Origin of the sequence: Shewanella aquimarina, from assembly GCF_023349185.1 — a bacterium.
Taxonomy (GTDB): Bacteria; Pseudomonadota; Gammaproteobacteria; order Enterobacterales; family Shewanellaceae; genus Shewanella; species Shewanella aquimarina.
In genome coordinates, this window is sequence record NZ_JAKIKY010000007.1 from 1 (window position 1) to 57,671 (window position 57,671).

51 protein-coding genes and 1 other annotated feature are annotated in these 57,671 nt (G+C 53.5%); of the genes, 39 read left to right on the plus strand and 12 right to left on the minus strand.

What is annotated here, in order from left to right:
* Nucleotides 1–641: 641 nt before the first annotated feature.
* Both L2731_RS09885 and gltB read right to left on the minus strand, forming a co-directional pair.
* On the minus strand, nucleotides 642–2,051 hold the full coding sequence (locus L2731_RS09885) for an FAD-dependent oxidoreductase (RefSeq protein WP_249252945.1): 1,410 nt from the start codon (nucleotides 2,049–2,051) through the stop codon (nucleotides 642–644).
* Between the two features lie 5 nt (nucleotides 2,052–2,056).
* Nucleotides 2,057–6,505, minus strand: coding sequence for a glutamate synthase large subunit (gene gltB / locus L2731_RS09890; protein WP_249252946.1), 4,449 nt, complete (start codon nucleotides 6,503–6,505; stop codon nucleotides 2,057–2,059).
* A 487-nt stretch (nucleotides 6,506–6,992) separates the two neighbouring features.
* Here gltB and mnmL point away from each other — a divergent pair, with 487 nt between their 5' ends.
* From mnmL to oxyR, 3 genes are all read left to right on the plus strand, one after another.
* Nucleotides 6,993–7,928, plus strand: coding sequence for a tRNA modification radical SAM protein MnmL/YtqA (mnmL, locus tag L2731_RS09895; RefSeq protein ID WP_249252948.1), 936 nt, complete (start codon nucleotides 6,993–6,995; stop codon nucleotides 7,926–7,928).
* A 173-nt stretch (nucleotides 7,929–8,101) separates the two neighbouring features.
* Nucleotides 8,102–8,467: an Hpt domain-containing protein gene (locus tag L2731_RS09900; protein ID WP_249252949.1), complete on the plus strand. Its 366-nt coding sequence runs from the start codon at nucleotides 8,102–8,104 to the stop codon at nucleotides 8,465–8,467.
* 233 nt (nucleotides 8,468–8,700) lie between these two features.
* The gene (gene oxyR / locus L2731_RS09905) at nucleotides 8,701–9,612 is read left to right on the plus strand and encodes a hydrogen peroxide-inducible genes transcriptional activator OxyR (protein ID WP_041510325.1); all 912 of its coding nucleotides are present in this window, start codon (nucleotides 8,701–8,703) and stop codon (nucleotides 9,610–9,612) included.
* A gap of 6 nt (nucleotides 9,613–9,618) precedes the next feature.
* On the opposite strand, the gene L2731_RS09910 is transcribed toward oxyR, so the two are convergent.
* Both L2731_RS09910 and mutH read right to left on the minus strand, forming a co-directional pair.
* Nucleotides 9,619–10,698, minus strand: coding sequence for an adenylate/guanylate cyclase domain-containing protein (locus L2731_RS09910; protein WP_249252950.1), 1,080 nt, complete (start codon nucleotides 10,696–10,698; stop codon nucleotides 9,619–9,621).
* Nucleotides 10,699–11,219: 521 nt separating this feature from the next.
* The gene (mutH, locus tag L2731_RS09915) at nucleotides 11,220–11,906 is read right to left on the minus strand and encodes a DNA mismatch repair endonuclease MutH (RefSeq protein ID WP_239849832.1); all 687 of its coding nucleotides are present in this window, start codon (nucleotides 11,904–11,906) and stop codon (nucleotides 11,220–11,222) included.
* A gap of 692 nt (nucleotides 11,907–12,598) precedes the next feature.
* On the opposite strand from mutH, the gene rppH reads away from it, so the two are divergent.
* The 9 genes from rppH (at nucleotide 12,599) to L2731_RS09960 (ending at nucleotide 21,091) form a co-directional block, all read left to right on the plus strand.
* Complete coding sequence (gene rppH, locus L2731_RS09920; protein ID WP_041510328.1) at nucleotides 12,599–13,123, plus strand: RNA pyrophosphohydrolase; 525 nt, start codon at nucleotides 12,599–12,601, stop codon at nucleotides 13,121–13,123.
* Nucleotides 13,124–13,157: 34 nt separating this feature from the next.
* On the plus strand, nucleotides 13,158–15,389 hold the full coding sequence (ptsP, locus tag L2731_RS09925) for a phosphoenolpyruvate--protein phosphotransferase (protein WP_239849833.1): 2,232 nt from the start codon (nucleotides 13,158–13,160) through the stop codon (nucleotides 15,387–15,389).
* Between the two features lie 91 nt (nucleotides 15,390–15,480).
* A complete protein-coding gene (locus tag L2731_RS09930) occupies nucleotides 15,481–16,275 on the plus strand; it encodes a sulfite exporter TauE/SafE family protein (RefSeq protein WP_239849834.1) in 795 nt (264 codons plus the stop codon).
* A 420-nt stretch (nucleotides 16,276–16,695) separates the two neighbouring features.
* Nucleotides 16,696–17,547, plus strand: coding sequence for a thymidylate synthase (locus L2731_RS09935; protein ID WP_239849835.1), 852 nt, complete (start codon nucleotides 16,696–16,698; stop codon nucleotides 17,545–17,547).
* A 306-nt stretch (nucleotides 17,548–17,853) separates the two neighbouring features.
* Complete coding sequence (gene nhaA / locus L2731_RS09940) at nucleotides 17,854–19,029, plus strand: Na+/H+ antiporter NhaA (RefSeq protein ID WP_249252951.1); 1,176 nt, start codon at nucleotides 17,854–17,856, stop codon at nucleotides 19,027–19,029.
* Nucleotides 19,026–19,409 (plus strand): hypothetical protein, encoded by a 384-nt coding sequence (locus L2731_RS09945; RefSeq protein WP_239849837.1) that lies wholly within the window; start codon nucleotides 19,026–19,028, stop codon nucleotides 19,407–19,409. Before nhaA ends, L2731_RS09945 begins: the two co-directional genes overlap by 4 nt.
* A 21-nt stretch (nucleotides 19,410–19,430) precedes the next feature.
* Complete coding sequence (nhaR, locus tag L2731_RS09950) at nucleotides 19,431–20,339, plus strand: transcriptional activator NhaR (RefSeq protein WP_249252952.1); 909 nt, start codon at nucleotides 19,431–19,433, stop codon at nucleotides 20,337–20,339.
* Between the two features lie 76 nt (nucleotides 20,340–20,415).
* Nucleotides 20,416–20,655, plus strand: a complete 240-nt coding sequence (locus L2731_RS09955; RefSeq protein WP_041510335.1) for an FAD assembly factor SdhE — start codon at nucleotides 20,416–20,418, stop codon at nucleotides 20,653–20,655.
* Nucleotides 20,636–21,091, plus strand: a complete 456-nt coding sequence (locus L2731_RS09960; protein ID WP_249252953.1) for a protein YgfX — start codon at nucleotides 20,636–20,638, stop codon at nucleotides 21,089–21,091. The genes L2731_RS09955 and L2731_RS09960 overlap by 20 nt, the downstream gene beginning before the upstream one ends.
* A gap of 12 nt (nucleotides 21,092–21,103) precedes the next feature.
* On the opposite strand, the gene nadB is transcribed toward L2731_RS09960, so the two are convergent.
* A complete protein-coding gene (gene nadB / locus L2731_RS09965) occupies nucleotides 21,104–22,717 on the minus strand; it encodes an L-aspartate oxidase (RefSeq protein WP_041510337.1) in 1,614 nt (537 codons plus the stop codon).
* Between the two features lie 199 nt (nucleotides 22,718–22,916).
* On the opposite strand from nadB, the gene rpoE reads away from it, so the two are divergent.
* The 12 genes from rpoE to L2731_RS10025 all read left to right on the plus strand — a co-directional run bounded on the left by rpoE (nucleotide 22,917) and on the right by L2731_RS10025 (nucleotide 33,201).
* Nucleotides 22,917–23,495, plus strand: a complete 579-nt coding sequence (rpoE, locus tag L2731_RS09970; protein ID WP_011864852.1) for an RNA polymerase sigma factor RpoE — start codon at nucleotides 22,917–22,919, stop codon at nucleotides 23,493–23,495.
* Nucleotides 23,496–23,534: 39 nt separating this feature from the next.
* Nucleotides 23,535–24,152 carry a sigma-E factor negative regulatory protein gene (locus L2731_RS09975; RefSeq protein ID WP_239849841.1) on the plus strand — a complete coding sequence of 206 codons (618 nt, stop codon included), beginning with the start codon at nucleotides 23,535–23,537 and terminating at the stop codon, nucleotides 24,150–24,152.
* A gap of 65 nt (nucleotides 24,153–24,217) precedes the next feature.
* Nucleotides 24,218–25,150 carry a MucB/RseB C-terminal domain-containing protein gene (locus L2731_RS09980; protein ID WP_041510339.1) on the plus strand — a complete coding sequence of 311 codons (933 nt, stop codon included), beginning with the start codon at nucleotides 24,218–24,220 and terminating at the stop codon, nucleotides 25,148–25,150.
* 7 nt (nucleotides 25,151–25,157) lie between these two features.
* A complete protein-coding gene (locus L2731_RS09985; RefSeq protein WP_239849842.1) occupies nucleotides 25,158–25,634 on the plus strand; it encodes a SoxR reducing system RseC family protein in 477 nt (158 codons plus the stop codon).
* A 108-nt stretch (nucleotides 25,635–25,742) separates the two neighbouring features.
* Nucleotides 25,743–27,533 (plus strand): translation elongation factor 4, encoded by a 1,791-nt coding sequence (gene lepA / locus L2731_RS09990; RefSeq protein WP_041510341.1) that lies wholly within the window; start codon nucleotides 25,743–25,745, stop codon nucleotides 27,531–27,533.
* Nucleotides 27,534–27,686: 153 nt separating this feature from the next.
* Nucleotides 27,687–28,604 (plus strand): signal peptidase I, encoded by a 918-nt coding sequence (gene lepB / locus L2731_RS09995; protein ID WP_239849843.1) that lies wholly within the window; start codon nucleotides 27,687–27,689, stop codon nucleotides 28,602–28,604.
* A complete protein-coding gene (rnc, locus tag L2731_RS10000; RefSeq protein ID WP_239849844.1) occupies nucleotides 28,605–29,282 on the plus strand; it encodes a ribonuclease III in 678 nt (225 codons plus the stop codon).
* The gene (era, locus tag L2731_RS10005; protein ID WP_041510344.1) at nucleotides 29,279–30,274 is read left to right on the plus strand and encodes a GTPase Era; all 996 of its coding nucleotides are present in this window, start codon (nucleotides 29,279–29,281) and stop codon (nucleotides 30,272–30,274) included. The genes rnc and era overlap by 4 nt, the downstream gene beginning before the upstream one ends.
* A 105-nt stretch (nucleotides 30,275–30,379) precedes the next feature.
* Complete coding sequence (recO, locus tag L2731_RS10010) at nucleotides 30,380–31,075, plus strand: DNA repair protein RecO (RefSeq protein WP_239849845.1); 696 nt, start codon at nucleotides 30,380–30,382, stop codon at nucleotides 31,073–31,075.
* Between the two features lie 127 nt (nucleotides 31,076–31,202).
* A complete protein-coding gene (gene pdxJ, locus L2731_RS10015; RefSeq protein WP_249252954.1) occupies nucleotides 31,203–31,940 on the plus strand; it encodes a pyridoxine 5'-phosphate synthase in 738 nt (245 codons plus the stop codon).
* Between the two features lie 52 nt (nucleotides 31,941–31,992).
* Nucleotides 31,993–32,394 carry a holo-ACP synthase gene (acpS, locus tag L2731_RS10020; protein WP_239849847.1) on the plus strand — a complete coding sequence of 134 codons (402 nt, stop codon included), beginning with the start codon at nucleotides 31,993–31,995 and terminating at the stop codon, nucleotides 32,392–32,394.
* 264 nt (nucleotides 32,395–32,658) lie between these two features.
* Complete coding sequence (locus tag L2731_RS10025) at nucleotides 32,659–33,201, plus strand: Mpo1 family 2-hydroxy fatty acid dioxygenase (RefSeq protein ID WP_239849848.1); 543 nt, start codon at nucleotides 32,659–32,661, stop codon at nucleotides 33,199–33,201.
* Nucleotides 33,202–33,266: 65 nt separating this feature from the next.
* On the opposite strand, the gene L2731_RS10030 is transcribed toward L2731_RS10025, so the two are convergent.
* Together L2731_RS10030 and L2731_RS10035 are read right to left on the minus strand one after the other, a co-directional pair.
* The gene (locus tag L2731_RS10030; protein WP_249252955.1) at nucleotides 33,267–34,550 is read right to left on the minus strand and encodes an HlyC/CorC family transporter; all 1,284 of its coding nucleotides are present in this window, start codon (nucleotides 34,548–34,550) and stop codon (nucleotides 33,267–33,269) included.
* Nucleotides 34,551–34,696: 146 nt separating this feature from the next.
* Nucleotides 34,697–35,485: a cytochrome C assembly family protein gene (locus L2731_RS10035; protein ID WP_239849850.1), complete on the minus strand. Its 789-nt coding sequence runs from the start codon at nucleotides 35,483–35,485 to the stop codon at nucleotides 34,697–34,699.
* Between the two features lie 292 nt (nucleotides 35,486–35,777).
* Between L2731_RS10035 and ffh the strand changes: the two genes are divergently transcribed.
* The 10 genes from ffh (at nucleotide 35,778) to L2731_RS10085 (ending at nucleotide 45,489) form a co-directional block, all read left to right on the plus strand.
* Nucleotides 35,778–37,151: a signal recognition particle protein gene (ffh, locus tag L2731_RS10040; RefSeq protein ID WP_041510372.1), complete on the plus strand. Its 1,374-nt coding sequence runs from the start codon at nucleotides 35,778–35,780 to the stop codon at nucleotides 37,149–37,151.
* A 205-nt stretch (nucleotides 37,152–37,356) separates the two neighbouring features.
* Nucleotides 37,357–37,608 carry a 30S ribosomal protein S16 gene (rpsP, locus tag L2731_RS10045; protein ID WP_011864867.1) on the plus strand — a complete coding sequence of 84 codons (252 nt, stop codon included), beginning with the start codon at nucleotides 37,357–37,359 and terminating at the stop codon, nucleotides 37,606–37,608.
* Between the two features lie 20 nt (nucleotides 37,609–37,628).
* The gene (rimM, locus tag L2731_RS10050; protein WP_041510373.1) at nucleotides 37,629–38,159 is read left to right on the plus strand and encodes a ribosome maturation factor RimM; all 531 of its coding nucleotides are present in this window, start codon (nucleotides 37,629–37,631) and stop codon (nucleotides 38,157–38,159) included.
* Nucleotides 38,160–38,174: 15 nt separating this feature from the next.
* Nucleotides 38,175–38,921, plus strand: a complete 747-nt coding sequence (gene trmD / locus L2731_RS10055; RefSeq protein ID WP_249252957.1) for a tRNA (guanosine(37)-N1)-methyltransferase TrmD — start codon at nucleotides 38,175–38,177, stop codon at nucleotides 38,919–38,921.
* 34 nt (nucleotides 38,922–38,955) lie between these two features.
* On the plus strand, nucleotides 38,956–39,306 hold the full coding sequence (rplS, locus tag L2731_RS10060; protein ID WP_011864870.1) for a 50S ribosomal protein L19: 351 nt from the start codon (nucleotides 38,956–38,958) through the stop codon (nucleotides 39,304–39,306).
* Between the two features lie 373 nt (nucleotides 39,307–39,679).
* Complete coding sequence (locus L2731_RS10065) at nucleotides 39,680–40,771, plus strand: 3-deoxy-7-phosphoheptulonate synthase (RefSeq protein ID WP_249253138.1); 1,092 nt, start codon at nucleotides 39,680–39,682, stop codon at nucleotides 40,769–40,771.
* A 14-nt stretch (nucleotides 40,772–40,785) separates the two neighbouring features.
* Nucleotides 40,786–41,925 (plus strand): bifunctional chorismate mutase/prephenate dehydrogenase, encoded by a 1,140-nt coding sequence (tyrA, locus tag L2731_RS10070; RefSeq protein WP_249252958.1) that lies wholly within the window; start codon nucleotides 40,786–40,788, stop codon nucleotides 41,923–41,925.
* 268 nt (nucleotides 41,926–42,193) lie between these two features.
* On the plus strand, nucleotides 42,194–43,858 hold the full coding sequence (hcp, locus tag L2731_RS10075) for a hydroxylamine reductase (RefSeq protein ID WP_249252959.1): 1,665 nt from the start codon (nucleotides 42,194–42,196) through the stop codon (nucleotides 43,856–43,858).
* Between the two features lie 59 nt (nucleotides 43,859–43,917).
* The gene (locus tag L2731_RS10080; protein WP_249252960.1) at nucleotides 43,918–44,976 is read left to right on the plus strand and encodes an FAD-binding oxidoreductase; all 1,059 of its coding nucleotides are present in this window, start codon (nucleotides 43,918–43,920) and stop codon (nucleotides 44,974–44,976) included.
* 177 nt (nucleotides 44,977–45,153) lie between these two features.
* A complete protein-coding gene (locus L2731_RS10085; protein WP_041510378.1) occupies nucleotides 45,154–45,489 on the plus strand; it encodes a hypothetical protein in 336 nt (111 codons plus the stop codon).
* Between the two features lie 82 nt (nucleotides 45,490–45,571).
* Here the strand turns inward: L2731_RS10085 and L2731_RS10090 are convergent, their stop codons facing one another.
* Nucleotides 45,572–47,536 (minus strand): chorismate mutase, encoded by a 1,965-nt coding sequence (locus L2731_RS10090; RefSeq protein WP_249252961.1) that lies wholly within the window; start codon nucleotides 47,534–47,536, stop codon nucleotides 45,572–45,574.
* Between the two features lie 40 nt (nucleotides 47,537–47,576).
* Nucleotides 47,577–47,697 (minus strand) — a sequence feature (Phe leader region).
* Nucleotides 47,698–48,531: 834 nt separating this feature from the next.
* Entirely contained in the window at nucleotides 48,532–48,906 is a 375-nt protein-coding gene (gene hpf, locus L2731_RS10095) for a ribosome hibernation-promoting factor, HPF/YfiA family (RefSeq protein WP_041510380.1), read from the minus strand.
* 274 nt (nucleotides 48,907–49,180) lie between these two features.
* On the opposite strand from hpf, the gene L2731_RS10100 reads away from it, so the two are divergent.
* Nucleotides 49,181–49,864 (plus strand): cytochrome b/b6 domain-containing protein, encoded by a 684-nt coding sequence (locus L2731_RS10100; protein ID WP_249252962.1) that lies wholly within the window; start codon nucleotides 49,181–49,183, stop codon nucleotides 49,862–49,864.
* Nucleotides 49,865–49,978: 114 nt separating this feature from the next.
* Here the strand turns inward: L2731_RS10100 and L2731_RS10105 are convergent, their stop codons facing one another.
* Nucleotides 49,979–50,440 carry a c-type cytochrome gene (locus L2731_RS10105; RefSeq protein ID WP_249252963.1) on the minus strand — a complete coding sequence of 154 codons (462 nt, stop codon included), beginning with the start codon at nucleotides 50,438–50,440 and terminating at the stop codon, nucleotides 49,979–49,981.
* A 230-nt stretch (nucleotides 50,441–50,670) separates the two neighbouring features.
* On the opposite strand from L2731_RS10105, the gene trpR reads away from it, so the two are divergent.
* Nucleotides 50,671–50,946, plus strand: coding sequence for a trp operon repressor (gene trpR / locus L2731_RS10110; protein WP_041510382.1), 276 nt, complete (start codon nucleotides 50,671–50,673; stop codon nucleotides 50,944–50,946).
* Here trpR and L2731_RS10115 read toward each other — a convergent pair whose 3' ends face one another.
* Together L2731_RS10115 and slyD are read right to left on the minus strand one after the other, a co-directional pair.
* Nucleotides 50,947–51,327, minus strand: a complete 381-nt coding sequence (locus L2731_RS10115) for a hypothetical protein (RefSeq protein WP_239849861.1) — start codon at nucleotides 51,325–51,327, stop codon at nucleotides 50,947–50,949.
* 161 nt (nucleotides 51,328–51,488) lie between these two features.
* Nucleotides 51,489–52,103, minus strand: a complete 615-nt coding sequence (gene slyD / locus L2731_RS10120) for a peptidylprolyl isomerase (RefSeq protein WP_249252964.1) — start codon at nucleotides 52,101–52,103, stop codon at nucleotides 51,489–51,491.
* A gap of 719 nt (nucleotides 52,104–52,822) precedes the next feature.
* On the opposite strand from slyD, the gene thrA reads away from it, so the two are divergent.
* Genes thrA through thrC form a run of 3 tightly spaced genes read left to right on the plus strand, consistent with a single transcriptional unit; the run spans nucleotide 52,823 to nucleotide 57,536 of the window.
* Nucleotides 52,823–55,291, plus strand: coding sequence for a bifunctional aspartate kinase/homoserine dehydrogenase I (thrA, locus tag L2731_RS10125; RefSeq protein ID WP_249252966.1), 2,469 nt, complete (start codon nucleotides 52,823–52,825; stop codon nucleotides 55,289–55,291).
* Entirely contained in the window at nucleotides 55,288–56,238 is a 951-nt protein-coding gene (thrB, locus tag L2731_RS10130; RefSeq protein ID WP_249252968.1) for a homoserine kinase, read from the plus strand. Before thrA ends, thrB begins: the two co-directional genes overlap by 4 nt.
* 14 nt (nucleotides 56,239–56,252) lie before the next feature.
* Nucleotides 56,253–57,536: a threonine synthase gene (gene thrC / locus L2731_RS10135; RefSeq protein WP_249252970.1), complete on the plus strand. Its 1,284-nt coding sequence runs from the start codon at nucleotides 56,253–56,255 to the stop codon at nucleotides 57,534–57,536.
* Nucleotides 57,537–57,671 lie beyond the last annotated feature (135 nt).

Genomic DNA, 57,671 nt, shown 5'->3' on the forward strand with positions numbered 1-57,671 from the left:
CAGGCACTGTAAAACAGCGCAAGATAGGTTGTCTGTTTGGGTTAAAACGCTCATCGAACGGCGAGGCAGTCACAAGTCAGCAGTCGCACTGGCCAACAAGTTAGCAAGAACGGTTTGGGCCATTCTATTTAAGAAAACAGAGTTCAGAGCTGTTTAAATTTAAAGTTTAGAGTAAAGCAAACCATGTACTGCTAAAAAGTAATGTAACAACAGATAATACCGGCCTCTACAACCCCTGAGAGAATCCATGAACCAAAGAGTTCGGACGGACGGTTAAGGCGTAGAGGCGCGGTTCTCATTAAGGCCAGAGCACAAAGATGCTCATAAACAGGTCGGATATACGGATGCAGTAATATCTTTTGTTACTAACAAATTAGCTATTGAATCTATCGAGGTGTCCATATATGGATTCACGGCGTGTAGCAGATGTATCTGCACATCAGCGAGCCGCAGGCTATAAGCATCAATGAAGGTACGACCTTCAAACGTACTTAATCAATCACCAACGAGGTCAAACGTTAAACCACCAAAAAACCAGCCTGGTTTTCCCCAGGCAAAAAAAAGCGCTTTAACTCTCACTCAAAGCTAAAGCGCCAATCACAAGCCAAATTGTACGGCTCAGAGAATGAGCCGGTTCAGACTTAAGCCTCGAAGCTGTTTAATATCCCGAGCGCCGCGTCGCGGCCCTCGGCGATGGCGGTGACCACAAGGTCTGAGCCGCGCACCATGTCGCCACCGGCGAACACTTTAGGGTTGCTGGTCTGGAAGGGGTTATCGGCCACCTTTGGCGCCACCACGCGGCCCCATTGGTCTAACTCTATGCCATAGTCGCCAAACCACTTGGCGGGGCTCGGCTGGAAGCCGAAGGCGATGATGATGGCATCGGCCTCGATCAACTGTTCGCTGCCCTCGATAGGCTCTGGACGGCGACGACCCGAGTCGTCCGGTGCGCCCAGGGCGGTCTCGACACATTCGATGCCGCTGACCGCGCCGTCACTGGTCTTGATGGCCGTCGGCTGACGGTTGAACAGGAAGTTGACTCCCTCTTCGCGGGCGTTTTGCACCTCGCGGCGCGAGCCCGGCATATTGGCCTCGTCGCGGCGATAGACACAGGTCACCTCGCTGGCGCCCTGCCTGACGGCGGTGCGCACACAGTCCATGGCGGTATCGCCGCCCCCGAGTACCACCACCTTCTGACCGGCGAGGCTCAGGTAAGGGGTCTCTTCGTCTGTGGTGCCCATGACGTTATGGGTGTTACCAATCAGGTAGGGCAGGGCCTGATAGACGCCCTTGGCATCTTCGTTTTCCAGTCCGGCCTTCATCGGGGTGTAGGTGCCCATTCCGAGGAAGACGGCGTCATAGTCGGCCAGCAGGGTGTCGAAGCTGATATCTTGGCCTACGGTCACGCCCAGCTTGAACTCTATGCCCATGCCTTCCATGACGGTGCGGCGGATCTCCATGACAGACTTATCCAGCTTGAAGGCGGGAATGCCATAGGTGAGCAGGCCGCCAATCTGAGGATGCTTGTCGAACACCACCGCCTTGACGCCATTGCGGGCGAGGATGTCGGCGCAGCCAAGGCCAGCAGGGCCCGCGCCTATGATGGCGACGCGTTCCTGACGCTTGACCACCTTGCTCATGTCAGGGCGCCAGCCCTGGGCGATGGCGGTGTCGGTAATGTATTTCTCCACGTTGCCTATGGTGACGGCGCCAAAGTCGTCGTTGAGGGTACAGGCGCCTTCACATAGCCTGTCCTGGGGACAGACGCGGCCACAGATCTCAGGCAGTGTGTTGGTCTCATGGACCAGCTCGGCCGCCTCGAGTATGCGTCCCTGTTTGGCCAGCTTCAGCCAGTTGGGGATATAGTTGTGCAGCGGACATTTCCACTCACAGTAGGGGTTACCACAGTCTAGGCAGCGGTCTGCCTGCTCGTTGACCTGGGGCTGTGCAAAGGGCTGATAGATCTCGATAAACTGCGTGGCGCGATGCTTGGCGTCATGCTTGGTCGGATCCTTACGGCCTACTTCGATAAATTGAAAATCGTTACTCATGGCCATTACCCCGCTACCACTGCTAATGCAGGTTCAGTTTGTTCCAGACGCAGGAGATCATCGAGCGCCACATTCTTAGGCTTGACCAGGACGAAACAATCGATCCAGTTTTCAAAATCGTTTAACAACATCTTGGCGTGCTCGCTGCCGGTCTCGGCCACGTGCTCTTCGATCAGCCCCTTGAGGTGCTGTTGCTGTATCGGCGCCGTCACCTTCTGCATATCCACCATCTCGGTATTGAGGCGACGGTTGAAGTGGCCGAAGCGGTCGAACACATAGGCGAAGCCGCCCGTCATGCCGGCGCCGAAATTAACGCCCGTCTTACCCAGCACCACCACTATGCCGCCTGTCATGTATTCGCAGCCGTTATCGCCCAGGCCTTCGACCACGGCGATGGCGCCCGAGTTACGCACGGCGAAACGCTCGCCCGCCTGACCCGCCGCAAACAGCTTACCGCTGCTGGCACCATAGAGGCAGGTGTTGCCCAGGATGACGCTCTTCTCGCTCTGGAACATGCTGCCCACAGGCGGATAGAGGGTGATCTTGCCGCCCGACATGCCTTTACCCACATAGTCGTTGGCATCGCCGCACAGATCCAGTGACAGGCCTGGGGCGTTCCACACGCCGAAGCTCTGACCCGCGCTGCCGCTGAAGTTAAGCTGAATCGGCGCCTTGGCTCCCTGACGACCGACTTTGGTGGCAATGTAGCCAGACAGCGCGGCGCCTACCGAGCGGTCGGTGTTGTTGATCTCAAAGCGTGCAGTCAGTGACTCGCCCTGATCGACGGCCGCGTGGCAGTGGCTCAAAATTTTCTGGTTAAGCTCGCCCTTGTCGTCGGTCGGGTTGGTCTCGCGCCAGGTCAGCGCGCAGCCCTCTGGTACCTCTGGTTTGTAGAGGATGGCGGACAGATCCAGCTGCTGCTGCTTGTCTGTGGCGCCTTCCAGCGCAGCGAGCCAGTCGCTGCGACCCACTAGCTGTTCGAACTCGGTCACGCCCAGGGCGGCCATCCACTCGCGGATCTCGCGGGCCATAAACTCGAAGTAGGTCATCACGCGCTCGGGCAGGCCGTGGTAGTGATTGTCCCTCAGCTGCTTGTTCTGGGTCGCCACGCCTGTGGCGCAGTTGTTCAGGTGGCAGATACGTAGGTATTTACAACCCAGGGCGATCATAGGCACGGTACCGAAGCCGAAGCTCTCGGCGCCCAACAGAGCCGCCTTTATCACGTCTGTACCCGTCTTGAGGCCACCGTCCACCTGCAGGCGGATCTTGTGGCGCAGGCCGTTGGCGACCAGCGACTGATGCACCTCAGCCAGACCCAGCTCCCAGGGGCTACCGGCATATTTCACCGAGGTGATAGGGCTGGCGCCCGTGCCACCATCGTAGCCAGAGATGGTGATCATGTCGGCATAGGCCTTGGCCACGCCGGTGGCGATGGTGCCGACGCCTGGCTCGGATACCAGCTTGACCGAGATCATCGCCTTGGGGTTAATCTGCTTGAGGTCGAAGATCAGCTGAGCCAAGTCTTCGATGGAGTAGATATCATGGTGTGGCGGTGGCGAGATCAGGGTGACGCCTGGGCGCGCGTTACGCAGCGCGGCGATCTCTACACTCACCTTGTCGCCAGGCAGCTGACCGCCTTCGCCGGGCTTGGCGCCCTGGGCGACCTTGATCTGCAGCACCTCGGCGTTCACCAGATAGTGCGCCGTGACGCCGAAGCGGCCCGAGGCGATCTGCTTGATGGCCGAGTTACGCTCAGAGTTGAAGCGGCGCGGATCTTCCCCGCCTTCGCCCGAGTTGGAGCGACCACCCAGGCGGTTCATGGCCACGGCCAGCGCCTCGTGGGCCTCTGGGCTGAGGGCACCAATGCTCATGGCGGCGCTGTCGAATCTTGGATAGAGAGTGGCGGCGGCCTCGACCTTGTCGAGCTCGACAGCCTGTTTGTCACCCTTGACGGTGAAGAGATCCCTCAGGGTCGCTACGGGTCTGTCGTCCACCAACTCGGTGAAGCGCTTGTAGACGCCATAGTCCTGATCGCGCAGGCTCTGCTGCAGCGTGTTAACCACATCCGGGTTGAAGCAGTGGTACTCACCGCCTTCCACATATTTCAGCAGGCCGCCCTGAGGCAGGGGTTGATGGGCCTGGAAGGCAAGTTTCTGCAGCGTCTGTTGATCTTTCTCCAGCAGGGCGAAGCTTGCGCCTTCGATGCGGCTGACCACCCCCTTGAAGCAGAGCTCGACCACCGCAGATGACAGGCCGATGGCTTCGAACTGCTGACTACAGCGGTAGGAGGCCACGGTACTGATCCCCATCTTAGACATGATCTTACGCAGCCCCTTGTCGATGCCCTGACGGAAGTTGAGCATCAGCTGCTGGGTCTCGCGTACGCCATGACGGCTGGCCAGCGCCGAGATGCTCTCGTAGGCCAGATAAGGGTAGATGGCGGTGGCGCCAAAGCCCAGCAGCACGGCGAAGTGGTGCGGATCTCTGGCCGAGGCGGTCTCGACTATGATGTTGGTGTCACATCTCAGGCTCTTGTCGACCAGGACGCGCTGCACAGCGCCCACGGCCATGGCGGCGGGGATCACCTGCTTGCTCTTGTCGGTGGCCCTGTCGGAGAGGATAAGCAGGGTCGTGCCGGTGCGCGCCAGGCGCTCGGCCTCGTCGCACACGCGGCGAATGGCTGCCTCTAAGCCTTCGCTAAGGTCATAATTGAGATCCACAGTGTTGGCGCGGTAGTAGGTCGAATCCAGCGCCAGCAGCTGGTTGAAGTCGCTGTAGAGCAGGATCGGCGAGTTAAACATTACGCGGTAGGCGTGGCCCGTGGTCTCGTTAAAGAGGTTCTGCTCGCGGCCGACGCAGGTGGCCAGCGACATTACATGCTTCTCGCGCAGCGGATCGATAGGTGGGTTGGTCACCTGGGCAAATTTCTGCCTGAAATAGTCGTAAAGCGTGCGGGATTTCTTCGACAGCACGGCCATAGGCGTATCGTCGCCCATGGAGCCCGTGGCTTCCTCGCCTTTCTCGGCCAGCACCCAGATCACCTGTTCCAGCTCCTCGCGGGAGTAGCCAAACTGCTTCTGGTATTGCAGCAGAGTGTCGGCGGAGAACTCGCATACGCCCTGGGCCTCGCTCGGCATCTGCTCGGCGGGGATCAGGGTATGACTGTTCTTGGCCATCCACTCCTTGTAGGGGTGACGACGCTTAAGATCGTTATCGATTTCAAACGAGGAGTAGAGCTGACCGTTGAGGGTGTCGAGCACCAGTAGCTCACCGGGGCCGACACGCCCCTTCTCGACCACCTCGTCCGGGGCATAGTCCCAGATGCCGATCTCTGAGGCCAGGGTCAGGATGCGGTCTTTGGTGATCACATAGCGTGATGGGCGCAGGCCGTTACGGTCCACCGCGCAGGCCACGTGACGGCCGTTGGTCATTACGATACCGGCTGGGCCGTCCCAGGGCTCCATATGCATGGAGTTGAAGTCGTAGAAGGCCTTCAGCTCGTCGTCCATCTCTGGATTACTCTGCCACGCGGGTGGAATGAGCAGACGCATGGCGCGGTAGAGGTCCATGCCGCCGGCGAGCAGCATCTCCAGCATGTTATCGAGCGAAGAGGAGTCTGAGCCACTCTCGTTGACGAAGGGGGCTGCCTGCTGTAGGTCTGGCAGCAGGGGCGCATTAAATTTGTAGGCGCGGGCACGGGCCCACTGACGGTTACCCGTGATGGTGTTGATCTCACCGTTGTGGGCGAGATAACGGAACGGCTGTGCTAGCGGCCATTTGGGCGAAGTGTTGGTTGAGAAGCGCTGGTGGAACAGACAGATAGCGCTTTGCAGGCGTATGTCGGCCAGATCCGGATAGAAGGCCGGCAGATCGGCGGGCATCATCAGACCCTTGTAGACGATCACCTGACCAGAGAGGCTGGCGACATAGAAGTCTTCGCAGTCAGTTATCTGCTGCTCGAGGCGGCGACGGGCCATATAGAGGCGACGCTCGAGATCTTTCTCACGCCAGCCAATGGGCGAGTTGATCAGCACCTGCCAGATCTTAGGCTGGCTGGCCTGACCTATGGGGCCGAGTACCTCAGGGTTGACCGGGACTTCGCGCCAACCGGCGACACTCAGGGTCTCTTTTTCAAGCTCTCGCTCCAGGGTGCGCTTGGTGTGGTCTGCCTTGGCCTCATCTTGGCTTAAGAACAGCATGCCCACGGCAAATTTACGGCTCAGGTGCCAGTCGTTCTCACTGGCCACGGCTTCGAAGAATTTAATGGGGAGTTGCATAAGTAGGCCACAACCATCGCCGGTACGACCATCGGCGGCAATACCACCACGGTGTTTCATGCGATCTAGGCCATGAATGGCTGTGCGTACAATTCTATGGCTGGCTTCGCCATCCATTTGGGCGATTAAGCCAAAACCACAGTTATCCCGTTCAAAACTGGGGTGATACAAGCTCATATAAAAACTCCCTAATACTAACCAATACATCGTCGGGGAAATTCAAGCGATTGATGTGCACCCGAACCATCCAAATTAACTTTTGCCTAGTAAAAGGTCAATTCAAATTTGTGCATAAAGCATGACTAGGGGAGGGCGTTTAATACGGTTTATATTTTAACCTTACGTTAACGTCAACTGTGAAATTTGATGTATAACATTATGAATAAAAAGAATTTTGAATATGTGGCTGAATCTTTTTTACTAAAATGTAACAAAAAGGACTATTGTCTTTTAATCTAAAAAAGTGATTTTTATTGCATGTACAGTGAATTATTTAACAAATCTTAGACCAATGTATTAGCCAATACTGTGCTGTATCGCTAAGTTTGCGCTTGCTTTGTGACTTAGGACGTCGAGAAAGGGACGAAAAATTGATGTAGCACCAAGAATGGCGCTATCAAGCCAGTTACAATCCACGCCCTTTAAATGAGCGAGAGAGCACCCCGTGGGACTGGATAGTCACGTCAATACCTTTGGTCTGCATTGCAAGCATAAGTACGGTCAGCGGCTCAAGAAGCTGACCCTGGACGCCAAGTTTACCTGCCCCAACCGTGACGGCAGCCTGGGGCGTGGCGGCTGCACCTTCTGTAATGTGGCCTCGTTCAGCCACGAGCACGGCACGGTAGACAGCATCGCCGTGCAGCTGGCCAATGGCCGGGAGCGTGCTCAGGGAAAATCCACTAAGTTCATCGCCTATTTTCAGGCCTACACCAGCACCTATGATGAGTACCGCCTGCTCAAGCAGCGCTATGATGAGGCGGTGGCCGACAGTGACATCGTCGGCCTGTGTGTCGGCACCCGCCCCGATTGTGTCAGTGATGAAGTGATCGAATTGCTGGCGGGTTATCAGGCCCGTGGCCTGGAGGTCTGGCTAGAACTTGGCCTGCAAAGCGCCAACCTTGAGACGCTTAAGCGGATCAACCGCGGACATGGTTTCGAGGAGTATAAGGATACTGTCATTCGCGCGAGGCAAGCGGGACTCAAGGTGTGTACCCACCTTATTTTGGGGCTGCCCGGTGAGACACATGAAGACTTTTTGGCCAGCCACAGGGCGGTGCTCGATGTCGGGGTCGATGGGCTCAAAATTCATCCACTGCATATCGTCGAGGGCAGTACCATGGCCAAGGCTTGGCGGGCCGGACGCATGAGTTTATTGACCCAGGAAGCCTACGCCGAGAGTGTCGGCGAACTGATTCGGCTAACGCCTAAAGAGGTGATATTTCATCGTGTTACCGCCTATGCCAAGAAACCTATGCTGTTGGCCCCCGACTGGTGTGCCTTTCGCTGGGAGGGGCTGGTGGCCATAGTTCAGAATCTGGAACGCCTCGGCGGACAGGGTCATTATTTGACCGATTCGGCAGGTAATCAAATGTCGATTTAGGGGCAAAAAACGTGAAGAATTGAGCAATTAATTTAACGCATGGTTAATGGAAGGTTAAATAAGGAGGTATTTAACTTGCATATGCTTCAATTAGTTGCGCCCGCCATTCTAGGCGCTATTATGGGGTGAATTTTATTCTTGTCCCGTCAGCTTTTTTCGAGAGGTGCCTTAAGATGGCAACAGCCGAGTTAGAATCAATATTGGATCTCAACACACTTGAGCAGTACTGCAGCGCTATCGGTGCAGGCACTCTGCTAAAGAGTGTCGTCTTGTTTGAACAGTTGATGCCTGAGTATGTTGGCAACCTGGTTAACGCTAAGGAAGCACAAGACAAAGATACCTTATGTTCTGAGGCGCACAAATTCAAAGGCGCTGCCGGTTCTGTGGGACTGAAACGCATCCAGCAGTATGCCCAGTTGCTGCAACATGGCGAGGCGACCGAGTGGCCTGCGGAGCACGCCAACTGGCTGCAGGTGATCGTGGACAATGCCAGCAAAGATCTGGCCGAGCTGAAGGCTTATCTGGAATCTAAGGCCTAATAGGTCAGAGCCAGTAAGGCAAAGCCTGTACGCTAAAGCCTGTACATAAAAGCTAGCCAAATTTGATAGCGCCCTCGATGAAATATCATCGGGGGCGTTTTTGTATGCGCACTATTTGCACGCTTTTGGGCAGCGTCTCACACTTCTGGCATAAGAGAGGGTTAATCCTGGGGTGGCTTGTGCTAGAGTTAGATTGAGTAATTGAATGTAAATGGAAGTTGGTAATCGATTTTATGAAACATCTGCCGAGCCTCAAAAACCTTTACTATCTGGTCAATCTCTATCAGGAACAGAACTTTAATCGCGCGGCCAAGTTGTGCCACGTGAGCCAGTCGACCCTGTCGAGCGGGATTCAAAACCTGGAGGAACAGCTGGGTCATCAGCTGATCGAGCGTGATCACAAGTCCTTCATCTTCACCGCCATCGGCGAGGAGGTGGTGCAGCGCTCGCGCAAGTTGCTCACCGACGTCGACGATCTGGTGGAGCTGGTTAAGCATCAGGGCCAGCCTATGACGGGGGATATTCGCCTGGGCTGTATTCCCACCATTGCGCCGTTTCTGCTGAGCCGGGTGGTGAAACTCTGTCAGCAGGAATACCCCGAACTGACGTTGTTTCTGAAGGAAGATACCACGGAGCGACTTTTGGACGCCCTGGGTAAGGGCGAGCTGGATCTCTTGCTCCTGGCCCTGCCGGCCGACACCAGTGGCTATCACAGCATGAAGGTGGGAATCGATCCCTTTAAGCTGGTGATGCACAAGGAGCTCAGCAGCGAGGTGCGCCAGCCTATCGATTACAAGGCCCTGCCCGATGAGAGCATCTTCCTGTTGCAGTCGGAGCACTGTATTACCGGCCATGCCATCAGCGCCTGCCGTCTGGCCGACAGCGACAAGATCAATCCGTTCGCGGCGACGAGTCTGCACACCCTGGTGCAGATGGTGAACAGTAAGTTGGGGACGACTTTCTTGCCGCAGATGGCGATCGATGCCGGGATTCTAAACGATACCGAGCTGACGGCCTTAACGCCGCCGGGTGAGGCGCCTTACCGGGATATCGGCCTGGTCTGGCGTCAGACATCCAGCCGTATCATGACCTTCAGAACCTTAGGCAAGGCGATTCAAAGCTTGTTGGAGCAGGGGCAAGGCTAACTAAAGTTAGCTGTTGTTGCCCTTGGGGGAAACGCCATAAACCTCGATAGAGTGTTGTTTCCCCTTGAGTTTTATCGGACCGAGATTGGTAAAGTCGTAATTGCTGTCGCTGGTGTCGATCAACGACTGCAAGGAGCCTGAGATCAACATCCGCTGTCCGAGCGGGTTACATTGATCCTGGAGTCTCGCCAGGGTATTGAGCACGTCGCTGAAGAAGCTGATCTCTTGTTTCTGCACCCCAACCACAGCCGCAACCACCTGTCCACAGTGGGCCGCCGCCTTGAACTTAGGCACGAAGCCATACTGCTCTTCGAAGTACTTACGCTGCCAGTTTAGCTGCTGGCTAAATTCATAATAAATATTGAAGCTGCGGTCTTCGATGATGCCGTTTTCCAGCGGCCAGTGGATCAGCACGGCGTCGCCCATGTAGCGGTAGATCTCGGCGTCGTTGTTGACCACGGTATCCGACAATAAGCTGAAGCAGTCCTGGATCAGGCGGCTGAAGCGATAGTCGCCGAGGGATTCTGCGTGGGTGGTCGAGGCGACCATGTCCAGATAGAGAAACAGGCGCTGCTCATATCTGGGTCTGTGATATTTGCCCAGGCCGATATTGAACAGAATGCGTGGTCCGACTAACAGGGCCATCTGTTCGATGAAGGCCAGGCCGACACGCACCACCACCAGGTAGATGATCAGGGCCTGGAATGAGGGACTGTAAAGAATATGGGCGGTCAACATCTGCCTGAGTGTCGACATGTGATTCTCTATGGCCCACATGTTGAGGAATTGGGTCATGTAGGCGAGTGTGGTCGCGCCCAGCAGCAGGAAGAGTCCCTTGAAGATCACCGAAAAGAGATAGGGCAGGCGGTTGATGGCGCTAAAGTCGGCGATCAGGTTCGACATCCAGTGCAGGCTACCAAAGATGAACCCCATATAGATCGCCAGGGTCGCGAGATCGGCAGTGCCTACCGCCCATTGGGGCAGCTCTGGTGTTTGCGCATAGCGGAAAAACACAAAGGCCGCCATGGCAATAGCCCAAGCGAAAATGGCAAATATGAGCTTCTTTGCTTGAATGCGTGCTCTCACGGTGACAGAAAATTCCTAAATGCTGCACAAATCTCAGGATGCGCTAGTGTATAGAAAACACCCCTACTATTTCCAGTGATATTTGTGATCTAAGTCAAATGAAGTCTAGATGTGCCAAAAAAGCGACAAATTTATGTTGAACACTTGTTAAGTGACCGTGGTGATTGTTTTTTTCTTGTGGGATGCTGACAGAAAAAACTCTAGTTTGTCGATTATCTAAAAGTCTAAAGTGTGAGAAATAATCCTTAGCTCTCACTCCTTTTAACTAGGACCTGTTGATCTTTCGCGTTCATTTTTGCAGCATTCTGTATCGCTTTTATACAAGGCAGAGCGATTGTAATGTGGTGTGCTACATCAATGAGCGATAACGCAGTAGAAAAATGATACAGACGCTGCCCGCAGGGTTCGTCTTGAGCACGTTCAACTCTTTGTTACTCGGCTTTTATATAGAATAACTATACTTCAAGCCTCATGCCGCGATTTGAACGTGCTCAATTAGAACGAAAATTGTTCTCAAAAGGTCAATAGGCCCTCGAAGTGAGATAGCGGCTCAGGATCTGCTGAGTGAAGGGGATCTTGAGATAGAAACCTCTGGGATTGGTGAGCTTGATCTGGCCATCTTGGGATATGCTCTGGGTCAGCGCACGGCTGTTGGCGCCCTTGGGTCTGAGCTGCAATACCTCGCCGTGACGGGCGGTGATTTGCTCGACCTTGCCTAGGGCGATGAGCTCCATGATCTCTTCCCAATCCTGGCGTATCTGCGCCATCTCACTCTCGCTCGGCGTCCAGAGAATAGGAAAGCCGATGCGCCGCTCGCCGATTGGCTTGTGGCGAATACCTTCCACCGGGATCCACAGCACTCGCTGCAGCTTATGGTACACCAGACTCTCTTGCCACCTGAGTCCGTTGATATTCATCAGGGGGGCGACGGTGACATAGGTGGTCTCGAGTGGCTTACCCGACTCATCCACGGGAATGGTCTTCAGCTCGACGCCCAGATGAAGAAAGTCCTGCTCCGGCTTAGAGCCAGCGGTGGCGCCCAGTTCGAGTTCGATCAGCTGACCTATCCAGCCCTTGTCCCGTTTGAGGTTATTAGGCACGGTGACACCGTGGAGTTCGGCCAGTTGGCCCAGAGTGAGACCTGCCATCTCTTGGGCACGGTGCATCAACTCATCGATGGATTCGGGGGGGAGAATTTGACTCTTCATGGGGGGATTTTACCCGAGTTATGCACTTAATCAATCGAGGTTAAAAATTGTTCGATCTTTTTATGGTAGAGAGATCCTCGAGTATTTTTATATTAAGTGTATGAAAAAATGTGTTTTTACTCTCATATTCATCTATTCGATTCGCCAGTTATTTAAGTTACTCTGTGATTTCCCCACCCTTTCCAACACACTTATCCACAGATTTATTGGATAACTGGATAAGTCTGTTACGGGACAGAATAGAAAAACCCTTGTCAAGGGGATTTTGATGACATTTTTCCGCGGCAGGGGTCGATAAAACTATTTATCTGTGAATAACCTTTGGGGAGTTTATCTGGGTTTTCTGTTGACATCCTCTTTGATCGTTTTTTGTGCGATCTCTCGGTGTTAACAAATGGTCTTACCGTGTGAATAATTAATTTTCATTAAAATACATGTGCTTGCATGTTAAATGCAGGCTGGCATTTACCAGGCATTCGATCCATGATTTGGCCCAATTGACAATTTTAACTGAGTTTCAAACAGAGATATCCACAGATTTTGTGGATATCCTCAGTTTTATGTGCCGGCTTCTGTTGATAAAAATAAAAATTTTAGTTTTTTATCCAAGCAATATCTGTTAATGGGGAATTGCCGCCGACGCCGCTTTGTGAAACAATCGATTCATTAGAATATTTCATTTTGGAGTCCATGTGATTGATAGTGACGGCTTTCGTGCAAATGTAGGCATCATTATCTGTAATCGCTTTGGGCAGGTGATGTGGGCCAGACGATTTGGTCAACATTCCTGGCAATTTCCGCAAGGTGGTGTGGATGAAGGCGAAAGCGCCGAGCAAGCCATGTATCGGGAGTTGTATGAAGAAGTTGGGTTAAGGCCTGAGCATGTGCAAATTTTAACCTCAACTCGTTCCTGGTTGCGTTATAGATTACCAAAACGGTTAATTAGGCAAGACAGTAAACCCTTATGTATCGGACAGAAACAGAAGTGGTTTTTATTACAATTGAAGAGTCAGGAGTCTGCCATCAATCTGGCGGCGAGCGGCCACCCGGAGTTTGATGACTGGCGTTGGGTCAGTTACTGGTATCCGGTCAGACAGGTGGTATCCTTTAAAAGAGACGTGTACCGCAAGGTGATGAAAGAGTTTGCGCCGACGGCATTGCCGTTTCAGGCCCAGGAAAGCGGCCACAGTGGTAGAAGAAGAGGTCGCCGCCGATAGGATAAGGCGATAAGTATCAGAGGAGAGATAGGCTGTGTTAAAGACGCTCAGAGACATTACTCAGGCCGTAGCCGCAGCCGACGATCTTCAATCTGCCCTATCTTTGCTTGTTAGCCAGACCAAGTCGGCAATGGAAACCCAGTGTTGCTCCATCTATATCTTAGAAGAGCAGGAGCTGGTGCTGTCGGCCACCGACGGCCTCGATCCCAGAGCCGTGGGCAAGGTCAAGATGCCTATGAGCCAGGGCCTGGTTGGCCTGGTGGCCGAACGCGAAGAGCCGGTCAACCTGGCCGATGCCCAACAACACCCCAGATTTAAGCTATTTACCGAAGTCGACGAGGAAGATTTCCGTGCCTTTCTCGCCGTGCCCATCATCTATCAGAAATTAATCCTAGGTGTGCTGGTGGTGCAGCAGGCCGACGCGCGCCAGTTTAGTGAGGCCGAAGAGGCTTTCTTGATGACCCTAGCCGCCCAGCTGGCGGTTGCGGTGCGTGAGCAGCGTAAGAAGGCCGAGGTCAAATCGACGCCCAATAAGTGTGTCTACACGGGGACCTCGGCGGCCAGCGGCGTGGTGATCGCCCATGCCATGGTGCTGGGTGGCGAGATCCCCCTGGAGCAACAGGGACGTCGCACTCAAGAGGTAGATGACGAGCTGCTCGCCCTGAGTCAGGCCTTGGAGGCCTGTCGCAATACCCTGAGTGCCCTGTCTCAGCGCTTCGATGGCGAGAATGAGAAAGAGGTGCAATCTATCTTCTCCGCCTTGCAGCTGCTGCTGGACGACACCAGCCTGGGCGGTGAATATGTGCGGGAGATCCAGGCGGGCTGGACGGCTATCTCGGCGGTGAGCCGGGTGTCTCTGCGTTACATAGATCATTTCCAGCAGATGCAAGACCCCTATATGCAGGAGCGGGCCACGGATATTCGTGATCTGGGGCAGAGGGTGCTGCGCGAACTGATCGAGCCGCAGAAGATGCAGCTGGAGCTGGATGTGCCCGTGATCCTGGTGACCAAGGAAGCCACGGCGACCATGTTGGCGGAGTTTCCCCAGCACAAATTAGTCGGCATAGTCACAGAGCTGGGCGGGGTGAACTCGCACGCGGCCATTCTGGCCCGGGCCTTCGGTGTGCCCGCGGTAATCGGCGTCGAGGGGATCCTCAACGCGGGGATAGACGGTAAGCAGCTTATTTTGAATGCCAACCGTGGGCAGGTGCTGATCTCGCCCACACCGACCCTGATAGGCGAGTACCGCAGCCTGATCTCGGCGGAGAAGGCGCTGCAGAAACGCTATGCCGAAGAGCTTTCTAAGCCTGCGACTACCCTGGATGATCGGCGTATTCATCTCTACCTGAATGCTGGGCTGTTAAGCAGCCTGGCCTCTGAGATCGCAGAAGGCGCAGACGGTGTCGGCCTGTATCGCACCGAGATCCCCTTCATGTTGCAGACTCGCTTCCCCAGTGAGGCCGAGCAGGTAGAGGTCTATCGTCAGGTGCTGGACGCGGCGCTCGGTCGCCCCGTGGTGATGCGCACCCTGGATGTGGGAGGCGACAAGCCACTCTCCTATCTGCCTATCATAGAGGAGAATCCCTTCCTTGGTTGGCGCGGGATCCGCCTGACACTGGATCATCCCGAGCTGTTTCTGGTGCAGCTCAGAGCCATGCTCAATGCCTCAGGTGGCGGTGAGCAGCTGCATATCCTGCTGCCCATGGTCTGTTGTCTCGATGAGATAGATCAGGCGATCGCCTACCTGGAGCAGGCCTATCTCGAGGTGAAACAAGACGTGCATCCGGATCTGCAGCGGCCGAAGATAGGCATCATGCTGGAGGTGCCGGCGCTGCTGTTCCAGCTCGAAGAGGTGGCCAAGCGGGTCGACTTTATCTCTGTGGGCTCGAACGATCTGACCCAATATCTGTTGGCGGTGGATCGCAACAATCCCAGGGTCAGTACCCTGTACGACTCCTATCATCCGGGCATTTTACGGGCGCTGACCCAGGCGAGGCTGGCCTGCAGGGAATACCGACTGCCCATTAGCGTCTGCGGCGAGCTGGCCGGTGAACCCTTGGGAGTCTTGCTGCTGGTGGCCATGGGCTATACCCAGCTGAGCATGAACCAGGGGAGCCTGGCCAGAATCAATTATCTGATCCGCCGGGTGTCTTATCAGGATCTGAGCGAGCTGCTTGCTCAGGCGCTGTCCCTCAGCAACGGCTTCGAGGTGAGGGAGCTGCTCTCCCTTTATCTTAAAGAGAAGGGCCTCGATGAGTTCATCTAAGTGAGTTTCTCTCTGTGAGCGTTAGGCAATTTCAATCTGTCGGTAATTCCTTTAAGCTAATGCCTCCTTTCGCCACTGCCTTAGAGGTTTCATGTTCACCATAGTTGTCAGTTGTATTGCCCTCGGGGCCTTCATCGGCTTTATGGCGGGTCTGTTGGGCATAGGTGGTGGCGTGATAGCCGTTCCTGTCTTGCTGTTTCTTCTGCCCATGGCGGGCGTAGTGCCTGAACATCTTACCCATGTGGCCATTGCCACCTCGCTGGCGGCGATCATCTTAACCTCGCTCTCGTCGGCCCGGGCGCATCACGCCCGCGGCAATGTGCCCTGGCACCTACTGACCATTATGCTGCCCGGTTTAATCGTCGGCGCGCTGTCGGCTGGATTTATCTCGTCGCTGTTTTCTGCCCAGCTGCTCAAGCAGGTGTTTGCCGGTTTCGTGGTGCTGATGGCGCTGCAGATGGTGTTTCCTTTTAAGGCAGCCGAGGGGGAGCGTAGCCTGCCTGCGGCGCCCTATCTGTTTATCGCCGCCGGACTTATCGCCATCATCGCCGCATTAATGGGTATAGGTGGCGGCATCTTGCTGATTCCGTTTTTAAGTTGGTGTGGCGTGCAGATGCGTCACGCCATAGGTTTCTCCTCTGTGACCGGGTTGATGATAGCCCTGTTTGGGAGTCTGAGTTATGTCTTTGCGGGCTGGGGAACACAAGGGCTGCCCGAATATACCCTGGGCTATATCTATCTTCCTGCCCTGTTTGGCATCGTCTGTACCTCTATGTTGACGGCGCCACTGGGGGCGAAGGCGGCCAGTGTCTGGCCCACGGCGAGATTAAAGAAAATCTTCGCCGTCATGTTATTCTTTACCGGGATCAAGTTAGCCCTCACCTAGGGCCTGTTGATCTTTCAAGTTTAATTTTTGTTCAATCTAAACGCGTTTTGCGTGAGGCGAGAGCCATGAAGCATAGTTACTCTATGTGAATGGCGAACAACAAAGAAATCGTCTGGAACGATTTCTAACAGCATTGCTGACCGCTTGCGGTGAAAGGCAGGAAGCCTTTCATAAAGTGCAGCGCGCGTTTAGATGAACCCGTTGGGCAGCGTTTGTAGGCCATTTCTACGGCGTTATCGCCAGTTTGTGTAGAAGACTACACGACACAGGCTCTGCCTTGTATAAATCACCTTCAAACTGCTGCAAAAACAAACGGCAAAGATCAACAGGCCCTAGCGATGGGCGGCTAATGCGCGGCTAGGATTCGAATAAGGCAGGCGCCACGGGGCGCATCTAAGCAAAAATGATAAGTAGGATAAGATGAAACAGTATTTGGCATTATGTGAACGAATCATCAATGAGGGCGTCTGGGTTGAAAATGAGCGCACGGGAAAGCGCTGTTTAACCGTGATCAATGCCGATCTGGAATACGACGTGGCCGCAAACCAGTTTCCCCTGATCACCACGCGTAAGAGTTTTTGGAAGGGGGCGATTGCCGAGCTGCTGGGGTATCTCAGAGGCTATGACAATGCCGCCGATTTTCGAAAATTGGGTGCCAAGACCTGGGATGCCAATGCCAACGAGAACAACGCCTGGCTGAATAACCCACACCGTAAGGGCCATGACGATATGGGCCGAGTGTATGGGGTGCAGGGCAGGGCTTGGGCCAAGCCGGATGGTGGCACTGTGGATCAGCTGAGAAAGATCATCGATAACCTCTCTAGGGGGGTCGATGACCGCGGCGAGATCTTAAGCTTCTATAATCCTGGTGAGTTCCACATGGGCTGCCTACGTCCCTGCATGCATACCCATAATTTCTCTCTGCTGGGGGATACCCTGTACCTCAACAGTTTCCAGCGCTCCTGTGATGTCCCACTAGGGCTGAATTTTAATCAGGTGCAGGTGTTTGCCCTATTGGCGATTGTGGCGCAGATCACCGGCCACAAACCCGGTAAGGCCTATCATAAGATAGTCAATGCTCACATCTATGAAGACCAGCTCCCGCTGATGCAGGAGGTACAGCTTAAGCGTGAGCCGTTCCCGTCGCCTCAACTGCATATCAACCCTGATATCAAGTCGCTGGAAGATCTCGAAACCTGGGTGACCATGGATGATTTCGAGGTCACAGGCTATCAGCATCATGAGGCGATTCAGTATCCCTTCTCTGTCTAAGGGTCAATCTTAAGACTGAGGAATTTCTGAGGTAAAGCGCGGCGGGGTCTAGTTGAGTCGCCGCGTTTTATTAATCTATTCTGCATAAAAAATCTCCATTTTAAACTGAATCTGCCTGTGATCCCCATCACAGAAGGATTTAGCCGCCTCTTCCTCCAGTTAGCACTGCATGCTATTGATTACTTCCGATTGACTGACTACACTTAATACCTCGGAATTACCGATGTATAATGCCGATGCAAACGATTATTCAGCTAGGTTGCATTCCGCTAGACTCGATACATTAAGTGTTTTTGGAGTTTATTTATGGAAAAGGCGATTAGAAATTTTCTGAGCCAGGAATCGGCCGGTGGCATCTTATTGATGGCCGCCGTCATCTTGGCGATGATTATGGCGAACTCCCCGTTATCAGGCCTGTATCAAGGCTTCCTGCACACTGAGATGCAGGTGCGAGTGGGCAGTCTGGACATTGATAAGACGCTGATCCACTGGATTAACGACGGCCTGATGGCCCTGTTCTTCATGTTGATCGGTCTGGAAGTGAAGCGTGAACTGCTCGAAGGGGCGCTGTCGAGCCGCGAACAGGCGTCACTGCCGACCTTTGCCGCCATCGGTGGCATGATCTTCCCCGCGGCGATTTACTTGATCTTTAACTATTCTGACCCCTTGACTCAGGTGGGCTGGGCGATCCCGGCAGCGACCGATATTGCCTTCGCACTCGGTATCATGGCCTTGCTTGGCAGCCGGGTTCCGGTGGCGCTTAAGGTCTTCTTGCTGGCGCTGGCCATCATAGATGACTTGGGTGTGGTGGTGATAATTGCCATGTTCTATAGCACAGATCTCTCGGCCATTAGCCTGGTGGTTGCGGCGCTGGCGATTGTGGTCTTAGTGGGCCTGAATCGTAAAGGGGTTACCGCACTCGCACCTTATGGTGTCGTGGGTCTTATCCTGTGGATCGCCGTGCTTAAGTCTGGGGTGCACGCTACCCTGGCGGGGGTGATCATCGCCTTCTGTATCCCGCTTAGGGCCAAAGATGGTAGCTCGCCCTCTGAGCATTTAGAGCATAGTCTGCACCCATGGAGCACCTTCGTCATCCTGCCAATCTTTGCCTTTGCCAATGCCGGGGTCGACCTGTCGGGCATGAGCCTGGGGGAGCTGTTATCGCCCGTGCCTGTTGGTATTGCCCTAGGCCTGTTGCTGGGTAAGCCGCTCGGCGTGCTGTTATTTAGCTTCGTGGCGGTCAAGCTGAAGCTGGCTGCATTACCTGAGGGCATGGGCTGGCGTCATATCGCGCCAGTGGCCGTGATGTGTGGTATTGGCTTTACCATGTCGATGTTTATCTCATCCCTGGCCTTTATCGGCGATGGCGAGGTATACGGCGATTTGGCGAGGCTTGGTATTCTGACCGGGTCGATCATGTCGGCTGTGATAGGTTATTTTTGGTTATCTAAGGTGCTTCCAGAGAAAGGAGAAAATTCATGAAAAAACTCGTCGTGACACTCATGCTCTCATTCGGTTTAACCGGGGGCGCCTATGCCAGCCAGCTTGAGGCCTGCGATAAAGATATCAATAGCGTCACCTGTCAGCATTATCTCGAAGGGGTGGTAGACGGTGCCCTGATGTTTAAACCTAAGGCGATGGGCAAGCGCCTGGAGAGTAATGGTTATGAGTCCAGGGCACTCAAGTATCGTAGCGGTAAGCGCTTTGAGGAGGCTAACCGCACCTACTGCGAGGGGCGCCTGCCGGATCGTGACAGCCTGGTGCAGGGACTCTCCGAGGCCTTCGAGGCCGGTAAAGTGGACTCGATAGAGGCGCTGAGTGACATCATGTACAGCATGATGGATTGCCAACGCCTTAAATAATCAGGAGAGTCGCGAGTCTTGATGTCGCATCTGAATTACAACCATCTCTATTATTTCTGGATGGTGCACAAGAAGGGGTCGGTGGCCAAGGCCGCCGAAACCTTATGTTTGACGCCGCAGACGGTGACTGGGCAGATCCGCGTGTTGGAGCAGCGTCTCAACGGTACTCTGTTTAAGCGGGTGGGGCGTAACCTGGAGCCCACAGAGTTGGGCGAACTGGTGTTTCGCTACGCCGATAAGATGTTTAGCCTGAGCTACGAGATGTTAGATATCCTGAATTATCAAAAGGATAATAATATCTTGTTCGAGGTGGGGATCGCCGATGCGCTCTCCAAGGCCTTGGCCAGCCGGGTGCTGCTCTCTGTGGTGCCCAGTGACGGTTCTATGCATCTTGCCTGCTACGAGGCAACTCACGAGAGCCTGATGGAGCGCCTCAGGGAGCACAAGCTGGATATGATCTTGTCCGACTGCGCCGGTGAATCCCTCAAGTATCCGGAGATCTTATCGAAGAAGCTCGGTGAATGCGGCGTGGCGTTTTTCTCATCCACTACCTATGAGAAGCCGTTCCCCGCCTGTCTGGAGGAGGGCAAACTCTTGATCCCAGGCAAACGCACCTCGCTGGGTCAGCAGCTGCATCACTGGTTCGATGAGAATGGCCTGGATGTCACCATACTCGGTGAGTTTGACGATGCCGCCATGATGAAGGCATTTGGCTTCTTCAAGCAGGGGATCTTCGTGGCGCCCTCTATCTATAAGCAGGATATTCTCGCCCATGACATGCAGCTGCTCGGTGAGACGGATGATATCAAAGAGGTTTATCATGTGATGTTTGCCGAGCGGATGATTCAGCATCCTGCGGTAAAGTCCCTTTTGGAAACCGATTTTAGCGATCTCTTCGCCGGTAAGGATCTCGAGGTGGAGCGGCTATAAAACGGTGTGAAGCCGTCGGCCTAACTGGTACACTATCGCCAATCGAAAATAAGGGAGTAGTTGTGTGTCAGAGCCAATGAACATAGCCAGAGTAAGATGGGCGTGCCGACGGGGCATGTTAGAGCTTGATGTATTGTTTCAACCCTTTGTTGAGACTCAATATGAACAGCTGTCTTCAGACGACAAGACGGTTTTTGTTCGTCTGCTAGAGTGTGAAGATCCTGAGTTGTTTGCCTGGTTTATGGGCCATGAGGCCTGCCCAGATCCGCAGCTCGCCGAGATGGTGATCAAGGTTCGTGGCCGGGCGGCGCCATAACTTTCATCTGACAGCCTCCTTTGACCAGCGACTCTCGCTGGTCTGTTTCGCGGCCCTGTGCCTGAGTGCTTTTCTGGCCTGGCCGCCAATCTCCTCTTTCTGGTTTCTCACCCTCAAGTATGGCCTCTTGCTGGCCACTATCGTTTTCTTTCTCTATCAGTTTATTGCGCTAAGAAGTTGGTCTCTTGCCTTCTGGCTGGATGAATCGGGCAGGATAGGCCTTATCCATGACAGGTTGGTTAGTCAGCTTGAAGAGTCAAAAGTTGAAGAACCTGGTGAGGCAAGGCTGAGCTATCGCCGTGTCTGGGTCAGTCCCTTCATGGTGCTGTTCTGGTTATACGAGGGAGAGCAGAAACGCCTGGTTATCCTGTGGCGGGATATGTTTGACGACACAGGTTATCGACACCTGTGTCGTCTACTGCTGAGGTTTGGCTGACTCGCGGTGCCTCTATTGCTCAGGATGCAATATGGTTGGCAGTGGGTTATTGGTCTTGTTGGGATGGTCGATATTGTAATGCAGACCTCGGCTTTCCTTGCGCTCCATGGCGCAGCGGATGATCAGCTCGGCAACCTGTACCAGGTTACGCAGCTCGAGTAAGTTGTTACTTACCCGGAAGTTACTATAGTACTCCTGGATCTCCTGCTGCAGCATGGCGCAGCGACGCAGGGCGCGCTCGAGGCGCTTGTCTGAGCGAACTATGCCCACATAGTCCCACATGAACAGACGTAGCTCATGCCAGTTGTGAGCGATCACAACCTCTTCATCCGAGTTAGACACCTTACTCTCATCCCAGGCGGGCAGCATACCCGGCATAGGGATCTTGGCGAGTTGACTCTCAATATCCTCGGCTGCCGCGCGGGCAAATACCAGGCACTCCAGCAGCGAATTGCTGGCCAGGCGGTTTGCGCCATGCAGGCCAGTATAGGCGACTTCACCTATGGCATAGAGGCCGTTGAGGTCTGTCTGACCATGAAGGTCTGTCATCACCCCGCCGCAGGTGTAGTGAGCCGCGGGCACCACAGGAATGGCATCCTTGGTGATGTCTATCCCCAGCTCCAGACAACGTTTATAGATAGTCGGGAAATGCTTAATCACAAAGTCTGCGGGTTTATGTGTGATATCCAGATAGACACAGTCGACCCCGAGGCGCTTCATCTCATAGTCGATGGCGCGAGCCACGATATCACGAGGTGCCAGTTCGCCACGCTCGTCGAAGTCAGGCATGAAGCGGCTGCCATCCGGGCGCTTGAGATAGGCGCCTTCGCCACGCAGGGCCTCGGTCAACAGGAAGTTGCGTGCATCGGCGTGATAGAGACAGGTGGGGTGGAACTGGTTGAACTCCATGTTGGCCACCCGGCAACCCGAGCGCCAGGCCATGGCGATGCCATCGCCCGAGGCGATATCCGGATTGGAGGTATATTGGTACACCTTAGAGCTGCCACCTGTGGCCAGGGCAACGAAGCGAGCCTTAACGGTTTCGACATGCTCTTCGTCACGGTTCCATACATAGGCGCCGAGGACGCGGTTGCCGGGGCGCTTAAGTTTGCGTGTGGTAATAAGGTCGATGGCGTTATATCGCTCAAGCACCTTAATATTGGGGTGGTTCTGGGCGCGCTCCTGAAGGGTCACCTGCACCTCTTTGCCCGTGGCATCGGCCGCGTGCAAGATGCGTCTGTGGCTGTGGCCACCTTCGCGGGTCAGGTGGTAGGGGGCATTGCTCTCGTCACCATCGGCGGTTTCTTCTTTGTCGAAGGCGACGCCGCAGTGAATCAACCACTCCATGGCGCTCTTGGCGTTTTCGGCGGTAAAGGTCACAACTTCTTCATCGCATAACCCGGCGCCGGCGATCAAGGTATCGGCAACATGAGATTCGATGGTATCCTCTTCATCGAATACTGACGCGATACCGCCCTGGGCATAGTAGGTTGAGCCTTCGCTGAGTGGGCCCTTGGAGAGTAAGATTACGTTTGATTTTTCAGCCAGATGTAGCGCTAAAGTCAGACCAGCAGCCCCGCTGCCGATAACCAAAACGTCAGATTGATGTTCAACTACTTGTTTCATCAGGTATCATGGTAAGTTATGCGAGTATTGTCTATGGTAAACCAAGACGCCATTTATGGATACTGATCTCGCCGTAGAAAATAAATGTGGATATCGCAATTTTTTTTAGAACTTTTTCGATGTGGGCTAGTCTACATATGTGAATATGATTCGAGCGACTGAGAAATCAGCATTTTAGATTTAGGAGTAGTCGGCTCGGATGAGTGGACAGATAAGTGATCAACAACTCGTTGAGCGAGTGCAACAAGGAGATAAAAACGCTTTTAACCTGCTGGTACATAAATACCAGAGCAAAGTGATTAACCTGATTGCACGCTATGTGCGTAATCAGGCCGACGTGGCAGATGTGGCACAGGAAGCCTTTATTAAAGCTTATCGTGCGCTGCCTAACTTTAGGGGTGAGAGTGCGTTTTATACTTGGTTGTATCGCATCGCGGTTAATACCGCGAAAAATCATTTAGTGGCACAGGGTAGGCGAGCGCCTGCCAATGATGTCGATGCGGAAGAAGCCGAATATTATGACGGCAGTGATGCGCTAAAGGAGTTTGCCTCCCCAGAGCGTCTCATGTTGTCGGATGAGATTCAGAAAGTGGTCTTCGATACGCTCGATACCTTGCCGGAAGAATTGAAGATGGCTATCTCTCTGCGTGAGCTCGATGGGATGAGTTATGAAGAGATTGCCAATGTGATGGAGTGTCCTGTGGGCACTGTGCGTTCACGTATCTTTAGGGCACGTGAAGCCATCGATAAGAAGTTACAGCCTTTGCTGGAACGATGAAGCATTTTATTCGATACACTAAATTTATATGGGTGATAAATGGATAAGTTAGGTCAGGAATGGGTTTCCGCTGCCGTTGATGGTGAAGTCGACGAGCAGGAATTGGCGCAACTCGCAGCCGATACGGATTCACATGAAAAGTGGCGTGATTATCACATGATAGGTGATGCTATGCGTGGTGAGTTGCCGGCTGCGATCAATCTGGATCTCAGTGCCAACATTGCCGCGGCGATTGAGCTTGAGCCTAGTATCCTTGTGCCTAAGCGTGTCGAAACGCCTGAGGTGACGCCTCAACAAGCCACTCAACACAGACTTGCGAGTGTGGTGCCACTGTTTAAGCAGTTTGGCCAATATGCCATCGCGGCCAGCGTCGCCTTAGTCGCCGTGATCGGTGTACAGAATTATAATCAAGGTGGCGTCGAAGATGCTGCCCCTATGCCAGTGCTCAATACCCGTCCGCTGATTGGCAGCGCGTCGCCGGTGAGCCTGCAGACAGGTCCTGTGCAACAGAATCAAAGTTATACCAACGAGCGTGTGATGGAGCAGCGTCATCGCATCAACACCTATATTCAAGATCATATGCTGCAGCAAAGATTGAATAACAGTGCCAATATAGACGACAATGGTGAGCTTACGCCGATCCCGGTTAATCACTAAAAGCTATTTATACTGGTCACACTGACTATACTCTTTGTGTCGATTGGTATTATTAAGGAGTTAGCTTGCGTCTTATTTGGTTGGCCTTGTTAGTCCTCGTCTTCCCTGCCAGTGCGCAGGAAGAGTTGTCCGCTAAGGCTTGGCTCGAAAATATGAGCCTCGCCTTAAAAGGACAAGAATTCAAGATGTCCCTGATCCATCTGCAAGCGGATCATATACGCCCCCTGGTTTATCTTCACGGCAAGGTCGACGACCATGAAGTCGCTTTTCTCGAGCACCTCAATGGCCCGCCGAAAAATGCCGTGCGCGTGGGCAATACCGTCACCTTTATCGAGCACGATCAGCCTGCCTACAGTGTTAGGGCCGAACGTATTCAAGGGGTATTGCCACCTGCGTTTGCCGGTTCTATCTCAGATCTCGAGTCGGGTTACCAGTTTGTCCTGGGCGGGCGCTCACGCCTTGCGGGGCGCCCCGGTCAGCTAGTGCGCATCATCCCTAACGATGATAACCGCTATAGCTATCAGGTATGGCTGGATATGGATACCTATCTGCCGCTGCGCTACGACATGCTCAATCTTGAGAAGCAGCTGCTGGAGCAAGTGCTGGTGGTGGAGTTGATCGTCCTGGACGATGCACCGGCGATTCTACGTGAAGCCTACAAGCAGGAGTGGCCTGAGATCATGCCTCAGCCCCAGCGAGAGCAGGCCGATAACTGGCAATTCAAATGGTTACCTCAAGGTTTTAAGATCTTAGTCAAGGATAATCACAGACTTATCGGCAGTCACGAGGCGGTCGAGTATATCGCCCTGAGCGATGGTCTGGTGAATATCTCAGTATATGTGGCCAGAGCCGGCGAGACGGCGCTGCCCGACGAGCTGATGACCCGCAACGGACTCTCTTTGGCGACCGAGCGGGTGGGCAATGCCGAGGTGGTTGCCGTGGGCAAGGTGCCGGCGGAGACCCTGAGCCGTATCGCCAAGAGCATCACCATAGAGTAATCAGGCTATGATGGAAGAAACAGCCACAGTGATCAGGTGCCCAGGAGATGGCTGGGTCACGGTCGAAGTCAAAGTGAAAAATGCCTGTAATCATTGCGACAACAATGACACCTGTGGCACCTCGGCCGTCTCTAAGGCCTTCTCACCTAAGGTGCAGCGATTCTCGCTGCCCAGCGACGAACAGTATGAGCCGGGTGAACTGTTAAAGCTTGGCCTGCCCGAGAGCGTGATCTTAAAGGCGGCCGCCATCGTCTACCTCATGCCGCTGGCGGGGCTGTTTATCGGCGCCGCACTGGGACATTTCCTTGCCGACTTGTCGGGGCTTTCGAGCAGCGATCTGCTGGCTATCGCCCTAGGCGCCGGTGGGGCAGTGAGCGCCTGGTGGCTGGGACGGAGATGGGCTAAAGCCCTGGAGACTAACAGTCAGCCTGTCATTCTGTCACGCCTTGGCCGGGCCATAGACGGCATTTCCCCCGCCAGCTAGCCTATTATTTTCCTTGTCCGATGGATTCCAATTGGTATTCATTTTGCGATCGGGTACAATTCGGCACTTTTAGATGAATTTCAATTTCGAGTTTAGTCATTTCGCACAATGAAGCATATTAGAAACTTTTCGATTATTGCCCATATCGACCATGGCAAATCAACCCTTTCTGACCGTCTTATTCAAGAGTGCGGCGGCCTGTCTGATCGTGAGATGGCGGCGCAGGTATTGGACTCAATGGATCTCGAGCGTGAGCGCGGCATTACCATTAAAGCCCAGAGTGTGACTCTCGATTACAAAGCCAAAGATGGTGAAACTTACCAGCTGAACTTCATCGATACCCCTGGTCACGTAGATTTCTCCTATGAGGTGTCACGTTCACTGGCGGCCTGTGAAGGCGCGCTCTTGGTGGTCGATGCCGGTCAAGGCGTTGAGGCGCAGACCCTGGCAAACTGTTATACCGCCCTGGATATGGATCTGGACGTGGTTCCTGTACTGAACAAGATTGACCTTCCCCAGGCTGATCCTGAGCGTGTTGCCGACGAGATCGAGGATATCGTAGGTATCGAGGCCGCCGATGCGGTGCGCTGCTCGGCCAAGACGGGTCTTGGTATCGGCGACGTGCTGGAAACTATCGTGGCGCAAATTCCGCCGCCAGAGGGCGATCCGGATGCGCCGCTGCAGGCGCTGATCATCGACTCCTGGTTCGACAGTTACCTGGGGGTTGTTTCCTTGGTGCGTATCAAGAATGGTGTGCTCAAGAAGGGTGACAAGTTCAAGGTGATGTCGACGGGTCAGACCCATAACGCCGATCGCGTCGGTATCTTTACCCCTAAGCAGACAGATACTGCCGAGCTGAAGACTGGCGAAGTAGGTTTCGTGATCGCCGGTATCAAGGAGATCCACGGCGCGCCTGTGGGCGATACCCTGACCCTGGCCAAGAATGGCGCCGAGAAGCCGCTACCCGGCTTTAAGAAGGTGAAGCCTCAGGTTTATGCCGGTGTATTCCCTATCTCGACCGACGACTACGAGAACTTCCGTGATGCGCTTAACAAGCTGAGCCTGAACGATGCGTCGCTCTTCTTCGAGCCTGAAACCTCATCTGCCCTGGGCTTTGGTTTCCGCATCGGTTACCTAGGTCTGCTGCATATGGAGATCATTCAGGAGCGTCTCGAGCGCGAATATAACCTGGATCTGATCACCACTGCGCCGACGGTAGTCTATGAGGTAGTGACCACTAAGGGCGAGACCATCTACGTCGATAACCCATCGGATCTTCCGCCGATGAACAACATCGAAGAGATGCGCGAGCCTATCGTTGAGACCAATATCCTGGTGCCTAAAGAGTACCTGGGTAACGTGATCACCCTGTGTGTCGAGAAGCGTGGCGTACAGACCAACATGGTTTACCACGGCAATCAGGTGGCGATCACCTATGATATGCCGATGGCCGAGGTGGTGATGGACTTCTTCGACCGTTTGAAGTCGACCAGCCGTGGTTATGCCTCGCTCGAATATAACTTCAAGCGTTTCGAGCCGGCGGACATGGTGCGTCTGGACGTGTTGATCAACGGCGACCGCGTCGATGCCCTGGCGATGATCCTTCACAAGGCAAACGTGCGTTATCAAGGCCTGGCCTTGGTGAACAAGATGAAGGAACTGATCCCAAGACAGATGTTCGATATCGCGATTCAGGCGGCCGTCGGCAGCCAGATCATCGCGCGTTCATCGGTCAAAGCCCTGCGTAAAGACGTGACCGCTAAGTGTTATGGCGGCGACGTCTCTCGTAAGAAGAAGCTGCTGCAGAAGCAGAAAGAGGGTAAGAAGCGCATGAAGCAGGTGGGTAACGTCGAAGTACCGCAAGAGGCCTTCCTCGCCGTGTTGAAGATCAATGAGTAATCACTTTTTAGTTAAGAATTGTTAATAGTGATTGATAATGAGCGCCGCGGTTTGCGGCGCTTTGTTTGTTACAGTATAAATGGGCTAATGGCCTGCCAGCCAGGCGATGAACACCTTATTTTACTGGAGCATTTTTCAGGAGTTAGTTAGCGTATGGCAGCTTATTTTTCCCTTATCCTGGTCTTGGTGACCCTAGGCAGCGGCCTGATCTGGATGTTCGATGCCTTAGTCTTAGCGCCTAAGCGTCAGCAGAAGCTGGCCCTGGCACAGGCGGCCAACCAGGAGATTAGCGAAGAGAGCGCCGAAAAAATCGTGCGTGAGTCGACGATTGTGGAGACCTCGCGTTCTATTTTTCCGGTCATCGCTTTCGTGTTGATCCTCCGCTCTTTTATTTACGAGCCTTTCCAGATCCCTTCGGGCTCTATGATGCCAACCCTGTTGGTGGGCGACTTCATCCTGGTGGAGAAGTTTAGCTATGGGCTGAAAGACCCCGTGTGGCGTAGCGAGCTTATCGAGACGGGTAAGCCGCAGCGTGGTGACGTGGCGGTATTTAAATACCCAGAAAACCCCCAGATCGACTACATCAAGCGTGTCATCGGCCTGCCGGGCGATCGCATCGTCTATCGCAACAAGGATCTCTATATTCAGAAAGCCTGTCCCGAGGGGCAGAGCGAGTGTCCTAAGCTCGAGAAGATAGCACGCGTCGGTGTGAACCAAGGTGAATTTACCCAGGATAATATCCCGCTGCTGCGTTACAAGGAGCAGCTGGGCGAGGTGACTCACGACATCCTGATCAACCCAGGGCGCGGCGAGCCGACCTCCTATTATTTCCGTGAAGGCAATCTGGCGGTGGGCGAGTTTATCGTGCCCGAGGGCCAGTATTTCATGATGGGCGACAATCGCGACAACAGCACCGACTCACGCTTCTGGGGCTTCGTGCCCGAGGCCAACCTGGTGGGTAAGGCCGTGGCGATCTGGATTAGTTTTGAATTTGAGCGCAAGCCGTCGGACTTTTTACCCACTTGGGTGCCGACCGGCGTACGCTTTAACCGTGTAGGCGGAATAGTGTAGATGGAACCCATTAAGAATCTACCGCGTTTGGGTAGAATATTAGGCTATCAATTTCAGCAGATTGAGCTGCTAGAGCAGGCGTTAACGCACCGTAGTGCGGCCAGCAAACATAACGAGAGACTGGAGTTCTTAGGCGACTCGATCCTCTCAATCGTCATCTCAGACGCCTTGTATCATCAGTTTCCCAAGGCAACCGAGGGCGATCTGAGTCGGATGCGCGCGACGCTCGTATGCGGCAAGATGCTGGCGGAGGTCGCCAAAGAGTTCAAGCTCGGCGATTACCTCAAGTTGGGTCCTGGTGAGCTCAAGAGTGGTGGGTTTCGCCGCGAGTCTATTCTGGCCGATGCTATGGAGGCGATTATCGGTGCCATCTATCTGGATGCCGATATCGAGACTTGCCGTGCTTTAGTACTAAACTGGTATAAGAGCCGCCTTGCGGTGATCGAGCCGGTGAATCAGAAAGATCCCAAGACCCTGCTGCAGGAGCACCTGCAGGGATTTAAACAGCCGCTCCCTGTCTATACCGTGGTGAACATCAGTGGTGAGGCCCATGCGCAAACCTTCACGGTAGAGTGCAAGGTGGAGCAGCTAAAAGAGGCCGTTGTCGGCGTGGCGAATTCCCGCAGAAAGGCGGAGCAGATTGCCGCAGCAGAAGTGTTGGAGCGTATTAAGAAATGAGTAATAAACCCGAGCAGCCAGAAGGTGCACAAGAGCCGAGTCTAGACGAGCTGCTGGCGCGGATGAACAGTGGTCGCAGTGGTAGCCAGTACGAGGTGACCTACTGCGGCATGGTGGCAATTGTCGGTCGCCCTAACGTGGGAAAGTCCACCCTGCTCAACAAGCTACTAGGTCAGAAGATCTCTATCACCTCCAAGAAGCCGCAGACCACGCGTCACCGCATCATGGGCATTCACACTGAGGGTCCTCGTCAGGTGGTGTTTATCGACACCCCGGGTCTGCATATCGAAGAGAAGCGCGCTATCAACCGTCTGATGAATCGTGCGGCCTCTAGTTCGCTGGCCGAGGTGAGCCTGGTGGTGTTTGTCGTCGATGGTCTCAACTGGACCGCCGACGATGAGATGGTGCTGAAGAAGCTCCATAGCCGCGACGATGGCCGCAAGACGATTCTGGCGATCAACAAGGTAGATAATATCAAGGACAAAGAGGCGCTATTCCCGCATCTGCAGGAGTTGTCGGCCAAGTTTGAATTTGATGAGATATTGCCGATCTCGGCAACCCATGGCACCAATGTGCAGCGCATCATGGAGCTGGCGCTGGAGTCTGTGCCTGAGTCGCCGCACTACTTTCCGGAGGATTATGTCACCGACCGTTCTCAGAAGTTTATGGCCTCTGAGATAGTGCGCGAGAAGCTGATGCGTTTCCTCGGCGACGAGCTACCCTACGATGCCACGGTAGAGATAGAGCAGTTTAAGATGATGGAAAACGGCGTCTATCAGATTAATGCCTTAATCTTGGTGGAGCGCGAGACGCAAAAGCGTATGGTTATTGGCAACAAGGGCGAGCGTATTCGCACTATTGCCACCCAGGCCCGCCAAGATATGGAGGTCCTGTTCGATAACAAGGTCTTCCTCGAGGTCTGGGTTAAAGTCAAGTCTGGCTGGGCCGATGATGAGCGCGCCCTGCGTTCATTAGGCTATGGCGAGAGTTAAGCCAGCAAGAATAAAGGTAAGCCGAGGTAGTCACGCTAACGTTGTGGTTGTCTCGGCTTTTTTGTCAGCATTGTTTTTGGTAAACAGGGATTAAGGAAGCGGGCAATGCACAGGGGATATGTACTGCACACCCGTCCCTATCGGGAGTCGAGCGTGCTGGTCAATCTGTTGGTGGACGGCCTGGGCAGGGTCGATGCCGTCGCGCGCCTGGGCAGTGGCAAAACTTCTATCAAGAGCATATTGCAACCCTTTCAGCCGCTGCTGTTTCAGTTGTCGGGCCGAAGCAGCCTAAAGAGCCTGTATCAGGTAGAGGCGGCAAGCCCTGCGGTCCCCCTCTGCGGCAGCGACAGTTTTGCCGGACTCTATCTCAACGAACTGTTAGTGCGCTGCCTCTCGGTCGAGCATGGTGCTGAGCAGTTCTTTTTTACCTATCACAAGACCCTGATGGCCATGGCAGCGGCCTTTAGCGAGGCGCAGCTCAGGCAGTTTGAGCTGGCACTGCTCAAGGAGCTTGGTGTGATGCCCTCGTTGAATCTCGATATTGATGGCAGTCCTATCGAAGACGACTTCTACTATCGCCTCTTATCGGAAGAGGGCTTTAGCACGGCCCTTGGGCCCAAGCCTAACCATTTTAGCGGCGAGATGCTGCGGGCCTTAGAGGAAGATAAGCTGGATGAGGCCGACTTTAAACAGGCTAAGTTGCTGATGAGGCAGCTGCTGTCCCCCTTGCTGGGTGACAAGCCGCTCAAGTCGCGGGCGTTGTTTTTAAAGGGCAACAGGCCATCTAGTTACAGCAAGTAACACCACAGACTCGATTGAGGCGGGCAGTTGAGCATATTCATCGGGTGTTTTCCTTGTGGCCTTCCCTTAACCTTGAGTAAAATAGACGAAAATTCCAATCGCGACACTCTACACTTAAGGACTTTCCATGAGCCGTATTCATCTAGGCGTTAATATCGATCACATTGCCACCTTACGTCAGGCCCGTGGGACCAGCTACCCGGATCCTGTGCACGCCGCGGCGGTCGCCGAGCATGCCGGCGCCGAAGGCATTACCGTGCACCTGCGTGAAGATAGACGCCACATCTGCGACAGAGACATCTATCTGCTGGCCAAGACCATTAAGACGCGCATGAACTTCGAGATGGCGGTGACAGATGAGATGCTGGATATCGCCTGTGAGGTGAAGCCTGCCTATGTCTGCCTGGTACCGGAGAAGCGCGAAGAGCTGACCACAGAAGGTGGCTTGGATGTGGCGGGGCAGCAGGAGAAGATTCGCGCCGCGGTCGAGCGTTTAACTGCGCTAGGTATCAAGGTGTCGCTGTTTATCGATGCCGATCAGACGCAGATCGACGCCACCGTTGCCGTGGGTGCACCTGTTATCGAGTTGCACACAGGCTGTTACGCCGACGCGGAGACAGACGCCGAACAGGCCAAGGAGCTGACACGTATCACCGAGATGGCAACCTATGCCCACGGTAAGGGGCTGGTGGTCAATGCGGGCCATGGTCTTCACTATCACAATGTGAAGCCCATCGCGGCGATTCCTGAGCTGTATGAGCTCAATATCGGTCATGCCATCATTGCCCGCGCCGCGATTGACGGTCTAGATAAGGCGGTGCGCGACATGAAGCAGCTGATGATCGAAGGTCGCAGCGGTCAGTAGTCGTCAGATTGTTAGAATTAACCTTCATGTTGTGGCTGGTAGGGAAGGGCATATGATTGTTGGCTTAGGGACAGATATTGTCGAGATCGCGCGCATCGCCAACAAGGTGCCAGAGGCCGGTGATGAGGCGGCATTGGCTAAGTGTCCGCTGGCTAAGCGTGTCCTGACCCAGGATGAGATGGCGATATTTCTCGCTTCCTCTCAGCCCGGTCGCTATTTGGCAAAGCGGTTTGCCGCCAAAGAGGCGGCAGCTAAGGCGCTGGGCACGGGAATTGGCCGCGGCGTCTCCTTTCAGCACATCGAGGTAAGCAACGATGCCAATGGTGCGCCGCTTATCAGCTTTCGCGATGGTGCGGCTGAGCGATTAGCCCTGCTCGGGGCAAGCCGCGCCCACATCTCTATCGCCGACGAGAAGCACTATGCGACGGCCACGGTTATTATAGAAACTGTCTAATTGATGTTGAGCGCATCGCCGTTTAACTCCCCGTCTGTGTTTCCCATTGTGATTGAGTCTCGCCAGAGCCTGCCGTTTTAAGGTTCTAGGCGAGTCTCCTTGTCATCGATTTCTCTCCGGTTTTGCGCTGGCAAGTGTTAATAAAATGTTTTAGGTTAGGCTAACTGAGACGAACGTCGCATTTAACCTGCCGGCCAATCATAGCGGTTAGCGCAATCGGGCTGGCTTTCGTCTCGCAATATAAAAAGACGATGGAGCCGAGTCATGAAATCTGCGATCGAGCAGCTATCCACCTATAAGAGTGTTCACCTCAACCCCACCAACATAAAGACGCACTTTGTCGGTATCCCGCTGATCATCTGGTCGGCCTTCGTGATGTTAAACACCATCCCCTTTAGCCTGTATAGCTTCGGCTCCACAGGGTTTGAACTCAATGTGGCCGTGCTGTTTGCCTGCGGCGTCCTACTCTATTACTTTGCGCTGCATGCCAAACTGGCGCTGGGGCTGGTGCTATTTATCCTGCCCGTGCTCTACACCTCTTTTTTTGTATCTCGAATGGAGCAGGCCTGGCCTATCGCCATCAGTGTCTTCGTCATTGGTTGGGTTTTTCAGCTGATTGGCCACAAGTATGAGAAGGCTAAGCCGGCCTTTATCGACGATCTCAACCAGCTGTTGATCGGCCCCTTCTTCCTGATGGCCGAGCTTTACTTCATGCTTGGATTAGAGCGCGACTTAGACGAGGCGATCACCCCATTGGCAAGAGATAAGCGCCGCGCCCTGACCCACGCCAGTAAGCATGACAATTAAAAATTTGGTCGCTATGGGATAACAAAAAGGCGCCTTAGAGCGCCTTTTTTGAGCCATGGTGATGACTAGTTGCGACTGCCCTTTGGCGCCTTGTAGTGCTGGGGCATCACCCGCACCGTCTTCACCATGTTGTCGGCCACTTCGACCACCTCGAGCGGATAGCCACACAGGCGCATTGAGGTGTTAGGCTCGGGGATCTCCTCAAGATATTCCAATATCAGGCCGTTAAGTGTCTTAGGGCCGTCGATAGGGAAGTGCCAGTCCATCTCCTTGTTGAGATCGCGGATGTTGATGGTGGCATCGATGAGGAAACTGCCATCTTGCTGCTTGTTGATATCCTCGCTGGGCGTGGTGATCATCGAGGTGGTAAAGTCGCCGACGATCTCCTCGAGAATATCTTCTAGGGTCACCAGTCCCTGAATATCCCCATACTCGTCCACCACTAGGCCGATGCGCTCCTTATTCTGCTGGAAGTTGGCCAGCTGCACATTAAGGGGCGTGCCCTCTGGGATGAAGTAGATCTCCTTTACTGCGCGTAGTAGCGATGACTTACTAAACTGCTGCTTGGATTGCAGGCGCAGGGCGTCTCTTAGGTGAACGAAGCCGACGGCATCGTCGATATTGTCTCGGTAGAGCAGCACCCTAGTGTGTGGGCTCTGAATCACCTGCTTGTTGATACGGCTAAAGTCATCGTTGACGTTGATGGCATAGAGGTCCGAGCGGGGGATCATGATGTCTTCCACAGTGACCTTTTCAAGATCCATGATAGAGAGCAGCATCTCCTGGTGGCGTTGAGGGATCAGGGCGCCAGCCTCATGTACAACGGTGCGCAGCTCTTCCTGACTCAGGGCATCATCGGCCTTCACCGAGCGGATCCCCAGCAGTCGCAGGAAGGTGGAGGTGATAAAGTTAACTATCTTCACCAGGGGAGAAAGTACCACCAATAAGGCCTTGAGTAATATGCTCGAGGGGAAGGCGATGCGTTCAGGATGTAGGGCGGCCACGGTTTTTGGGGTCACCTCGGCAAACACTAGCACCACCAGGGTGAGCACACCCGTGGCGATGGCGACCCCCACGTCACCAAATAGGCGAATCCCCAAGATGGTAGCAATCGCCGAGGCAAGGATATTCACCAGGTTGTTGCCGATCAGGATCAGGCCGATCAGCCTGTCCGGGCGCTCTAGCAATCTGATGGCACGTTTGGCGCCCTTGTGGCCATTGTTGGCAAGATGACGCAAGCGATAGCGGTTGAGCGACATCATGGCGGTTTCAGAGCCGGAGAAATAGGCGGAGATGACAATGAGTACGAACAGGATGATGACAAGTACGCTGGTGGATATAGCTTCCAATCAGTGGCCCCACTTTGGCGTTGATGAGTAAGAAAAGCGTTAAGATTTAGTAAATACAGCGATTTGGGCTGTGAGTCAAGTTCACCTAGGTCGCACTTTAGTCCATCTTGACCTAGGTGAAGCAAGCTGTGATTAGCGTGTTTGGCCTATTGCAGGATCAACTCTTTGACGATGCGGGCGCCGAAGTAGGCTAGCGATAGCAGGGTGGCGCCTGTCAGGGTATAGGCCACGGCGGTGCGGATCTTACAACCCACCCAATACTGCTGTGCCAGCATGGCAATATAGGTAAACCAGGCCATGATAGAGAGTATTGCCTTGTGGCCCTGGCCGTCGGCAAACATATCGTCGAGGAAGATGAAGCCGGTTGCCAGCGAAAGGCTCAAGAGCACCACGCCGATGATCACCAGATGATAGAGCTGTTTCTCTACTGTCATCAGTGGTGGAATCGCCGGGCTCAGCATCAGCTGCTTCTTCTTCAGCTTATTCTGAATCATGGCCAGTTGGATGGCATAGAGGGCCGCTATCATCAGGGCGCTGTAGGCCATTAGCGACAGTACCACGTGCGCCAACACCTCGGGGTAAAGCTCGAAATGGATGATATATTTAGGTGGTAATAACCACAGCAGAGCCACCGAGATGACCGAGCAGGCGTAGACCACAGGCACAACCACTATCACCTTGAGGCGGAACATCAAGATGGTAAAGGTGAAGGCGATGATCCAGTTCACCATGGAGATCACATTGGTCAGGCTAAAGTTTTGACCGTCGCCGGTGAAGATGGCCTGAGACAGGGCGGCGGCATGGAGCACCACTGCCACGGCGGCGAAGGCGGCAACGGCTTTACGGTTAGGGCCATCGGCATGAAACAGTCGACTGATGACCAAGACGAGCGCGATACTGTAGAAGAAAATGGCTGAAGCCGAAAAAATCACCATCGAAAATTAACCTATCGTTATGTGAGCTTTCTTGTGGTTATCGACGCGCGTGAGGCGGTCGAGTTTTTATCCTTAGTTGATCGTTAGAATAACACGATGGATGCTATTTTGGGCAGAGGCTTTACACACAAAAATTAGCACTTTCTGAGCGTTACTCCTAAGTTTTGACATTTTTATCCTATGGCAGTTAACTTGCCAAAGCCATAACTTACGCTGTGCGGTAGCATAATATCTGTGCATCGCTATAATACTGGCCCAATCATGTAAATTCTAAACGGTAAAGAACGCGATAATGTTTGAGAACCTCACCGACAGATTATCACGCACCCTGAAAAATATTAGCGGTCGTGGTCGCTTAACAGAAGACAATATTAAAGAAACGTTACGCGAAGTGCGCATGGCGCTGCTGGAAGCCGACGTCGCCTTGCCCGTTGTACGCGCCTTCGTTAACAGCGTTAAAGAGCGTGCCGTAGGCCAAGAGGTCACCAAGAGCCTGAGCCCGGGCCAGGCCTTCATCAAGATCGTCCAGAGTGAGCTCGAAAGCGCCATGGGCGAAGCCAACGAGGCGTTGAACCTCTCGGCGCAGCCACCTGCGGTGATCATGATGGCCGGCCTGCAAGGTGCGGGTAAGACGACCAGTGTCGCCAAGCTGTCTAAGTTCCTGCGCGAGAGACAGAAAAAATCTGTGCTGGTGGTCAGTGCCGACGTCTATCGTCCGGCGGCGATCAAGCAGCTGGAAACCTTGGCCAATGAGGTCGAGGTAGAGTTCTTCCCATCGGATGTATCACAAAAGCCTATCGATATCGTCGATGCGGCCATGGCTCACGCCAAGCTCAAATTTATCGATGTGGTGATCGTCGATACCGCGGGTCGCCTGCATGTCGATGAGAGCATGATGGAGGAGATCAAGGCGCTGCATGCGGCGGTCAATCCGGTAGAAACCCTGTTTGTGGTCGATGCCATGACGGGTCAGGATGCGGCCAATACCGCCAAGGCCTTTAACGAAGCCCTGCCGCTAACCGGTGTGGTACTGACCAAGGTCGACGGTGATGCCCGCGGTGGTGCGGCGCTGTCGATTCGTCACATTACAGGTAAGCCGATTAAGTTCCTCGGTGTGGGCGAGAAGACAGATGCGCTCGAGCCTTTCCATCCCGATCGCGTCGCCTCGCGTATTCTGGGCATGGGAGACGTGCTCTCCTTGATCGAAGAAGTCGAGCGCGGCGTCGACAAAGAGAAGGCGATGAAGCTGGCCTCTAAGGTCAAGCAAGGCGGCAGCTTCGATTTGGAAGACTTCCGTGAGCAGCTGCAACAGATGAAGAACATGGGCGGCATGATGAACATGCTCGAGAAGCTGCCCGGTGTAGGTCAACTCCCTCCAGAGGCCCTGGCTCAGGTGCAGGACGGCAAGCTAACCGGGCAAATGGAGGCTATTATTAACTCCATGACGCCAGGCGAGCGTAAGCGTCCAGAGATCATCAAGGGATCTCGTAAGCGTCGTATCGCCATGGGTTCAGGCACCCAGATCCAGGACGTCAATCGTCTGCTCAAGCAGTTTACTCAGATGCAGAAGATGATGAAGAAGATGTCGGGTAAAGGTGGCATGAAGAAGATGATGCGCGGCATGAGTGGTATGCTGCCTCCCGGGATGAAAATGCCCGGACGTTAATCGTCTGACTTTGTATAGATTTAGCTAAGTCCATTAAGGGTTTTCGACCCTTGGTGGGCTTGCTATTTTTGCGTGAAAAACGTTGCATTTGTCGCCGGTTCAGGTAGAATCGTGCGGCTTTCTATCTGGGACTCTTCGCGAACACGGGGTTCCAGTTTTTATTTTTGCTTCAGAACGAAGCAAATCATTAGAGGATAAAAGACGCATGGTTACCATTCGTTTAGCTCGAGGCGGCGCAAAAAAGCGTCCATTCTATAACATCGTTGTTGCTGACAGCCGTAACGCTCGTGACGGTCGTTTCATCGAACGTGTTGGCTTCTTCAACCCTGTTGCTCGTGGTCAAGAAGAAGCTCTTCGCTTAGATCTTGATCGTGTAGATCACTGGGTTGCTAACGGTGCTGCTACTACTGATCGTGTAGCGAAACTGATCAAAGACGCTCGTAAAGCTGCTGCTTAATAGCGTTTAGGTATAGATTGATGAGTAGTCACCAAGAACCTGTCGTACTAGGCAAATTAGGCGCTAGTCACGGCATTAAAGGTTGGTTGAAGATCACTAGCTATACCGATTCTGTCGAAGATATTTTTGACTATTCACCTTGGTTGATTAAAGAGCAAGGCGAATGGCGCGAAGTCAAGGTTGCACAGTGGCGTTACCAAGGTAAGGCGATTATCGCCGCCCTGGAAGGCGTAACCACTCGAGACCAAGCGCAAATGCTCACTAACTGTGAGATTGCCATTCCCGCCGAGGCGATGAAGGAGCTGCCGGAAGATGAATTCTACTGGCGTGATCTTATCGGCTGTGAGGTGGTGAATACTAAAGGCTATAACATGGGCAAGGTCGACCAGATCGTGGAAACAGGATCGAACGACGTGCTACTTGTGAAGGCCAACGCGAAAGATGGCTTTGGCAAAACGGAACGTATGATTCCTTTTGTTACCGAGCAGTTCATCCTCGAGGTGAATCTGGCGGAAAAACAAATTTTAGTGGATTGGGATCCGGACTTCTAAGTCGAGGGGCAACAGATGTGGTTAGGGGTAGTAACCCTGTTTCCAGAGATGTTTCGTGCCGTAACAGACTTTGGTGTAACGGGTCGGGCCGTAAGTAACGGTTTGTTAGAGTTGCAAACGTGGAATCCTCGCGATTTCACCCATGATCGACATAGAACAGTGGACGACAGGCCTTATGGCGGCGGACCTGGCATGTTGATGATGGTGCAGCCTCTACGTGATGCCATCCACGCAGCGAAAGCCGCTGCGGGTGATGAGGCTAAGGTGATTTATCTTTCTCCTCAGGGACGCAAGCTGACTCAGCAGGGCGTCGAAGAGTTAGCTAAATCGGAGCGTTTGATTTTAGTGTGTGGTCGCTACGAAGGTATCGATGAGCGCATTATTCAGACGGAAGTGGATGAAGAGTGGTCGATTGGAGATTACGTGCTCTCGGGCGGTGAACTCCCAGCGATGGCGCTGATCGATTCGGTTTCACGTTTGGTTCCAGGTGTTCTTGGAAAGCAGGCGTCGGCAGAGCAGGATTCCTTCTCTGACGGATTACTGGATTGTCCCCACTATACTCGCCCCGAAAGCCTAGATGGTATCGATGTACCGGCGGTATTGCTTAGTGGCAACCACGAAAATATTAGACGCTGGCGATTGCAGCAGAGTCTCGGAAGAACTTTACTGCGGCGACCAGAATTATTTGAAAATCTAGCTCTGACTGACGAACAAACCAAGCTACTAGCCGAGTTTGTTAATGCCGCCCAAGCTGGCGAGTAAAAGTGGTCAGTTATTACTAGTATGGAGTTTATTCATGAATAACATCATTAAAATGCTCAACGATGAGCAAATGAAGCAAGACGTACCAGAATTTGGTGCAGGTGACACAGTAGTTGTTAAAGTACGTGTTGTAGAAGGCGGTAAAGAGCGTCTACAGGCGTTTGAAGGCGTTGTTATCGCTAAGCGTAACCGTGGTTTACACTCTGCATTCACAGTTCGTAAGATCTCTAATGGCGAAGGTGTTGAGCGTGCGTTCCAAACTCACAGCCCGCTCATCTCTAGCATCGAAGTTAAGCGTCGCGGCCGTGTTCGTCGTGCTAAGCTTTACTACCTACGTGAGCGTTCAGGTAAGTCTGCACGTATCCGCGAGAAGCTTGCTAAGTAAGCACTCGCTAAAACGTAAAAAAAGATGCAGTGTTCGCACAATGACCCGCCCTATGGCGGGTTTTTGTTTTTAGGCATGCGCGAATGCATTGCGCTGTTATCCTTAGCATAGCTTTGCGCTGTTTCTTTCCATTTTCCTTTCTTATCCTCTCCCACACGGCAGGCCCCTCTAGGCTATATCTCTTTGGCTAAACCAGTCACTTCAGCCAGGGCTGATTGGGGCTTTTACCGCTTCGATCGTGAATTATTCTTGAAAAGCAAATTTCTGCTTGATCTAAATTTATGCAGCAGGCATAGTTAGCTCATTGGCGTAATGGTGTACCATTACAATATTGCGTTTAGGTATGAGAAAACAGATTAGGTTGGTGACAGGTATGCAGCAAGATACGATTAATAATGTTCACATCAGCTCGGAGAAGGTGCTGGTGACCCCGGAAGAGTTAAAACAACAACTGCCCCTGTCGACTGCCGCCTATCACTACGTACTCAATGCACGCCGCACTGTGGCGGACATAGTACACAAGCGAGATAATCGTGTACTCGTGGTCAGCGGGCCTTGCTCTATCCACGATATCGCCTCGGCCAAGGAGTATGCGCTGCGCCTCAAGACGCTGCACGATGAACTTAAAGATGAGTTTTACATCCTGATGCGCGTCTATTTCGAGAAGCCTCGAACCACGGTGGGCTGGAAGGGAATGATTAACGATCCCGACATGGATGAGTCCTTCGATGTCGAGAAGGGGCTGCTACAGGCGAGAGAGTTGATGATCTGGTTGGCGGAGCTTGGTTTGCCGGTGGCTACCGAGGCGCTGGATCCTATCAGCCCGCAATACATCTCTGAGCTGGTCACCTGGTCGGCCATCGGCGCGCGCACCACAGAATCTCAGACCCACAGAGAGATGGCGTCCGGTCTCTCCATGCCTGTGGGCTTCAAGAATGGTACCGACGGCAAGCTGGGGGTGGCGATCAACGCGCTGCAATCGGCGGCCAGCAGCCACAGATTCATGGGGATCAACCAGGCGGGTCAGGTAGCGCTGCTACAGACCGCCGGTAACCCAGATGGCCACTTGATCCTGCGTGGCGGTAAGAAGCCTAACTATGATGCGGCGAGCGTCGCCGAGTGTGAGCAGCAGCTGCATGCGGCCAAGCTCAACGCCAGACTGATAGTGGATTGCAGTCATGGTAACTCGAGTAAAGATCATACTCGGCAGCCGAGTGTCTGTCAGGATGTGTTCGAGCAGATCGCCAATGGCAACAAGTCGATCATAGGTGTCATGCTGGAGAGCCACCTCAATGAGGGCAACCAGAGCAGCGATAAGCCGATGAGTGAGCTGGCCTACGGGGTGTCGGTTACCGATGCCTGCATCGACTGGCAGACCACAGAGGATCTCCTGCGTCAGGGGGCAGCACAATTGGCATCGGTTTTACCCAGCAGATTTGCTATGCTCAAGGCGGTTAATGCCTGATGGAAAGTGCGCAAATGAGTGAGAAAACCACCAAAGAGCTTGAAAAATTAAGAGAACATATCGACAGCGTCGATCAACAGCTGTTGCATCTGCTGCGTAAGCGCCTGGATCTGGTGGCCCAGGTGGGTGGCGTCAAGCATGCGGCCGGGGTGCCCATCTACGCGCCTCAGCGTGAGGCCTCCATGCTGGCCAAGCGCCGGGAGGAGGCGGCTAAGATGAATGTTTCGCCTCAGCTGATCGAAGATATTCTGCGTCGCCTGATGCGCGAGTCTTATCTCAACGAGAAGGATGTCGGCTTCAAGCAGGTGAAGACAGATCTGGGCCATGTGGTGATTGTCGGTGGTCAGGGCAAGTTGGGCGGCCTGTTTGCCCAGATGCTGAGCTTGTCCGGCTATCAGGTGAAGTCTCTGGATAAAGATGACTGGCAGCAAGCCGAGGCGATATTCGATGGGGCAGGGCTGGTGATCGTCACTGTGCCTATTAGCGTTACCTGTGAGCTTATTCGCGACAAGCTTACCAGCCTGCCAGCAAATTGCATCCTGGCGGATCTCACCTCTATTAAGGAGAAGCCACTCGATGCGATGTTAAGCAGTCATCAAGGCCCAGTGGTGGGGCTGCACCCCATGTTCGGCCCGGATGTCGGCAGCCTGGCCAAGCAGGTTGTGGTGGTGTGTCATGGTCGAGGCCGTGAGCAATATGAATGGCTGCTCGAGCAGATTGGCATATGGGGCGCTCGCCTGGTCGATGCCGATGCTCAGCAACACGACAAGGCGATGCAGCTGGTGCAGGCGATGCGCCACTTCTCATCGTTCGTCTATGGACTGAATCTCTATCGTGAGGCGGCCGATATCGACAATCTACTGCAGTTCAGCTCGCCCATCTACCGGCTCGAACTGGCTATGGTCGGGCGTCTGTTTGCCCAGAGTCCCGAACTTTATGCCGACATCATCTTCGCCCAGCAGGAGAGCCTGACGGCAATAGGGGATTATCTGGATAACTATGCCCAGGCACTCGAGTTGCTCAAACGCGGCGACAGGCAAGGCTTCATTCGTGAGTTCGAGGCCGTGGCGGCCTGGTTTGGAGATTTCGCGCCTCAGTTCCAGCGTGAGAGCCGCGCCATGTTGCAATCGGTCAATGATATGAAGACCAGCTAATCGATATTACTGATTAAAGCTCCCTGGCGGCGCCCGAGTGTCTGACACTCAGGGCGCCGCTTTTTATTTGGCAGCCTAAACCGGCTAATAGCTTGTTTTAAAATATCTTTACCATAATTTTTAACAAGTTAGTTTCGCAATTGCTAATTTGATCCGCTTCATAATTTCTCACATTGCTGTCAATTTTATCTTCTGTGAGTGTCATTAGCACAGTAGACTGCGCCAAAACATGCAAAGAAAAAGCATGATTAAATAAAGGAGCAGTGTTGTGTTTTGTATTCAGTGTGAGCAAACCATTCGTACCCCGGCCGGTAACGGCTGTAGCTATTCTCAAGGTATGTGCGGCAAGTTAGCTGCGACCTCAGATCTACAAGATCTATTGATCTACATCTTACAAGGCGTGTCGGCCTACGCCGAGAAGGCACGCGCGTTTGGCATCATAGATCCGGCCATCGACACCTTCGTGCCTAAGGCGTTCTTCGCTACCCTGACCAATGTGAACTTCGACGATGAGCGCATCATAGAATATACCAAGCAGGCCTACGCCTACCGTACTCAGCTACAGGCGGCCTACGAGGCGGCATGTAAGGAGCAGGGGCAACCAGTTGAGACACTGATCCCTGCCGCCAGCCTAGTGCTTGCCAGCGTGAAAGAAGAGATGTTGACCCAGGCCGCTCAGGCGATCCCGAACCGCGGAAAAGAAGCGGTCGATGAGGACATCATGGGTCTGCGTCTATTGTGTCTGTACGGCCTGAAGGGCGCGGCGGCTTACATGGAGCACGCGCGCGTGTTGGATCAAACTGACGCTGAGGTGGCAGCTAAGTTTCATCAGATCATGGCCTTCTTGGGCTCAGACTCTGTCGATGCCGACAAGTTGTTTGCCACCGCCATGGAGATTGGCCAGCTAAACTACAGCGTGATGGCCATGTTGGATAAAGGGGAAACCGAGGCCTTCGGTCACCCTGAGCCGACTCAGGTCAACATGGTTGCAGTGAAGGGTAAGGCGATTCTGGTGTCGGGCCACGACATGAAAGATCTCGAGCTTATCCTGCAGCAGACCCAAGGTAAGGGGATCAACGTCTTTACCCATGGTGAGATGCTACCGGCGCTGGCCTATCCCGAGTTGAAGAAGTATCCCCACCTAGTCGGTAACTACGGCAGTGCGTGGCAAAACCAACAGAAAGAGTTCGCTAACTTCCCTGGTGCGGTGGTGATGACCTCTAACTGTATTATCGATCCTAACGTGGGCGACTATGCCGACCGTATCTTTACCCGCAGCATAGTGGGTTGGCCGGGCGTGACCCATATCGTGGGGGATGACTTCTCTGCGGTGATCGATAAGGCCTTGGCGCTTGAGGGCTTTGCCTATGATGAGATCCCCCATCATATCACCATAGGTTTTGCCCGCAACGCGTTAATGGCCGCCGCGCCTGCCGTGGTGGAGAACGTTAAGAATGGTGCGATCAAGCACTTCTTCCTGGTGGGTGGTTGTGACGGTGATAAGGCCGAGCGTAGCTACTTTACCGATATCGCCAAGGCGGCACCTAAGGACTCTATTATCATGACCTTAGGTTGTGGTAAGTATAAGTTCAACAAGCTCAGCTTCGGTGATATCAATGGTATTCCACGCCTGCTGGATATTGGTCAGTGTAACGATGCCTACTCGGCGATTCAGCTAGCCATCGCGCTGTCAGAAGTGTTCGAGTGTGAGATCAACGAGCTGCCGCTGAGTCTGGTGCTCTCCTGGTTCGAACAGAAGGCGATCGTTATCCTGCTAACCCTGTTATCACTGGGCGTGAAGAATATACGTACGGGCCCAAGTGCGCCGGCATTCTTAACCCCAAACCTGCTTAAGGTGCTGGAAGATAAGTTTGGTCTGCGTAATACCACCACGGTAGAACAAGATCTGAATGCCATTTTAAACGTCGCTTAAAATGTCCCCAACGCCCACGGCAGTGTCGTGGGCGTTATTTATTTTTTGGTGAGTCGCCCATGAATCAACAAGATTATCAATCACCCAACTGGCAGGCTGGCGAGATAAGGCTAGTCTGTGTCGAGCGCTGGCAGGAAACCCATGATGTGACCAGCTTTCGCTTTCAAGGCGCCCAGCCCGTTAAATTTCATTTTAAGCCCGGGCAGTTTATCACCTTCCTGCTGGATATCGGTGGCGAGCGCCTTGCCCGCAGCTATACCATCTCCTCGTCGCCTTCCCGTCCTTACTCCTTGGTGGTGACCATTAAGCGTATTCCTGGCGGGCGCGTGTCAAACTACCTGGTCGATAACTTACAGGTGGGGCATAGTGTCAACGTGAGCGGCCCAGCTGGTGCCTTTAACCTGATCGATATTGCCGCCGATAAGTATCTTTTCTTGAGTGCCGGCAGTGGTATTACACCCATGTATTCCATGTCGCGCTGGCTGACCGACACCCAGGTTGGCAGCGATATCGCCTTCGTGCACAGTGCCAAGGCTAAGGAAGATCTGATCTTCCACGACGCCCTGCTTAAGATGGCGCAGCGTCATCCAAATATGGCATTGCACTATAGTCTGGAATCGGCCGAGGCGCTTGAGGCCTGCTCAAGCTTCGCAGGAAGGCTAAGCTTAGCCATGCTCGCCGAGGCTGTGCCCGATTTTCTCGAGCGAACCGTGTTCGTCTGTGGCCCGGAGCCTTATATGCAGGCGGCTAAGGTTATGCTGGAGGACGCAGGTTTCGACATGAGTCGTTATCATCAGGAGAGCTTCGGCGCGCCCACCTCGTCGCCCACATCGCAAGTCGAAGGGCTAGGGGATGACGCGGCCTTCATGCTGCAAATTGGCGATCTGTCCACGCCGCTAAACGAAGCACAGACGGTACTCGAAGGGATAGAGGCCAAAGGCCTGCCCATTATCGCCGCCTGTCGCTCGGGCGTCTGCGGCGCCTGTAAGTGCCAGGTGTTAAGCGGCGAGACAGAGTCCAGCAGTGAGATGACACTGACGCCAGCCGAGGTAGAGCAGGGCTTTATTCTCGCTTGCTCGACGCGAATAAGATCCGACGTGACGCTCGCCTTGGGTTAAGGTTGAAAGGCTAAGCGCGTTAGGTTTGGCTTAGTGATAAGGGGGCTTTTTAAGAAGGGGATACAGTCGTAAGATTTGCGCTATGGGCGATGACACAGTATGGTTAATGTGAGGGTTAGGCGAATGGCATCACGCTGGCTTAGCCCAATTCTTAGACCCTTTGTGTGGAGCGCCCTCATGGTATCGACTACGTCACAGCCTGTCGTTATAGACGACCATAGCCTTGGCCATCTCCTTTATGCCCTGATGTCGGCCTTTCCGCTTTTGTTACTGCCGCCTCTGTTTGCCTTGCTTATTAGCCTTGGGCAGAAGGGAGACAAGATGAGTAGTCTGCTCTATTCCCATATTCGTTGGCAGCGTTGGTCGATTATCTCGCTGTTTTCGCTTCTGCTGCTGGCCTACTTAATACCTCAAGCCTGGTTGGCCGTCAGCCTGTCGCTGCTGGCTCTGCTGTGGTTTTGTCATCGTACCATCAAAGGCTGGATGAATCTGGTCGATGGCCTGGCGATTTAAATGTATGGGTAAATAAAAAGAGGACCTAAGGTCCTCTTTTTTGTTTATAGATGCACTCTGGAGCCTGTTAATTAGCCAGCCGTTAGTCGCGGTAGGTACGAGCCAAGATGTCGCTATGGGCATTAAGCTGCTGGGGATCGCTCAAGCCCAGCACCAGGCCGTCAGCCTTGAGGGCCCTAGCGGCACTGGCCTGGCTAGCGAGTTCATCCTGCTGACAGGCATAGCGGGTATTGATGATCACCGGCAGGTGGCTCTTCTCTTTCAGGCTGATGAGCCCGGACAGATCTAAGGTCGGCCGCTGCTGCTCGTTGAAGGTTCTGATTCCGGCTTCGCTCAAGATCACCTGCTGATTACCTGCGGCCAATATGGTCTCTGCACCACCCAGCCATTCATCCAGGCTGGCCATAGTGTTGCGCTCTAAGATAACCGGCATGTGCAGCGCACCGACCTGTTCGAGCAGATCGCGATTGTGCATTTGCTTGCCACTGATCTGCAGCATGTCGGCATGATCAACGGCCAGCGGGAGTTCGCTCTCATGTTCGATGGCGACGATACAGGCCAGATCAAACTGGCTCAGAGCTCTGCGCATCTCGCTCAGCTGGCGGTTCGCCATGGGGTTGGCATTTAACTCGCTAACGATCACGGCCTGGAAACCCGCCTCTTTTATCTGCTTGGCCAGCTGGCTGTAGTGGCCAGGCTCTTGAGTCAGACTCAGCTGTGCCATGGCGCCAAACTGACCGTCACCTATCTGTAGCTGTCTTGTGACGACGCTGGTGATCTGTGGATGTTCGGCCAGGCTATGGCGCAGATGTTTGGCATCCAGTTTATCTCTTGCCTGTTGGTCGGCTTCGCGGCTGGTGGTGGGCTCAATCATCAGCTGACTGTTGCTCAGCTGGGTCGGGTTGACGGTTTCGCAGGGGTAACAGCCAAGTACCTTGATGAAGCGGGTAATGCGTTCCAGCTCCTTTAACGCCTGTTGCATCTGGTCGCTGGCGAGGTTGGCGTCAAGGTCCAGGTAGAACATCTCCTCCCAAGGGGTACCAGGGATAGGGCGGGATTCGAGCTTACTCATGTTGAGATCATGGGCCTTTAAGATCAGCAAGGCTTCTACCAGGGCGCCGGGTTTCTGCCCCGTGGCCATGATAAGCGTGGTCTTGGCCGGTAGCTGTTCGGGCACTGCAATGGCCTTTCTGGCGACGACGATAAAACGGCTCTGGTTGATCTTCTGGTTGGCCAGCTCGCGATCGATGGCCTCGAGTTGATACAGGGCACCGCCTTCGACGCTGCCGATAGCGGCGACGCTGTTATCATCGGCCTTGAGCACACGCTCCATGGCCTCGGCGCTGCTGGAGCAATATTCCAGTTTGAACTCACCGTGTTGACTCAGATAGCGACTGCACTGGCTGATAGGCTGAGGATGGGCGTAGATGGTTTTGATCTGCTTAACCTGAGTGCCAGGCTTGGCGAGCAGGCAATGGCCCACCTCTATGGTGGTTTCACCTACGATGGCAAGGCTGGTGTGTTGCAGCACATCATAGACCTCGTTGATCGAGCCTGAGGAGGTGTTTTCGATCGGCAGGAAGCCGTAGTCGGCGTGGCCCGATTCCACCGCCTGCACTATCTCATCGAAACTCTTACAACCCAGATCTTGCATGCCAACCTGACGGCGCTCGCAGTAACGAGTGGCAGCAAGATAAGAGTAGGATCCACGCGCGCCTAAGTAGGCGATGTTGTATTGCTGTTTCTGCAGGTCAGGGTTGGCGCGGCCTTGGAGGTAGGCTTGTTGGTTTAATACCGAGTCTTCGATGATGCTTTGATAGAGGGAGAGGACATAGTGAGCGTCGAGCCCCTGCTCGCGTCCCTGCTTAACCAGTCTGGCCAGCAGCTCTTTCTCTCTCTGGGTATCGCGAATTGGGCGAATATCGACCTCTTTGCTGCGGGCGACATCTAAGCTCAGTGCCCGTCGTTTGGCCAGCAGTGCCAGCAGTTCATTGTCGAGCGCGGTGATCTGTTCCCGGGTATGGTTAAGGGGATGTGGTTTGGTCATGCTGTCCTCTGTCGTTGAACGCTTCTCGATTACTCATGCAAATAAAAAAGCCCCCCATAAATGGGAGGCTCTGGAATTCTTACTTTCGTTTTTACACCGAAATTCCGCCTCCCTAGAAGGGTGGAATAAAAAAGAAAGTAAAAAAAGCGTTGGTGTTCGTTTTCATAGCCTTCAAATTAAGCCTTGCTCTAAATCCTGTCAATCAAAAAAGGGATAAAGTGAGAATTTATACCTGTGGTAATAAGCGCCCCCCGTGAGCGAATTGACTTGCCACAAATAGAAAGCGCACCTCTTTGGGTGCGCCGGGAGAGTAAAAGATCAGAATTTAAGATGGGGCATCCTCCTTTGCTTGTCGCCTGCAGATGAAAAGACTGCAGCAGGTGATAAGGGAGAGGCAGCGGGCTAATCGACTAGCGGTGATCCAATGGCCTGTTAACGTCTATTACGTTGGTTTGCCTTAATTGGCTATCTGGCTGCCTCAGTTACGGAAAAAGCACTCAATATTAAAATGGGACTGCGCTCCTTTCTCACTCGTTAGGGTGCTAGGCTTCGAGATTATCTTAGCGGCAACCCTATGGCCTACTGGGGACGACTTGTTTGGCGCTATGCCTGTTTCCTATTTGGGCTAATCTTAAGCCTTAGGTTGTGTGAGTCGCCTTTAATAAATCAAACGTGAAAGTTAACGTCTTGCGTTTGGCGAATGTGACCTCTTACTCCTTCGTTGGCTTGCTTTCGACATCAGAGACGGCGCTTAATAGTAAGTATAACAAGGGCGGACAACATAGCTAGTTCGTTAGCTGAGTTCCACGGCTTCTCATTGAATGCCTGTGGCTGATGTGGTTGTCCGTCCTCGTCTCTTGCCTGTCGCTGTACCTCGATTTAGGTGGCGATTTAACTTTCCACCAAGTTTGGGTAAGTGGCTTTTGTGCCAGTTCGTTAGCGTTCGTTCCTCGGCCTATGCCTGAGGCGATGATTCGCCACTTACCGTTAATCTGTTACGCCGCGTATTCCTCATCTAATGTTTCGTCATACTCGTCGTCGATATCGGCGCTTTCTGGCGTTGGGCTCATCGCTGGAGCCGTGTAGCGAGCTCCTTCCGGTTTGTGGCTGAGGCGATTGAGCTGTTTCTCCAATTTTTGACCCATTGCATTGATTGCTGCATAGAGATCTTTGTCTTTCGCCTGAGCAAATAAGGTGTTGCTTGGTATACCTACTGAAGCTTCTATCTTAAATCCTTGCTTCTCTTGACCTATGATTACATGTGGATTAATGAGCTGTACATCGTGTCTACTTAGCTTTTCTAAACGGCTCTCGATACGTTCACGGATAGGAGTGGTGACTTCGAAATCTTTACTTGTAATCTTTATCATATGTCGAACCTTTCGTTGTTTCCTTGACTTCAGATTACCAATTCAGCCCCCAGAAAACGTGATCTAGATCAACTTTTGGCTGCCATTATTTTCCGTTCGTTGGTTATTTGAGCCCTTAGACAAAATTGTAAAATAAACATTAGGAATGGCTTGTTTTTATCAAATTTAGGCTGCATATTTGACTGGATAACACTGCTTACATAAATCTATTTGCCTCTCCCCATCGCTTCAAATATCATCAATTTCATTATTTTCTAAAGCGATGAGTTATAAGATGTCCTCAGTAGAAAACCCTCAGTCTGGCCAGGTAAAAATTAAGGTATGGGATCTGCCTACGCGCCTGTTTCACTGGTCCATGATAGCGTTGCTCGGTGGTCTGTGGTGGAGCGCCGAGGTGGGGGAGATGCAATGGCATCAAGTATTTGCATACGGACTAATGATCTTGCTCGGTTTTCGAATTCTTTGGGGAATCGTTGGCAGTGAGACGTCGCGCTTTAGCCATTTTGTGAAATCGCCGACTCAGGTACTTGCCTATGTCAGGCAGCCCCAGCGCCGCAGCGTTGGCCATAATCCTCTGGGGGGCTATATGGTGGTGGCGATGATCTTGGTGCTGATGGTGCAGCTCACCACAGGACTATTTGCCACAGATGAGGTCTTTACCGAAGGGCCGCTATACGCTTATGTGAGCAGCGAGACAGCCGAAACCTTGACCTTGCTGCATAAGCAAAATTTCAATTTACTCCTTCTACTGGCGGTTTTGCATATTCTTGCAGTGGTATGGCACGGCATTAAAGGCGACAAACTGGTTGGTGCCATGATCACCGGCTATAAGAGCGTCAGCCGCGAGAGCGTTACCGAGTTTAAGTTTCGCTCGGGCTTGATGGCCCTTACACTGGTGGGCGTGCTAGCAGGCCTAGTAGTGAACTATCTGATTTGGCCCATTGCGGCCATGCTGTAGGGCGATGGCTAACGGTAAAAGTTAGGCTAGAGAAACAGGATAAGAAAAGGGGAGCTTAATTGGCTCCCCTTTTTTATTGGCTTTCGATATTGGTCGTCAATATTCGTCTTGTTATTAGTCTTTCTTGTAGATGTCGTGACAACCTTTACAGCTCTTACCTGTATTCATGAAGGCTTGCTTAATCGCATTTTTATCGTCTGATTGCGCGGCAACGGCAAGTTTGGCGGCGTTGTCTTGGAAAGTGCTCATCTTAGCGTCGAAATCGGCTTTGTCGCTCCAGATCTTCGCCAGTGCGCCAGTGTCGCCCTTGTCAGAACCGGCAACGAAACCTTCTGCTGGCAGCTTGCTCAATGCGGCAACGTTTTGCGCGCGCATGGCAAAGACTTCGGCGTCGAATGGCTTCTTGCCCTTAAGCATGGCGCCCATGTCGCCAAAGTTGTGAGCGATCAGGCCAAAAGCAGATTGACGATAATGAATGGCGTCGTCTGACTCTTTGAAGTTATTGGCTTGTACCGCTGTGGCCAGTAAGGCACTGCCGGCTAGGGCGAGCAGGCTTAATTTAAACTGTTTTTTCATGGCAATCATTCTCACTACTTTGTGGATTTATGTGATCTAACGCAAACATTCTAATCGTAATTAACTATCAGATACTATAGATTTTTCTTTAAAATGCTGGCCAAAATGTTGCCGAATGTGTCTAACTCTTGAACGCCTGACTCATCGCATCTACTGGCTCGATAGCCAGCGTGGCAGATTTCTTGGTACACTTCGATGTACTGGTAGGCTATGACAGCTTAGGAGCTAAAGTGCGCGCAAACTGGGATCTGGTTTTAGAAAAAGTGGTCAATCATCAAGACACCGATGCCTTGATGGATCTGTTCGATCTACTGCTCACCGAGGAGGAGCGTAGCGCCATTGCCGGGCGGCTGAAGGTATTTCAAGCCCTGCTCTTGGGAGAGATGAGTCAGCGACAGATAGCCGCCGAATTCGAGATCAGTATTGCCACCATCACACGTTGTTCCAACTACCTCAAGCATATGCCCACGGCTCAGCGCGAGCGTATCAAGGCGCTCATTCTCTAGTTAGATCACCCGTATTGGCATAGGCAGTTGGGGCTTACGATAGTTGCGGCGCTGGGCCAGACGAAATAAGGCGAAACTGGCTAGCCCGGCGCCTGCAAACGAAAGATAGCTGGAGTCGCTGTGGCGAAAGACAAACAGGGCGCCCAAAAGGTAGGCGTAGGGAAGCAGGTTGTAGAGCGCATCAGGCCAGATGCCTTGCTTACGACGACTCGGTTTATCGCTGCGTCGATTCTGTGAGCGCATGTTGAAGATACGCGCGCCGAGCAGGAAGATAATCACGCCTAAGAGCACTGGAAGGGGCGCCGGGCTCATCAGTATGGTCGTTGCTGCGATGAGCAGGTAGATGGCAGGAAGTTTTTCATAGATGGGCTGAGCAACCATTTCGATATCCTTATCGTTTATACGCAGCTAGCTGATGTTGTCTTGAGCATAAAATAAAAGAGTCGGCATCACCTAGTAAAAGGTGGCCGACTCGATTCAGAATCCTACCTGAGATTGACGCCTAAGCGTCAAATTAAGGCTTTAGGTTGAGCAGCTTTAGTCTAGTGCTGACAGCCGCAACCGCCGTTGCCGTCACAACCTTCTTTGGCTGGCTTCTCAGGATCTTCGCTACAGCATCCGCCTTGATGAGCATGACCTTCGCCACCACAGCAACCACCTTCATGGCTATGCTCGTGGCTGCCACAGCCGCCAGCCGCATGGATATGGCCATGGGCGATCTCTTCGGCGCTGGCATCACGAACAGAAATCACTTCGACGGTGAAGTTAAGGGTTTGACCCGCTAGTGGGTGGTTACCGTCAACGACGACGACATCGTCTTTCACTTCGGTCACTTGTACCGGACGCTGGCCCATCTCTGTTTCGGCGATGAAACGCATGCCTGGCACGATATCTTCGATATCGCCGAAGGCTGCTAATGGGACATCTTGACGTAAACCATCGTGGTAAGGACCGTAAGCCTGCTCGGCCTCTACGGTAACTTCAAGCTTGTCGCCAACACTTTTGCCTTCGAGTGCCTGCTCAAGGCCTGGGATCATGTTTTCTGCACCGTGAAGGTATAGCATTGGCTCACCTTCAAATGAACTCTCGATCAACTCGCCTTGCTGGTTCGTTAAGCGGTAATGGATGCTAACAGCTTTGTGTTGGGTGATTATCATATCGCCTCCAATTCAGAATGTGGCGGCATTTTAGCTCGCTTTGTTGGCCTTGGCGATGACCTAGCGCAGCTTCTTGAGGGAAAATCGGTAAATTTTTTTTCATCAGGCTAGGTGTAGTGAGAAGTCGGCTAAGGGGAATTGTTTCTCTTTGTATATTTATTCACAATTTTTGGAAAAGTATTTTGTATTGTTGACACCTTAGCTTGCATGTTAATCGTCGATTTCTGGTCTCTTTTCTCTGTCAGCTTGTTAGCACTCGTAAAGCCTGATTTCATACCTTGTGAAAGTTCACCTTTCATGATTATCGTTATGTTTATTAGCTATTTATTTGATGATTCGGATAAGCGGAATACTGATAGGTCACTTAGCCTATCATTCCCTTTATTCACTTAAATCTATGCCCTGCTATTTCATTTTACCGTTTGCAGCGTGGCAGGCGCTGAAAGTGTATTTTTATAAAGTTTTATTTTGGGGGTTGACACCTTGGGGCAAAAAAGGCAATTCTGTAGAGACATTCAGTGAATATGTTTTGATACGACAGAATAGAATTTAAATGTTTAGCCTTAATCTCGTAGTAACCACCATTATTACAACCACCACGATTACCAGCGTGGGGGCCGGCTAAGCATACTCGAAAGAAATGATTTGAAATGACTAAGCCCGCTCCCCATCAAGGAGCGGGTTTTTTTGTTTCTGGGGCGCGGTACTAAGGAGAGAAGATGAAGGTAATGAAGTTCGGTGGTACCTCGCTGGCCAATTGGCAGAGGTTTAGTAGTGCGGCGCAGATCGTCTTGGCATCGGCCGAGGAACAGCCGACGGCAGTGGTGTTAAGCGCGCCGGCAACCGTGACCAACGGCTTGTTGGAGATGGTGGATCTCGCTGTCGCAGGGGATGATTTCTCTCCCGTCTTGAGTCAGGTACATGAGGTCTTTAAGACCCTTTATGCAAAGGCCGCCAGCGAGGTCTTGGGTAGCGAGCAGTCAGCAGGCCTCGAAGGTGTCCTCGCGGCGCAGCTCAAGCACTGGCAAGACAAGCTACAAGGCGTAGTCTTGCTGGGTGAGTGCCCCGACGCTGTTCGCGCCGAGATAGTGGTCGGTGGCGAGCGCCTCTCGGCGGCGTTGATGGAGCAGTTGATGTTGGCGGCAGGTGTGTCGGCCAATCAGCTAGTGCCGCAACAGTTGTTTGTGGCCCATGGGCCGGCGCTGGAATCGGTTGTCGATATCGCCGTGAGCAAACAGCGTTTTGCCGAGCTTTCTCTCGATGCCCATCAGGTGTGGGTGATGCCAGGCTTTACCGCCGGAGACAAGGATGGCCGAGTGGTCACTCTGGGCCGTAACGGCTCAGACTATTCGGCGGCGGTGCTGTCTGCCTGTATCGACGCCAGTTGCTGTGAGATCTGGACAGATGTGGATGGCGTCTATAATACCGACCCGCGTGTCGTCGCCGATGCCAAGCTGCTGACTCAGCTCAGTTACCAGGAGGCGATGGAGCTGTCTTATTTCGGCGCCAAGGTGCTACATCCTAAGACGATTGCGCCTATCGCCCAGTACCATATCCCTTGCTATATACGTAACAGCTTCAACCCTCAGGCGCCCGGCACCTTAGTGTCGAATCAAGTGGACGAGACAGGGCTGAACGTTAAGGCTATCTCTAATCTCGACGAGCAGACCATGTTCGACATCGCTGGCCCCGGCATGAAGGGCATGGTTGGCATGGCGAGCCGGACTCTGGGGGCCATCTCCCGCTCCGGGGTGTCAGTCTCCCTTATTACGCAAAGCTCATCCGAGTACAGCATCAGCTTCTGTGTGGCCACCGCCGATGCCGAGCGAGTGCGCCTGGCGCTGGAGCAGGAGTTTGAGCTTGAGCTTAAGAGCGAGATCCTCGAGCAGATTAGCATGCGCCACAACCTGGCCATAGTATCCCTGATAGGTGACGGTATGCGCACCCATAAGGGGGTTGCCGGTAAGTTCTTCCAGGCCTTGGCCCAGGCCAACGTCAACATAGTGGCTATCGCCCAGGGCTCCTCTGAGCGCTCCATCTCGGCGGTTATCGAGCTGCGCAAGACCAAGCATGCCATCGCCGCCTGTCATCAGAGCTTCTTCGATGTGCAGCACTATCTGGACGTATTCCTAGTGGGCTGTGGCAATGTGGGCGCCGGCTTGCTCGAACAGATCAAGCAACAGACGGAGATGTTGAAGGCTCAGCATATCACTGTGCGCGTGTGCGGAGTGGCGAACTCCCGCCAGATGGTGCTCGATGCTAAGGGGATAGATCTTAATCATTGGCAGGGACTGCTTGCCGACAGCCAGCAGGCTTGCGATCTGGAGAAGATGCTTGCCTGGGCCAAAGAGCAGCAGCTACTCAACCCTGTGCTGGTGGACTGTACCTCAAACGAAGCCGTGTCCGATCAATATGTTGCGGTAATGAACGCCGGTCTGCATGTGGTGACTCCTAACAAGAAGGCCAACACACGTGATTATGACTATTACCGTGCCCTGAGGCAGACTGCGCTGCATCAGCGTCGTCAGTTTCTCTATGAGACCACGGTTGGCGCTGGCTTGCCGGTTATCGACAACCTGAAGAAGCTCCTCTTCGCCGGTGACAAGCTACAGAAATTCAACGGCATACTCTCGGGTTCACTCTCCTACATCTTCGGTATGCTCGATGAGGGGATGAGCCTGTCGGAGGCGACACGTATCGCCCGTGAAAAATGCTTTACCGAGCCAGACCCAAGAGACGACCTCAGCGGTATGGACGTGGCCAGGAAGGTGCTTATCCTTGCCCGGGAGGTGGGTATGCAGATAGAGCTGAGCGATATCCAGGTGGAGTCTGTGTTGCCGAGTCATTTCGACGCCTCAGGTGATGTCGAGACCTTTATGGCGAATCTGAGTTCACTCGACAGCGAACTTGCTCAAAGGGTAAATAGCGCCAAGGCCGAGGGTAAGGTGCTGCGTTATGTGGGACAGATCGACGAAGAGGGCTGCCGGGTGAAAATCGCCGAGGTAGAAGCCAAGGATCCCCTCTACAGCGTCAAGGGCGGTGAGAACGCATTGGCCTTCTACAGCCGCTACTATCAGCCGATCCCCTTCGTGCTTCGCGGCTATGGCGCGGGTACCGAGGTGACGGCGGCCGGTGTGTTTGCCGACTTGCTGAGAACCCTTAACTGGACACGGGAGATGGGCGTATGAGTTTAACGGTTTATGCGCCAGCCTCCATGGGCAATGTCGGCGTCGGATTCGATCTGCTGGGCGCCGCCTTGGCGCCGGTAGATGGCAGCCTGCTCGGTGATCGCGTCGCCATTGAATCGGCTCCCCATGGCGTCTCGCTTAAATTGGCCGGTCACTGGGCCGACAAGTTGCCTGCCGCCTGCGAGGAGAATATCGTCTACCAGTGCGCCCACTTCTTCCTCGAGCAGCTCGGTAGTGAGGCTGGCGTTGCCATGACACTGGAGAAGAACCTGCCGGTGGGCAGCGGCCTTGGCTCCAGTGCCAGCTCGGTCGTTGCCGCGCTTTATGCCCTGAACGAGCATTTCGACAGACCCTATGACAGCGATGCGCTGCTGAGGTTGATGGGTGAATTTGAAGGCAAGATCAGCGGCTCTGTGCACTATGACAATGTTGCGCCCTGTTATCTAGGTGGCATGCAGTTGATGCTGGATACCCCTAGCGCCGTGTGTCAGGACCTGCCGGTGTTTAAAGACTGGTATTGGGTGGTGGCCTACCCAGGCATCTCTCTTTCAACGGCCAAGATGCGCGCCTTGCTGCCAGCGCAATACGATAAGTCAGTAACCATAGATTTCGGTCGTTACCTGAGTGCCTTTGTGCATGCCAGTTATCGCCAAGATGCCAAGCTCGCCATAGAGGTATTAAAAGATGTGCTGGCGGAACCTTACCGCGCCGCAGAAATTCCCGGTTATGAGCAGGCGCGCGCCGCCTTGGCCGAACTCGGCATGGCCACCACGGGGATCTCGGGCAGTGGCCCGACACTGTTTACCGTGACCGATAACCTGGAGACGGCTAAGCAGGCCAAGGCCTGGTTAGATGCGAATTATGTCACCTCTGGCGCTGGTTTTTCCCATATATGTCAAATTGATATGCTCGGCACGCGCCGTGTAGATGCACCACTTTTAGATTAATAGGCGGATGTAAGATGGAACTCTATAACTTAAAACACCCCTCACAGAAGGTTAGTTTCACTCAGGCGGTTAAATTGGGCCTGGGGCGGGATCGCGGCCTGTTTTTCCCTGTCACTATCCCAAGGCTGGACGATGTGGATGCGCTGCTGGCGATGGACTTCGTCAAGCGCTCAAAGGCGATATTGGGCGCCTGGTTGGCCGACGAGCTTGGCCAGGAGCTGGTGGATAGCCTGGTTGAGCGCGCCTTCAATTTTGAGCTGCCGCTGACCAAGGCCGATGACAAGCGTTATTGCCTCGAGCTGTTCCACGGTCCAACCCTGGCCTTTAAAGACTTCGGCGCACGCTTCATGGCGCAGTGCCTCAATAGCCTGGCACAGGAAGATAAACTCACCATATTGACCGCCACCTCGGGGGATACCGGCGCCGCAGTCGCCGATGCCTTCTATGGGCTGGATAAGGTACAGGTGGTGGTGCTCTATCCTAAGGGCAAGATCAGCCTGCTACAGGAGAAGATGTTTACTACTCTGGGTGACAACATACATACGGTGGCGGTGGAGAGCGATTTCGATGCCTGTCAGGAGATGGTCAAGGCCGCCTTCGAAGACAGCGACGTGCGTGACGGTCTGCACCTTAACTCGGCCAACTCTATTAACATCAGTCGTTTGCTGGCGCAGATCTGTTACTACTTCGAGGCGGTGGCCCAGTTTAAGCGAGCTAATCAAGGCGATCCTGTGATTGCCGTGCCCAGCGGTAACTTCGGCAACCTGACGGCGGGCCTATTTGCCAAGGCGATGGGGCTACCGGTGAAGCGTTTCGTGGCGGCCACCAACAGTAACGATACCGTGCCTCGCTATCTGGCCGATGGTCAGTGGTCGCCCAAGGCAACCGTCGCGACCCTCTCTAATGCCATGGATGTGGCCGAGCCGAGCAATTGGCCCAGGGTTGAGACCATCATGGAGGTGATGAACTGGCCGCTGAGCGAGCTGGTGGGCGTTGGTCTCTCCGAGCAAGATACGGTGGAGGCGCTGGATGAGCTCTATCGTGGCGGTTATCTATCCGAGCCTCACGCAGCGATTGCGGCCAAGGCGCTGTCGTTAACCATGTCGGCCGATGAGCAGGGGATCTTCCTCGGTACGGCCCATCCGGCCAAGTTTAAAGAGGTGGTGGAGCAGGCGCTCAATATTGAGCTTGAGCTGCCACCAGAGCTACAAGCGGTGAAGGATAAGCCTATCCTGTCGGCCGAACTGCCTGCCGATTTTGCCCGCTTCAAGGCTCACCTGTTTGAGACCTTAGCTTAACCACTGTCTGGTTATTTATGCTTAACAGCCAAGGCGATAGTGCCTTGGCTTTTTTTATGCCCGCTTCTGTCTGTTTTATCTCTTAGGACTGTTTTTTAGTTCAATTAGGCTGTTTCTATCCAGTTGTTTCAATCC

Bases quoted from the DNA above. Each gene is read 5' to 3' on its own strand.
- L2731_RS10035 (WP_239849850.1), bottom strand. From the start codon at position 35,485: ATGGTGATTTTTTCGGCTTCAGCCATTTTCTTCTACAGTATCGCGCTC.
- L2731_RS10080 (WP_249252960.1), top strand. From the start codon at position 43,918: ATGAATCAACAAGATTATCAATCACCCAACTGGCAGGCTGGCGAGATA.
- rpsP (WP_011864867.1), top strand. From the start codon at position 37,357: ATGGTTACCATTCGTTTAGCTCGAGGCGGCGCAAAAAAGCGTCCATTC.
- ffh (WP_041510372.1), top strand. From the start codon at position 35,778: ATGTTTGAGAACCTCACCGACAGATTATCACGCACCCTGAAAAATATT.
- hpf (WP_041510380.1), bottom strand. From the start codon at position 48,906: ATGATAAAGATTACAAGTAAAGATTTCGAAGTCACCACTCCTATCCGT.
- nhaA (WP_249252951.1), top strand. From the start codon at position 17,854: ATGGAAAAGGCGATTAGAAATTTTCTGAGCCAGGAATCGGCCGGTGGC.
- mutH (WP_239849832.1), bottom strand. From the start codon at position 11,906: ATGAAGAGTCAAATTCTCCCCCCCGAATCCATCGATGAGTTGATGCAC.
- lepB (WP_239849843.1), top strand. From the start codon at position 27,687: ATGGCAGCTTATTTTTCCCTTATCCTGGTCTTGGTGACCCTAGGCAGC.
- thrB (WP_249252968.1), top strand. From the start codon at position 55,288: ATGAGTTTAACGGTTTATGCGCCAGCCTCCATGGGCAATGTCGGCGTC.
- L2731_RS09945 (WP_239849837.1), top strand. From the start codon at position 19,026: ATGAAAAAACTCGTCGTGACACTCATGCTCTCATTCGGTTTAACCGGG.
- L2731_RS10105 (WP_249252963.1), bottom strand. From the start codon at position 50,440: ATGAAAAAACAGTTTAAATTAAGCCTGCTCGCCCTAGCCGGCAGTGCC.
- L2731_RS10085 (WP_041510378.1), top strand. From the start codon at position 45,154: ATGGTATCGACTACGTCACAGCCTGTCGTTATAGACGACCATAGCCTT.
- pdxJ (WP_249252954.1), top strand. From the start codon at position 31,203: ATGAGCCGTATTCATCTAGGCGTTAATATCGATCACATTGCCACCTTA.
- nadB (WP_041510337.1), bottom strand. From the start codon at position 22,717: ATGAAACAAGTAGTTGAACATCAATCTGACGTTTTGGTTATCGGCAGC.
- recO (WP_239849845.1), top strand. From the start codon at position 30,380: ATGCACAGGGGATATGTACTGCACACCCGTCCCTATCGGGAGTCGAGC.
- L2731_RS09885 (WP_249252945.1), bottom strand. From the start codon at position 2,051: ATGAGTAACGATTTTCAATTTATCGAAGTAGGCCGTAAGGATCCGACC.
- L2731_RS10100 (WP_249252962.1), top strand. From the start codon at position 49,181: ATGTCCTCAGTAGAAAACCCTCAGTCTGGCCAGGTAAAAATTAAGGTA.
- L2731_RS09930 (WP_239849834.1), top strand. From the start codon at position 15,481: ATGTTCACCATAGTTGTCAGTTGTATTGCCCTCGGGGCCTTCATCGGC.
- trmD (WP_249252957.1), top strand. From the start codon at position 38,175: ATGTGGTTAGGGGTAGTAACCCTGTTTCCAGAGATGTTTCGTGCCGTA.
- L2731_RS09900 (WP_249252949.1), top strand. From the start codon at position 8,102: ATGGCAACAGCCGAGTTAGAATCAATATTGGATCTCAACACACTTGAG.
- tyrA (WP_249252958.1), top strand. From the start codon at position 40,786: ATGAGTGAGAAAACCACCAAAGAGCTTGAAAAATTAAGAGAACATATC.
- L2731_RS10090 (WP_249252961.1), bottom strand. From the start codon at position 47,536: ATGACCAAACCACATCCCCTTAACCATACCCGGGAACAGATCACCGCG.
- acpS (WP_239849847.1), top strand. From the start codon at position 31,993: ATGATTGTTGGCTTAGGGACAGATATTGTCGAGATCGCGCGCATCGCC.
- rplS (WP_011864870.1), top strand. From the start codon at position 38,956: ATGAATAACATCATTAAAATGCTCAACGATGAGCAAATGAAGCAAGAC.
- nhaR (WP_249252952.1), top strand. From the start codon at position 19,431: ATGTCGCATCTGAATTACAACCATCTCTATTATTTCTGGATGGTGCAC.
- rpoE (WP_011864852.1), top strand. From the start codon at position 22,917: ATGAGTGGACAGATAAGTGATCAACAACTCGTTGAGCGAGTGCAACAA.
- thrC (WP_249252970.1), top strand. From the start codon at position 56,253: ATGGAACTCTATAACTTAAAACACCCCTCACAGAAGGTTAGTTTCACT.
- slyD (WP_249252964.1), bottom strand. From the start codon at position 52,103: ATGATAATCACCCAACACAAAGCTGTTAGCATCCATTACCGCTTAACG.
- L2731_RS10025 (WP_239849848.1), top strand. From the start codon at position 32,659: ATGAAATCTGCGATCGAGCAGCTATCCACCTATAAGAGTGTTCACCTC.
- L2731_RS09935 (WP_239849835.1), top strand. From the start codon at position 16,696: ATGAAACAGTATTTGGCATTATGTGAACGAATCATCAATGAGGGCGTC.
- L2731_RS10115 (WP_239849861.1), bottom strand. From the start codon at position 51,327: ATGGTTGCTCAGCCCATCTATGAAAAACTTCCTGCCATCTACCTGCTC.
- rnc (WP_239849844.1), top strand. From the start codon at position 28,605: ATGGAACCCATTAAGAATCTACCGCGTTTGGGTAGAATATTAGGCTAT.
- thrA (WP_249252966.1), top strand. From the start codon at position 52,823: ATGAAGGTAATGAAGTTCGGTGGTACCTCGCTGGCCAATTGGCAGAGG.
- gltB (WP_249252946.1), bottom strand. From the start codon at position 6,505: ATGAGCTTGTATCACCCCAGTTTTGAACGGGATAACTGTGGTTTTGGC.
- L2731_RS10065 (WP_249253138.1), top strand. From the start codon at position 39,680: ATGCAGCAAGATACGATTAATAATGTTCACATCAGCTCGGAGAAGGTG.
- rimM (WP_041510373.1), top strand. From the start codon at position 37,629: ATGAGTAGTCACCAAGAACCTGTCGTACTAGGCAAATTAGGCGCTAGT.
- era (WP_041510344.1), top strand. From the start codon at position 29,279: ATGAGTAATAAACCCGAGCAGCCAGAAGGTGCACAAGAGCCGAGTCTA.
- L2731_RS09955 (WP_041510335.1), top strand. From the start codon at position 20,416: ATGAACATAGCCAGAGTAAGATGGGCGTGCCGACGGGGCATGTTAGAG.
- oxyR (WP_041510325.1), top strand. From the start codon at position 8,701: ATGAAACATCTGCCGAGCCTCAAAAACCTTTACTATCTGGTCAATCTC.
- L2731_RS09985 (WP_239849842.1), top strand. From the start codon at position 25,158: ATGATGGAAGAAACAGCCACAGTGATCAGGTGCCCAGGAGATGGCTGG.
- L2731_RS09975 (WP_239849841.1), top strand. From the start codon at position 23,535: ATGGATAAGTTAGGTCAGGAATGGGTTTCCGCTGCCGTTGATGGTGAA.
- lepA (WP_041510341.1), top strand. From the start codon at position 25,743: ATGAAGCATATTAGAAACTTTTCGATTATTGCCCATATCGACCATGGC.